Origin of the sequence: Burkholderia sp. BCC1977 (assembly GCF_905339595.1) — a bacterium.
In the GTDB taxonomy this organism is placed as follows: domain Bacteria; phylum Pseudomonadota; class Gammaproteobacteria; order Burkholderiales; family Burkholderiaceae; genus Burkholderia.
This window is the reverse complement of sequence record NZ_CAJPGQ010000056.1, coordinates 1-45,306: the sequence shown is the minus strand read 5'-3', so window position 1 is coordinate 45,306 and position 45,306 is coordinate 1. Positions and strand designations below refer to the sequence as shown.

The window sequence follows — 45,306 nt, the reverse complement described above, 5'->3', positions numbered from 1 at the left end:
GGTGTTGCGGTGTCGCGGTGTCGCGGTGTCGCGGTCGCGGTCGGTGTCGCGTGTCGCGTGTCGCGTGTCGCGTGTCGCCGGTCACCGGTCACCGGTCACCGGTCACCGGTCGCGATTGCCCGCGTCTGCGAATTTCTGTGCGCCGCCCGCGCGCTTTTCTCCCGTCATTTCGCCTTGCTAGACTCGCCTGCATCGGTCGCGGCATCCCGCCGCGCATCCGTCGCGCCGCCCGACCGCGGCGCGTGACGCGGCAGGCCGCGGCGCCCGCCGTTTCGTCCCCTTCCGGAGAACGCTTCATGTCGAACATCGTCATCGTCTATCACAGCGGCTACGGTCACACGCAGAAACTGGCCGACGCCGTCCATGCAGGCGCGCAGGACGCCGGCGCCACCGCACGCCTGATCGCCGTCGGCGAGCTCGACGACGCGGGCTGGGCCGCGCTCGACGCGGCGGACGCGATCGTCTTCGGCGCGCCGACCTACATGGGCGGCCCGTCCGCGCAGTTCAAGCAGTTCGCCGATGCCACGTCGAAACCGTGGTTCACGCAGAAATGGAAGGACAAGGTCGCCGCGGGCTTCACGAACTCCGCGACGATGAACGGCGACAAGTTCTCGACGATTCAGTATTTCGTCACGCTGGCCATGCAACATGGGATGGTGTGGGTCGGCACGGGCATGATGCCGGCCAACTCGAAGGCGGCCACCCGCAACGACATCAACTACGTCGGCGGCTTCACGGGCCTGCTCGCGCAGTCGCCGGCGGACGCGACGCCCGACGAGGGCCCGCTGCCCGGCGACCTCGAGACCGCGAAGGCGTTCGGCCGGCGCGTCGCCGAAGCGACCGCCCGCTGGCTGGCCGGCGGCCGCTGAACGCGGCGGCACGCGCGCCCGCTCGCGCCGCCGGTGCCGCGGCAACGCGACGCGGACGCGTGAAAGGGACACAAGACGGCCCGCGGGCCGTCTTTTTTTCGCCCCGTGCGGTACAGGCCCGCCGGATGACGTCTTAAAATGGCGGTTTCAGGGCGCCGCGGCTCCCGTTTCATTCAGTGAGAGCGAAATGAGCACCAAAGTTTTTGTCGACGGCCAGGAAGGTACGACCGGCCTCAAGATCTTCGAATACCTGTCGGCGCGCAACGACATCGAGATCCTGCGCATCGATGAAGCGAAGCGCAAGGACGTCGACGAGCGCCGCCGCCTGATCAATGCGTCGGACGTCACGTTCCTGTGCCTGCCGGACGTCGCGTCGCGCGAATCGGCCTCGTTGGTCGAGAACCCGAACACCACGCTGATCGACGCGAGCACCGCGTTCCGCACGAGCGCCGACTGGGCGTACGGCTTGCCGGAACTGACCCGCGCGCAGCGCGAGAAGATTCGCACGTCGAAGCGCATCGCCGTGCCGGGCTGCCACGCATCGGCCTTCGTGCTCGCGATGCGTCCGCTCGTCGATGCAGGCATCGTCGCGCCGACCTTCGCCGCGCACAGCTACTCGATCACCGGCTACAGCGGCGGCGGCAAGTCGATGATCGCCGAATACGAAAACGCGGCGCCGGGCGGCAAGCTCGCGAGCCCGCGTCCGTACGCGCTCGCGCTGGCACACAAGCACCTGCCGGAAATGGCCGCGCACACGGGCCTCGCGCACGCGCCGATCTTCACGCCGATCGTCGGGCCGTTCCTGAAGGGCCTGGCCGTGACGACCTACTTCTCGCCCGAACAGCTCGCGAAGCGCGCGACGCCGCAGGACGTGCAGCGCGTGTTCGCCGAGTACTACGCGGACGAACCGTTCGTGCGCGTCGCGCCGTTCAACGCGGATGCGAATCTCGACAGCGGCTTCTTCGACGTGCAGGCGAACAACGACACGAACCGCGTCGACCTGTTCGTGTTCGGCAACGAAGAGCGCTTCGTCACGGTCGCGCGCCTCGACAACCTGGGCAAGGGCGCATCGGGCGCCGCGATCCAGTGCATGAACCTCAACATCGGCGCCGCCGAGGATGCCGGCCTCACGCGCTGATTCCGCTTGCATGCGATGCAAAGCCGGCCGCTGGCCGGCTTTTTATTTGCCCGTATCAGGCAATAAATAAAACCCGGTTCGCGCATTTACAATTATTTACAAGCTTTCCATTGCGCGATTACCGGTGAATTAATTTCGCCCCCACTTTATCCAGTCAATCCCGAATAGGGATAAACCGGATACCGCCGCTTTAAACGCTGCCGTTATACGCGGGAAGGCCTCGAGAGCCGTCCGAGCGTGGCAGCCGCCCCACTTCGGCAGCACTCTACCGTCCTCCGCGCGTTTTAATTCTTACTGAAAGCCTCATCCGGCAAGGATTCATCACGGGCCATTTGTTTCAATCGCCTTTTTTAGACGAGTTCATCAATTGACAGCAAAAATCCAGACAGCGACATTAGCTCGCACAATTAAACGATTGGAGACAGCGGCATGTCGCACGCCTTATCGAAGGGGGTGGCAACGGCCTTTGCCATCGCCCCTTTCCTGATTGCCTGTGGTGGAGGGGACGGCGGCTCGCCCGCGCCGATCGCAGCACCCCAATGTTCCGGATCGAGCTGCGGCACGCAAGGGCCGCCGACATCGCAGCCCGTCAACGGCACGCTGTGCCCGGCCGACGCCGACATCGTGAAGAGCACGTACCTCGGCGGCGCCGGTAGCGGCGAGATCGTCAGCGTCAACATCGACGCGGTCGCGATGACGTACACGCTCAAGTGGCTCGAATCGCCGATTCCGCTCGCGACCGGCACGGTCACGCCGAGCCGCGCCGGCACCACGATCGCCGGCAAGGTCATTCACCCGCCGACCGGCACGCTGCCGACCGCGGAGCAGACGCGCTGCGCGTTCGTCCTCACGCCGGGTTCGGACACGGCACCGAACGGCTCGACCTATTCGACGGCCGCCGACTTCAACCAGGCGAACCCGCCGATGCTGCTGGTCGGCATGGGCGTCGCGGGCGGCGGCATCCCCGGTGCGACGGTGCAGTACGACGGACTGACGATCACCGTCGCCGGCGTCCCGATCTACAAGAACGTCGGCCAGGTGCCGAACCGCCACTTCGACTTCTACCCGTTCCTCGGTTTCGCGAACACGACGACCGACCTCACGAAGCTGCCGGGCACCTACAACGCGCTGCTCTACCACCTCGTGCCGTCAGGCAACTACGCGACGAAGGGCACGAATTCGAGCGAGACGTTCGATGCGAACGGCGCCTGCACGTCGACGAGTGCGGGGGGCTGCCAGACGACCGGCGATCCGTGGACCGTCAACACCGCGAACGGCGGCTACCTCGACAGCACGAAGGCGCCGCAGATCCTGCCGCAGACGTCGCTGCCGATCGTCGGCACGACCGGCAAGTCGGCGACCGCGCACATGGTCATCGGCCAGCTCAACGGCGCGACCGTGCCGGTGGTGGTCCGCACGGGCTACGTGTATCTGGGCACGGACCTCGCGCTGCACACCGACGCCAAGGTCGACGACGAATCGGGCATCGCGGTGCTCGGCAAGGCAACGGCGATCCAGTCGGGCGCGATCGACGGCGGCTACGCGGGCGCGGATTCGAACTTCAAGTACACGGCCGCACTGATCCGCAGCAGCAACGCGTCGTTCATCAACCCGACCACGCAGGCCGAGGAAGACGCCTTCACGCTCGACTACGGCCAGGGAACGCCGGGGCTGCTGAACGCGACGACGACGCCGGCGAGCGGTGCGACCTACCCGTCCGCATCGGGCGTGGTGATCGCGACGGGCGGCCTGTACGCGGCGCTGATCCAGGGCACGGTGAACGGCGGCGTCACGTCGACGTCGGCGAACTCGAGCACGTCGTCGACACCGTACTTCGGCGTGGGCGCGCAGATCAGCAAGTAACGATCGGGGACGCGGCGGCCGGTGCGCCGCCGCGGAATGCAGGGAAGGCACGCAACGACGGCGCCCGGCACGGCGCAGCAGCACGAGCACAAGCAACAGAAGCGGTCGACAGGGAGCCGGCCGCCTGACAAGACAAATCTGGAGGAGCAACATGAAGCGCAACCTCGTTCTGGCGGCGGCCCTTGCCGCCCCCCTTCTTTCCGCATGCGGCGGCGGCAGCGACAATCCGCCCCCGCTCGTCGAAGACCGGCTCTGCCCCGCATCGCTCGACTACAACACCGTGTTTACGGGCGGCGCGGGCAGCGGCGAACTCGCCAAGGTCCAGCTCGACACGACCAAGATGACCTGGCAGGTCACCTATGTCGAATCGGCGGTGCCGCAAAAGACCGGCACCGTCACGCCGACCCGCGCGGGCACCGTCGACAGCGGCACGCTCACGCAGGAAACGCTGCTGCCGACCAACAAGCTGAACCAGTGCGCGTTCCGGCTGAACGGCGCGAGCCTCGATGCGTCGCGTCCGGCGCGCATCTTCGTCGGCTTCGGCGTCGCGGGCGGCACGATTCCCGGCAAGGAGATCCAGTTCGACGGCGTGCTCGGCCAGGCCGCGGTGCCCGACACGAAATTCCCGTACTACCCGTTCATCGGTTTCTCGTCGATCGAAACCGACATCACGAAGGTCGCGGGCACGTACAGCCACGTCGGGTTCGGCGAAGTGCCGTCGCAGAAATTCGCGCCAGCGTCGATCGATGCGAAAGTGACGATCAACGCGGACGGCACCTGGACCAAGTGCGACACGACCGGCCAGTTCGCCGGCGGCGCATGCACGCAGCAGGGCACGAACTTCGTGCAGTCGGCCGACGGCAGCGGCGCGTTCCAGAGCAACAACTACCAGAGCCAGCTGAAGCCGACGTTGTCGGCGACGCCGCAGGGCAAGGGCTTCATGATCGTCGGCAAGCTGCGCAACCAGCTGGTGCCGATCCTCGTGCGCACCGGTGTCGCGAACCCGAACCCGACGCCCGACAGCAACGGCGTGCCGGGCCTGACCGCCGACGACGAATCGAGCATCTCGATCCTCGCGCCGCAGGCCGCGATCGCGGTCGGGTCGCAAAACGGCGAATACATCGGCGTCGACAGCCAGTTCGACTACCGGACCACCGCGCTGATCAACAACCAGGCCACGCTGCTCGATCCGTTCCAGCCGTCGCAGGCCTCGCTCGCGACCGCGCTCGACCTGGACTACACGCAGAAGGTGCCGGGCACGGTCACGACGATCCACACGGGTTCGGGCAGCACGTCTCCGACCGGCAAGTTCATCTTCACGGGTGGCGTGTTCGGTTTCCTCGACAACGCGGGTTCGACGCCGTATTTCACGATCGGCGCGTTCGTCCAGTAAGCGGGGGAAATCCGTGATGAAGAAGACCCTTCTCTGCGCGGCGGCCGGCGCCGCCGCCCTGGCGTCGCTCGCGGCGCACGCGCAGAGCGCCGGCAGCAACGTCGTCACGCTGGGCTGGTTCCACGTGATGCCGCAGCAAAGCAGCACGCCGATGACGACCAACGTCGCACCGACGCCGATCAACACGCCGCTGCGGCTGCCGGCGTCGTTCACGTCGCCGGGCACCGGGCTGCGCACCAGCGGCGCGGATACGGTCGGCCTGACGGTCAGCCACTTCCTGACCGACCACATCGCGGTCACGTCGGTGGCCGGCGTGCCGCCTGTATTCAAGGTGTCGGGCCAAGGCACGATCAAGCCGCCGGGCCCCGCCGGCGCGCTCGGCACGCAGAACATCGGCCTCGCGTCGGTGAACCCGATCGTGAAGAGCGTGCGGCAGTGGAGCCCGGCGGCGATCCTGCAGTACTACTTCGGGGCGGCCACCGCGAAGTTCCGGCCGTTCCTCGGCCTCGGCGTGTCGTACAACTGGTTCAGCGACCTGCAGCTCAACACGAACTTCATCAAGCAGACGCAGGACAACCTCGGCGCGGTTCTCGCGGCGGGGGCGGGCAAGCCGGGTACGACATCGGTGGAAGCGAAGGCGTCGTCGTCATGGCAGCCGGTGTTCAACGCGGGCCTGCAGTACAACATGACGGAGCATTTCGGGCTGGTCGCGTCGGTGACCTACATCCCGCTGAAGACGACGTCGACGGTGACGATCAAGGCGGCCGACGGCACGGTGCTCTCCGAGTCGAAATCGGACCTGAAGGCCGACCCGATCATCAGCTACGTCGGGATGACCTACAAGTTCTGACGCTGACGCCGGCGACGGAGGACGAACGGACAGCCCGCGCAAAAAACGCGGGCAAAAAAAAGCCCGCCTAAGAGGCGGGCTGAATCCATATCAGAGGAGACATGGAGGAGACAGGTGTAACTATAGCGAATCAGTTTCCGCATTGCAACATTTCCGTAGAGAAAATGAGGATTTTCCCTCGAATGCGCACTCTAGATCGCCAGTTCGAATCCGACCCCTTCCCGTTCTCCCGGTCGAGCGCCTCGCCCAGCGCATCGCGCAGCGGGGTGCCCGGCCGCGTCAGGCGACCCGGCAGCGTGCCGTGCACGATTCACACGTCGATCCGCGTCTCCAGCGCCGCCGTGTGGCCGCGCGCATGACACAGCCCCGGATGCGAGAACGCCCCGCCCTCTGACGAGGTGCGGGGCGTCCGGCAGGCCGCGGCGGCCGAAATCAGTGACGGACCAGCGCCATCATCGCGCCGAAGCCGACGAAGATGCCGCCCGTCAGCCGGTTGAAGACCTTCGCGACGCTCTGGCTCTTCAGCGTCGCACCGATGCGCGTGCCGAACGACGCGTAGACGAGATACCAGCTGACCTCGATCACCGCGAACGTGACGACGAGGATGCCGAACTGCGGCAGCGTCGGCTCGGCTGCGTTGATGAACTGCGGCAGCAGCGCGGCCGCGAACAGGATCGCCTTCGGGTTGCTGCCCGCGACCAGGAAGCCGTTGCGGAACAGCGCCCAGCGCGATGCCGACGCGCCTTGCGAAACCGCATCGACGTCCGCTGCCGGCGCGTCGTCGACGCGTGCGCGCCACGCCTTCACACCGAGATAGATCAGGTAGGCGGCACCCGCAAAGCGCAACGCATTGAACATCGCCGGCCACGCCTCGAGGACCGCCCCGAGTCCTGCCGCGGATACCGCGAGCATCAGCACCAGCGCGGTCAGGCAGCCGGCCATCGTCGACGCCGAGCGGCGCAGCCCGTGCCGTGCGCCGTGCGTCATCACGAGCAGCATGTTCGGACCCGGAATCGCCGACACGACGAACACCGTCGCCACGAAAAGCCACCACGTATGCAGGTTCATGACCGCCCCAGCCGAAAGAGAAACGAAACGTCGATTATGCCGCGCGCGCGGCGTTTCTGTCCCGCGCCGGCTCAGCGGCCCGCGCGGCGCAGCGCGACTTCGCCGAGCACCGCGAAGTCCTGCTCGCCGCCGCCGTGCGCGAGCGCATCGAGCAGGCTGTCGCGCACGACACTCGCCACCGGCAGCGGGACCGACGCCGCGTCGCCGGCCTGCAGCGCGAGCCGTACGTCCTTCAGCCCGAGGCGCGCCTTGAAACGCGCGGGTTCGTAGCTGCGCTCGGCGATCATCCCGCCGTAGCCTTCGTAGACCGGCCCCGGAAACACGCTGTTCGTGATCACGTCGAGGAAATCGCGCATCGCGACACCGTGCGCGCCGAGCAGCGCGGACGCTTCGCCGAGCGTCTCGATCGCCGACGCGAGCGTGAAATTCGCCGCGATCTTCGCGACGTTCGCATGCTGCGGCAGCGAGCCGAACCGCCAGGTCTTCTGGCCGATCGCGTCGAACAGCGGCTGCACGCGGTCGATCGCCTCGGCCGGACCGCCGGCCATGATCGTCAGGCGCGCCGCGGCCGCGACGTCCGGGCGCCCCATCACCGGCGCGGCGACGTACGCGAGGCCGCGCGACGCATGCGCGTGCGCAAGCGACTCGGCGAGCGCGACCGACACCGTCGCCATGTTCACGTGGATCAGCCCGCGCGGCGCCTGCGCGAGCAGCGCGTCGTCGAACACGTCGCGCGCGGCCGCGTCGTCGGCGAGCATCGAGAATACGGCATCGCCGCGAAACGCATCGGCCGGCGTCGCGACGATCTGCGCACCCAACGCGGCGAGCGGCTCGGCGCGCTCGCGCGACCGGTTCCAGACCCGCACGGCGTGCCCCGCCTTCAGCAGGTTCGTCGCAATTGCCTGCCCCATTTCGCCCAGCCCGATAAATCCGAGATCCATTGCCCGCTCCTTCGACCCGTGAAGCGGGGAGTTAAACACAGATGGCGCCGGCCTGCAGCCCCGGCAACCGGCCGTGCGCGGTGCGATACTGCCCGGATGGCGACCGCGACCTTCCGCTTCCACGGCGAACTGAACGCGTTTCTCGCTCGCGCCCGGCGCGAGCGCGCGTTCGCGCACGCGTTTGCCCGCGACGCGACGGTCAAGCACGCGGTCGAGGCGCTCGGCGTCCCGCATACGGAAATCGGCCGGCTCTGCGTGAACGGTGCACCGGCCGCCCTCGACCGGCCGCTCGGCGACGGCGACCGCGTCGATATCCATCCGGTGCGCGCGCAGCCGGCGGCCGCCTCGCCGCTGCCGCAACCGGACCGCTGGCGCTTCGTCGCCGACGCGCATCTCGGCGGCCTCGCGCAACTGCTGCGCCTCGCCGGTTTCGACACCTGCTACGACAACCACTACCGCGACGACGAACTCGTCGCGCTCGCCGCGCGCGAAGGCCGGATCGTGCTGACGCGCGACCGCGAGCTGCTGAAGCGCCGCGCGGTCGTGCGCGGCTGCTACCTGCACGCGCAGCAGCCGGACGCGCAGCTGCGCGAGCTGTTCGCGCGGCTCGACCTCGCGCCGCACATGCGGCCGTTCCGGCTGTGCCTGCGCTGCAACGCGCCGCTGCACGCACTCGATGCGGCGGACGCCGCGCCGCGCGTGCCGGCCGGCGTCCGCCAGCGGCACCGGCGCTTTGCCGCGTGCGACGTGTGCGCGCGCGTGTTCTGGGAAGGATCGCACTGGCGGCGCATGCGCGCGGTGGTCGACGCGATGCGCACGCCGCCGCCCGGTGCGCCGGACACGGCGGACGCCTGAAAAAACAAAACCCCGCAGGCCGGAGCGTGCGGGGTTTCGCGACGGATGGCCGGCAGCGCCGGCCCCGGCGACGCGTGCTTAGTTTGCTGCGCCTGCGTCGTTCGTGCCGGCGGCCGAAGCGGCTGCGGCCTTCGCCTTGCCCTTGGCCGAACCGTGTTGCTTCAGCTGGTGCTTCGGCTTGCTGTGGTCCTTCTTCATCGGTGCGGAAGCCGGAGCCATCGCGCCTGCCGGCGCCGACGCCGCCTCCTGAGCGAATGCCGAAACCGATGCGAGTGCGAATGCTGCGGTCATGATCGAAGCGAGCGTCTTCTTCATTGTTCTTCCTTTAGCGGAGAAAAATTCAAACGTACCGGTTGGAGATGCGAGGCATCCGCATCGGAACATCAGTCGCGCCGGGTTGCCGGTCGCCGCCGGGCGGGTCGGCTCTCGCCTTTCCGCCTCGACAAATACTGACGCACTGGCTCCATAACGCATCGCCCGCGCGGCGAGTTGACATGCCGCCTGCATCCCTCGGGTTTCCCCGGGGGCACGAGTTTCGGGCCCGCGCGACGGGCTGCCGCGACGCGCGTCAATCGTCCGACAAACCGGCTCTCGCGCCCGCCGCGGCGACGCTATACTGGCCTCCTTCCGTCCCAACCGGATCGCGGCCGGTCACGAGACCGCCGCCGTCGCGAGGCGCCCAAATTGCCCGATCACAATCTGGACAAACTGAAAATCGACCGGCGTCCGAGCGCACCCGCGCCACGCCGGCGCCGGTGGGTCCGCTATGCGGTCGCCGCCGCGCTCGTCATCATTGCGATCGTCGCCGCGCTGGCGCTCACCGGCCGGCCGACGGTCGACACGACCTCCGTCACGTCCGCCTACCCGTACCAGAACGACACCCAGCTCAACGCGACCGGCTACGTCGTGCCGCAGCGCAAGGCCGCGGTCGCGTCGAAGGGCCAGGGGCGCGTCGAATGGCTCGGTGTGCTCGAAGGCACGCGCGTGAAGAAGGACGAGATCATCGCGCGGCTCGAAAGCCGCGACGTCGAAGCGTCGCTGGCGCAAGCGCTCGCGCAGGTGAAGGTCTCCCGCGCCAACCTCGGCGTCGCACAGGCGGAACTGAAGGACGCCGAGATCGCGCTGCGCCGCACCACGGTGCTCGCGCCGAAGGGCGCGGTGCCGGCCGCGCAGCTCGACATCGACACGGCCCGCGTGAACAAGGCGCGCGCGTCGGTCAACAGCGACCAGGCCGCGATCGCATCCGCCGAAGCGAACGCGCAGGCCGCGCAGGTCGCGGTCGACCAGACGGTGATCCGCGCGCCGTTCGACGGCATCGTGCTCGCGAAGCACGCGAACGTCGGCGACAACATCACGCCGTTCTCGTCCGCGTCGGACAGCAAGGGCGCGGTCGTGACGATCGCCGACATGGACACGCTCGAGGTCGAGGCCGACGTCGCCGAATCGAACATCGCGAAAATCCGCGCGGAGCAGCCGTGCGAGATCCAGCTCGACGCGCTGCCCGACATGCGCTTCGCGGGCCGCGTGTCGCGCATCGTGCCGACCGTCGACCGCTCGAAGGCGACCGTGCTCGTGAAGGTCCGTTTCGTCGACCGCGACGAGCGCGTGCTGCCGGACATGAGCGCGAAGATCGCGTTCCTGTCGAAGCCCGCGTCGCCGCAGGACCGGCAGCCGGTGACGGCCGTGCAGGCGAGCGCGGTGGTCGAGCGCGACGGCCGGCCGGTCGTGTTCGTCGTGAAGGACGACACGGTGCGTGCGACGGCGGTGACCCAAGGCACGCGGATCGGCGAACTCGTCACGATCCGCGGCGTGAAGCCCGGCGACACGGTCGTGCTCGCGCCGGGCGCGAAGCTGAAGGACGGCGCGAAAGTGGCCGTCGCGAAGAAGTAGCGTGGCGCGCGTGAACGACGCCTCGCCGCCCCTCGTCGAGATCAGCCACGTCGCGAAGTCGTACCGGCGCGGCAACCAGGTCGTGCCGGTGCTGACCGACATCACGCTCGACATCGGTGAAGGCGACTTCGTCGCGCTGATGGGGCCGTCGGGTTCGGGCAAGAGCACGCTGCTCAATCTCGTCGCCGGCATCGACCGGCCCGACAGCGGCGAGATGCGCGTGGGCGGCCTCGACATCTCGCGGCTCGAGGAAGCGCAACTGGCGGAATGGCGCGCGGCGAACGTGGGCTTCATCTTCCAGTTCTACAACCTGATGCCGGTGCTCACCGCGTTCGAGAACGTCGAGCTGCCGCTGATGCTCACGCACCTGTCGCGCCGCGAACGGCGCGAGCGCGTCGAGCTGGTGCTCGACATGGTGAATCTCGGCGACCGGACCAGCCATTACCCGTCCGAGCTGTCGGGCGGCCAGCAGCAGCGCGTCGCGATCGCGCGCGCGTTGATCACCGATCCGGTGCTGATCGTCGCCGACGAGCCGACCGGCGACCTCGACCGCGCGTCGGCCAGCGACGTGCTCGCGATGCTGCAGCGGATGAACGCCGAGCTCGGCAAGACGATCATCATGGTGACCCACGATGCGCATGCGGCCGCCGCCGCGCAGTCGCTCGTGCATCTGGAAAAAGGGGAGCTGATCGATGGGCACGCCGTCTGACGGACGGGAGCGCGCAAGATGATGGTGCTGAAGCTGATCGCGCGCAATGCGCTGCGACACCGGCTGCGCACGCTGCTGACCGTGCTCGGGCTGACCATCGCGGTGCTGGCGTTCGGGCTGCTGCACACCGTCGTCGACGCGTGGTACGCGGGCGCGGCCGCCGCATCCAGCGGCCGGCTCGTCACGCGCAACGCGATCTCGCTCGTGTTCCCGCTGCCGGTCAGCTACGAGAACCGGATCCGCGGCGTCGACGGCGTGACGGCCGTGGTGCGCTCGAACTGGTTCGGCGGCGTGTACCGCGACCCGAAGAACTTCTTCGCGAGCTTCGCGGTGTCGGAAAACTACCTCGACCTGTATCCGGAATTCATCCTCCCGGCCCAGCAGCGCGCCGACTACGACCGCGACCGCCGCGGCTGCCTCGTCGGGCGCCAGCTCGCGACGCAGTTCGGCTTCAGGATCGGCGACGTGATTCCGCTGAAGGGCACGATCTATCCGGGCACGTGGGACTTCGTGGTGCGCGGCATTCTCGACGGCCGCGACGATTCGACGATCACGCGCCAGCTCGTGTTCCACTGGGACTACCTGAACGAGACGGTGCGCAAGCGCACGCCGAAGCAGGCCGACCAGGTCGGCGTGTTCGTGCTCGGCGTCGCGAACCCGGACGACGGCGCCGCGATCGCGCGCAACGTCGACGCGGTGTTCAAGAACTCGCTCGCCGAAACGCTGACCGAGACCGAGCAGGCGTTCCAGCTCGGCTTCGTCGCGATGTCGAACCAGATCATCGCGGCGATCCGACTCGTGTCGTACGTGGTGATCCTGATCATCATGGCCGTGATGGCGAACGCGATGGCGATGAGCGCACGCGAGCGCACCGCCGAGTACGCGACACTGAAGGCGCTCGGCTTCGGCCCCGGCTTTCTCGCGCTGCTCGTGTTCGGCGAATCGGTCGTGATCGCGGTGGTGGGCGGCGGGCTCGGGATGCTCGCGACGCCGCCGGCCGCGAGCATCTTCAAGCAGGCCGCGGGCGGCATCTTCCCGGTGTTCAAGGTGTCGGCCGAGACGATGGCGCTGCAGGCCGCGTGCTCGATCGCGGTCGGCTTCGCGGCCGCGCTCGTGCCGGCGTGGCAGGCGGCCCGCGTGCGCGTGGTCGAAGGCCTGCGGGCGATCGGATAGGCGCATGGCGATTCCGCTCACCTACATCGCGCGCAACCTGTGGACCCGGCGGCTCACCACCGCGCTCACCGCGGGCGGGATGGCGCTGGTGATCTTCGTGTTCGCGACCGTGCAGATGCTCGACGCGGGACTCACGCAGACGCTCGTGTCGACCGGCGAACCGGACAACGCCGTGGTGATCCGCAAGGGTGCGGAAACCGAGATCCAGAGCGCGATCGACCACCAGCAGGCCAACGCGCTCGAGATGCATCCGGCCGTCGCGCTCGGCCCCGACGGGCGGCCGCGGGTGTCGAAGGAAGCCGTCGTGCTGATCTCGCTGGTGAAGACGTCGACCGGCAAGCCGTCGAACGTCGTGATCCGCGGCGTGTCGCCGGCCGGCCTCGCGCTGCGTCCGCGCGTGAAGCTGGCGGCCGGCCGCACGTTCGCGCCGGGCTCGTCGGAGATCATCGTCGGCAGCGCGATCGCGAAAGGCTTCAGCGGCACGCAGCTCGGCGACAGCCTGCATTTCGCGCAGCGCGACTGGACCGTCGTCGGCCTCTTCGACGCGGGCGGCAGCGGCTTCGATTCGGAGATCTGGGGCGACGTCGACCAGCTGATGCAGTCGTTCCGGCGCACCAGCTATTCGTCGATGGTGCTGCGCATCCCGAGCGCCGACGGCTTCGCGCGCTTCAAGGCCGACATCGACGTCGACCCGCGCCTGACCGACGAGGCGAAACGCGAGCAGACGTTTTACGGCGACCAGTCGAAGGCGCTGTCGACCTTCATCAACATTCTCGGCATCACGCTGTCGACGATCTTCTCGATCGCCGCGATGATCGGCGCGATGATCACGATGTACGCCTCGGTCGCGAACCGCACCGCCGAGATCGGCACGCTGCGCGCGCTCGGCTTCAAGCGCATGAACGTGCTCGCCGCGTTCCTGCTGGAGGCGCTGCTCCTCGGCTTCGTCGGCGGCGTCGCGGGGCTCGCGTGCGCGTCGCTGATGGAATTCGCCTCGTTCTCGACGACCAACTTCCAGACCTTCTCCGACCTGTCGTTCCGCTTCGTGCTGACGCCCGCGATCGTCGTGAAGACGCTGCTGTTCTCATTGGTGATGGGGCTCGTCGGCGGGTTCCTGCCGGCGATGCGTGCGGCGCGGCTGAACATCGTCGACGCGCTGCGCGCGCGGTGACGCGCGCGGCCGCTCACGCGCGATGTTCGCGCGGCACCCACGCGCCGTGAAACCCGGCCGGCACGCGACGCGGCAGGTGGACCGTCGCGACCGGCGCCGCATCGATCGCGCGCGCATCGAGGATCACGACGTCGCTCGTGTCGGTCGCCGCGCGGTAGACCACCACCAGCAGCCAGCCGTCGTCCTCGTCGGTGCCGCCCGGGCGCGGCACGAACACCGGCTCGCCGTTCTGGTCGCCGGCCGGCACCACGTAACGCGTGGTCGTGCCGCGCACGTGGTCGAAGCGCATCACGCCGCGCATTTCCGCATGGCTCGGTTGCTCGACCGCATACAGGTAACGGTAGCCGCGCCCCGTCCGGCTTTCGTTGATGCGCGGCAGCTCGATGCCGCCGTCGGCGAGCGGCCCTTCGTCGATCAGCCCGTTCGCGGTATCGATCACGTAACGCCACAGCTCGCCGACCGGGTTGTCGGCAAAGCGGCCGGTGCGTGCGTCGAGCCGCAGGAACCACGGATAGCGCACCGCATCGAGCACGATGCATGACGCATCGCAGTCGTACGCGTTCACGACGTGCTGGATGAAGCACGGCTCGATCCCGAACCAGCGCACGCCGCCGCCGTGGCGCGGGATCACGCCGATCCGCGCGTCGCGGTCGTCGTGCCAGCGCAGCGGCATCCGGTGCCCCTGCTTCAGCATCGCGAAGTCGTAGCCGACGTTCAGGTCGAGCAGCAGGCTGCGGGTCTCGGTGATCGCGAGGTCGTGCATCATCGACGGCGCGGGCACGTCGACGGTGAGGTCGACGCGCTGCACGCCCTGCGCGTCCGCGACACCGTAGCGCAACCACGGCGCGCGCCAGTCCGCGCGAAACAGGATCAGCTCGCCCGTCACCGGATCGACCTTCGGATGCGCGGTCATCGCGCCGCCGAACGCGGCATGCCGCGCGGGCGCACCGAGCGTGTCGAGCGCGGCCGTGATCGCGAGCGGCGCGCCGCCTTCGGCCAGCGCGAGCAATTCGCCCGCGTGCTGCAGCACGTTCACGTTCGGATTCGTGTCGGGCAGGCGCAGTGCCTGCTCCGGCGCATGCACGTCGGCCCAGCGGCGCGTGCGCGCCCAGCGGTTCCGGTAGCCGCTCGCCCGGCCGCGTTCGAACGCGATCGCGTGCAGCATCGCCGCTTCCGGCCACCACGACAGCACGTCGTTGCCTTCGAAACGGCCGCCCGGCGGATTCGGGCCGTTGCGCAGCAGCGTGCCGGCGAGTTCGGGCGGGATCGTGCCGGTCACGCGCAGGTCGACGAGGTCGACTTCGTCGGCGACCGGCGCGATCGCACCGCGGTTCAGATCGAACGTCGTCATCGCGTCGGGTGCTCCGTCAGCAGTCTTCGGTCGACGGCGGCAGATCGCCGCGCGCCAGTGCAAGCGCATGGTCGCGCACGTCGTCCGGCCAGCCGGCGACCAGTTCGGCCATCCGTTCGAGGTCGTTCGCATACAGCGCACGTGCGGCCTCCTCGAAACCGGGCAGGTCGCCCGCGATCGCGGACATGAAGTGGTAGGCGCGTGCCTGCGCGTCGCGGCGCCGGTCGGCCGCCGCGTGCGTGCGCCGCGCGTCCTCGACGAGCTTGCGCAGCGCGACGGACGCGCCGCCCGGCTGCGCGGCGAGCCAGTCCCAGTGACGCGGCAGCAACGTGACCTCGCGCGAGACGACGCCGAGCTTCGGCCGGCCACGGCCGCGTTGTTCGCCCGCCCCCGCCGGCTCGCCGGCGGGCGCGGATGCATCGGCCGGCGCCGCCGCGTAACGCGCACGGATATCGTCCGCGGTGCCGCGCAGGTCGAGGTCGATCGAACGGCCGGTCGCGTCGTCGAAGATCACGATCGTGCCGGACAGTGCGTCGCCGGCCGCCTGCCGGACCGCAACCGCCACCGTCGCGAGCGGGCCCGACGCGACGCGCCGGTGGCCGTCGAACGCCGTGCAGGAAGGGAGAAGCGTGGAGAAAGTCATCGTGGTCGCCTGCGGGCAGGAATCGGAATGACGTTATTTTTATCCGGGTATAAATTGGTTGTCAATATCACCCGGGTAAAAAACGACGTACCGATGCCGCCGATCGATTCAATTCCTGAATCAATCAAGTCAGTAATTGGCATGAAAGCGCTAATTTCGCCATGACAGAATGATCCGGACGCCGTGCCACGGGCATCGGGCATCGGCGTCCGGCCTCCGGCCGGCAACACCACCACGAAAAAACGCGCGCACCCGACGCGCAGCCGCACGACGGCACCTTCCGCCCTTCGGAGGAGACAGTCATGAATCCGCTTCACGCATTGCCGGCGTCCGCGTCGGCAACGGCCCAGCGCACCCGCGTGCGCTGGCTCGTGCTGACCGTGCTGTTCGCGGTCACGACGATCAACTACGCGGATCGCGCGGCGATCGCGATCGCGGGCCCGGCGCTCGCCCGGGCGATGCACCTGAGCCACGTGCAGATGGGCTTCATCTTCTCGGCGTTCGGCTGGTCGTACGTGGTCGCGCAACTGCCGGGCGGCTGGCTGCTCGACCGCTTCGGGTCACGCATCGTCTATGCGTTCAGCATCTTCTTCTGGTCGCTGTTCACGCTGCTGCAGGGCGGCATCGGCTTCTTCAGCGGCGCGGCCGCGTTCGCGCTGCTGTTCGGATTGCGCTTCCTGGTCGGCGCGGCCGAGGCGCCGTCGTTCCCGGCCAACAGCCGGATCGTGTCCACCTGGTTCCCGGCCGCGGAGCGCGGCACCGCATCGGCGATCTTCAATGCCGCGCAGTACGCGGCGACCGTCGTGTTCGCGCCGCTGATGGGCTGGCTCGTGCACGCGTTCGGCTGGCAGTCGGTGTTCGCGGTGATGGGGGTGCTCGGCTTCGCGTTCGTGCTGGTGTGGAACCGCACGATGTACGACCCGAAGGTGCACCCGCGCGTCAACCGCGCGGAGCTCGACTACCTCACCGAAGGCGGTGCGCTCGTCAACATCGACCAGGCGACCGGCGCGCGCGACGGCGGCCCGTCGATGCGTCACGTGAAGGCGCTGCTGAGGAACCGGATGCTCGTCGGCGTGTACGTCGCGCAGTACTGCATCAACGCGCTCACCTACTTCTTCATCACGTGGTTTCCCGTCTATCTCGTGCAGGCGCGCGGGATGTCGATCCTCAACGCGGGGCTCGTCGCGTCGATCCCGGCCGTGTGCGGCTTCCTCGGCGGGATTCTCGGCGGCATCGTGTCCGACGCGCTGCTCAAGCAGGGCCGGTCGCTGTCGGTCGCGCGCAAGGTGCCGATCGTGATCGGCATGCTGCTGTCGATGTCGATGATCGTCTGCAACTACACCGATTCGCACGTGCTGGTCGTGCTGTTCATGGCGCTGTCGTTCTTCGGCAAGGGGCTCGGCGCGCTCGGCTGGGCCGTCAACGCCGACACCGCGCCGCGCCAGATCGCCGGCCTGAGCGGCGCGCTGCTCAACACGTGCGGCAATCTTTCCAGCATCACGACGCCGATCGCGATCGGCTATATCGTCGACACCAGCGGCTCGTTCAACGGCGCGCTCGTCTACGTCGTCGCGCACGCGCTCGTCGCCGTGATCTGCTACCTGTTCGTCGTCGGCGAGATTCGCCGCGTCGAGCTGAATTGAACGGCGCGGGCCGCGCCGGCGCGTCCGGCGGCCCGCGTACCACCGGAACCAGGAGCGAACCGATGTCCGAATCCCGCCGTGCCGGCACGCCGCGCGTCACGCGCATGCAGGTGATCCCCGTCGCCGGCCGCGACAGCATGCTGCTGAACCTGTGCGGCGCGCACGCGCCGTATTTCACGCGCAACCTCGTGATCCTCGACGACAGCAGCGGCAACACCGGCGTCGGCGAAGTGCCCGGCGGCGAAGGTATCCGCCACGCGCTCGAACGGATGACCGATCTCGTGGTCGGCCAGTCGATCGGGCGTTACCAGGCCACGCTCAACGCGGTGCGCGCGGCGCTGTCCGGCACCGGCGCGGGTGCAGGACGCACGATCCGGCACGAGGTGACGTCGGCCGGCGAGGCGGCCGTGCTGCGCCAGCCGCACGAGATCAACCTGCGGCTCGACAACGTGATCACCGCGATCGAGGCCGCGCTGCTGGACCTGCTCGGCCAGCATCTCGACGTGCCGGTCGCGGCGCTGCTCGGCGAAGGCCAGCAGCGCGACGCGGTGCCGATGCTCGCGTACCTGTTCTACATCGGCGAGCGGCGCCGCACCGACCTGCCGTATCGCGACGAAACGCACGCAACCGATCCGTGGTTCCGGCTGCGCAACGAAGCCGCGCTCACGCCGGCCGCGATCGCGCAGCAGGCCGAGGCCGCGGTCGAGCGCTACGGCTTCGTCGATTTCAAGCTGAAGGGCGGCGTGATGGCCGGCGCGGACGAAATGGAAGCGATCGCGGCGATCAAGGCGCGCTTTCCCGACGCGCGCGCGACGCTCGACCCGAACGGCGCGTGGTCGCTCGACGAAGCGGTCGCGCTGTGCCGCGGGCAGGGTCATCTGCTCGCGTATGCGGAGGACCCGTGCGGGCCGGAGGCCGGCTACTCGGGCCGCGAAGTGATGGCCGAGTTTCGGCGGGCGACCGGCATCCCTACCGCGACCAACATGATCGCGACCGACTGGCGGCAGATGGATCATGCGGTGCGGCTGCAGGCAGTCGACATCCCGCTCGCCGATCCGCACTTCTGGACGATGCAGGGCTCGGTGCGGCTCGCGCAGCTGTGCCGCGACTGGGGGCTCACGTGGGGTTCGCACTCGAACAACCACTTCGACGTGTCGCTGGCGATGTTCACGCATGCGGCCGCCGCGGCACCCGGCACGATCACCGCGATCGACACGCACTGGATCTGGCAGGAAGGCGACGCGCGGCTCACGCGCGAGCCGCTCGAGATCGTCGGCGGCCAGGTGGCCGTGCCGGAGCGGCCGGGGCTCGGGATCGAGCTCGACATGGCGCAGGTCGAGGCCGCGCATGCGCTGTACAGGGAAGTCGGCGGCACGGCGCGTGACGATGCGATGGCGATGCGGTATCTGGTGCCGGGGTGGACGTACGATCCGAAGCGGCCGAGTTTCGGGCGGGGGTGACGGCGGCGGAGCCGGACACGCGAGAAAACAAAAGGGCCCGGTCTTGCGACCGAGCCCTTCGGAATCTATTGGTGGAGCGGAGGAGGATCGAACTCCCGACCTTCGCATTGCGAACGCGACGCTCTCCCAGCTGAGCTACCGCCCCAACAGACAACCATCATACACATGCATTTCCGCGCTTGGCAATAGGGGTTCAGTCACCCCCGACGCGTCACTTCGACGGCGCGCCGGCCAGCACCCATTCGACCACGGCGCGCACATCCGTGTCGCTCATGCGCGGGTGCGCCGGCATCGGAATCGCGCCCCAGACGCCGGAGCCGCCGTCCTTCACCTTCTTCGACAGCTTCGCGACGGCCTGCGGATCCGACTTGTAGCGGGCGGCGATGTCCTTGAACGACGGGCCGACGAGTTTGCGGTCCACTGCGTGGCAACCCATGCAGGCGTTGCCGCGCGCGACCTTCAGGCCGTCGCCGACGTCCGCCTGCGCCGTGCCGAGCGCGCTGACCGCGAGCGCAACCGTCGCGGCGCCCTGCACCATCCATTGCTTCAACTTCATCTGCGTCGACTTCATTGCGGCGTGGCCTTCGGGTTGCCCGGGTGCACGCTCGACGAATTCGAGATCGGCGCGGGCGGTTGCAACGGCGTGGACTGGACCGACGCATCGGGCACCGCCCCGACCGTCGCGGCATCCGCGGGCGCGGCGGCGGCCTGCGCGCCGGACGCACCGCTCGGCGACGCGGCCTGCAATGCCTGCGCGTCCTGCGGCTGGATGTACTGGAACACCTTCACGACCTTCTCGACGCCCGGCACCTGGCTCGCCGCATCCGCGCCGCGATTGCCTTCGTCGACCGTCACGAGACCCAGCAGGTAGATGTTGCCACGCTCGCTGACGACCTTGTAGTAGTTCGCCGACAGCCCCTTCGTCGCGATCAGCTCGGACTTCACGCGCCCTTCGAGGTACGAGTCGTTCGCGCGCGACGACAGCGACGCCGCCGGCTCCACCGACAGCTCGTTGACGATCGCGTTCACGTTGTTGATGCCGCGCACGATTTCCTCGGCGCGCTGCTTCGACGCGTCGTTCGGCACTTCGCCCGTCAGCAGCACGCGGCGGTTGAACACGGTCACGTTCACGTGCGACTGGTCCGGCAGCCCGTTGTTGATCTGCGTGAGCGACTTGACCTGGATCTCGCGATCCTCGGTCTGCGCGCCGAGCGTCCGGCGATCGGTCGCGATCAGCGCACCACCGCCGGCCGCCGCGCCCAGCACGCCGAGCACGCAGCCCTGCAGCGACATCGCGAGACCCGCCGTCAGCGCGGCGAGCAACGTGGTTCTGACGAGCGTCTGTTTGACGCGGCTTTGATTCATCGACGGCTCTCCTTCGTTCAATCCTCACCCAGCAGCATCGCGTCGATGCCGTCGCACAGGCAGTGGATGGTCAGCAGATGGACTTCGTGGACGCGCGCCGCACGCGAGGCGGGCACGCTGATCGGAATATCGGTATCGGACAGCGCGGCCGCGACGGCATGGCCGTCGCCGCCCGTCAGCGCGACGACGGTCATCTCGCGCTCGTGCGCCTCGTCGATCGCGGCCAGCACGCGCGAAGACGCGCCGCTCGCGTCGAGCACCAGCAGGATGTCGCCGGTCTGCCCGAGCACGCGAACCTGCTGCGCGAACAGCTGATCGGCAACGGCTGCCCCCGTGAGGCCGCCCTGCGACGCATCGGTGGCCAACGCGATCGCGGGCAGGCCCGGACGCTCGCGCTCGAAACCGCCGACGAGCGACACGGCGAGGTAGTGCGCGGCAGCGGCCGACGGGCCGTCGCCGCACGCGACGATCTTGTTGCCGTTCGCCAGCGCGGCGAACATCGCGTCGACCGCGGCTGCGATCGGCAGCGACAGCGCGTCGGCCGCTTCGGCGTGAAGCGCGGCGCTGTCGCGGAAATGTTGCTGAATACGTTCGACTGACATCGATTCCTGGTGAACTGGGCGCGTCGGCACACCGCGCGCAACGTCATGGGTGCGGCGAGTTTACCGCACTCCGGCACCCTCTCCGGGGGTATGACGAGAACTCTTTACATCTGGTCACAGCTCGCGGCTACGCATCGTCGGCACGAAATGCATCGCGCAGCCACTCGAGCCGGCCGGCCTCGAACGCGACGACGTCGAAACGGCACGCGGCACCCGCGCCGTGCCGCACCCAGAAATGGAGCGCGGCCGCGACCAGACGCCGCCGCTTGCGCCAGCCGACGCTCGCGGCCGCGCCGCCATGCCGGGTGCTGCGCCGCGCGCGCACCTCGACGAACACGAGCGTGCCGTCGGGCGTGCGCATCACGAGGTCGAGTTCGCCGCCGCGCATCGTCACGTTCGCCGCGACGAACGCGAGACCGCGGCGTTCCAGGAACTGCCGCGCGCGCTGCTCGAAGTTCGCGCCGACCGATCTGGATCGCGCCGTGCCGGAAAAGTTGCCGCCGCCGGGCGGCAAACCGCGCTCGCTGCCCGGCGCGGCCGGCGCCGCGTGGCACAATGCCGTCCTTGTTCCGCTTGCGCCGCGATTGCGCGCATTGCCTGCCATGACTGCCCTCCTCGAACTTGCGCAAACGCAGCACTACCCGGACGCCGCGCTCTATGTGGTCGCGACGCCGATCGGCAACACCGCCGACATCACGCTGCGCGCGCTGCACGTGCTCGGCCTCGCCGACCGCATCGCGGCCGAAGACACCCGCAACACGGGCCAGCTGCTGGCCCGTTACGGCATGTCGAAACCGCTCGTCGCCGTGCACGAGCACAACGAACGTGAAGCCGCGCTGCGCGTGATCGAGCTGCTGCGCGCCGGCGAACGCGTCGCGTACGTGTCGGATGCCGGCACGCCCGGCATTTCGGACCCCGGCGCGCGGCTCGTCGACGCCGTGCGCGCGGCCGGCTTCCCGGTGATTCCGCTGCCGGGCGCGAGCGCGGCCGTAACCGCGCTGAGCGTGGCGGGCGACTGGGCCGGTACGTTCACGTTCGCGGGCTTCCTGCCGCCGAAGCCGAAGCAGCGCGCGAGCGCGCTGCAGGCGCTCGTGCGGCACCCGTACGCGCTGGTGTTCTACGAAGCGCCGCACCGGATCGCGGACACCGTCGCCGCCCTCGCCGACGCGTTCGGCCCCGCGCGCCGGCTGCTGATCGCGCGCGAGCTCACCAAGCTACACGAGCAGCTGTTCCAGGGCACCCTGGCCGAAGGACAGAGCTGGCTCGGCGGCGATGCGAACCGGCAGCGTGGCGAGTTCGTGCTGGTCGTCGAAGGTGCGCCGGCCGACGTCGGCGAAGCCGACGACACAGCGCACGACGCGCTGCTCAAGCTGCTGCTGGAAGAAGTGCCGGTGAAGAGCGCGGCGAAGCTCGCGGCCGCGCTGACGGGCGCGTCGCGCAACGCGCTGTATGCGCGCGCGCTGGTGCTGAAGGAAGGCTGACGCGCGAGCACGGGCGGCACCTGCCGCCCGGCACGCGGAAACGAAAAAGGGCTGCCCGATGGCAGCCCTTTTGCATGAGCGGACGAACCGCCGCGTTACTTCGCCGAGACCGACGCGAGCATTTCGTCGCGCGCCTCGCGCGCTTCCTGCGGCGACAGCCCTTCGATCTTCACGCGGCCCGTGCCGGCGTGCACGAGGCCGATCATCCTGGCAGCGGCATACGACAGGTCGAGCACGCGGCCGCGCTTGTACGGCCCGCGATCGTTGACCTTCACGACGACCCACTTGCCGGTCGACGCGTTCGTCACCTTGATGTACGACGACAGCGGCAGCGTACGGTGCGCGGCGGTCAGCGCGTTCATGTTGAAGCGCTCGCCGTTCGCGGTGCGGCGGCCGTGGAAATCCCGGCCATACCACGATGCCCGGCCCGTCTGGCGGAAGTCGGACACATCCTTGCCGTCGATCGGCTCGGCGTCCGCCAGCGACGACTTCTTCGCGTCCTTGCTGTCGGCAGCCGGCATCGATGCCAGCGCGGAATCGAAATTCAGTTGCTGCTTGTCGTCATCCGCTTTCGCGGCCGCCGTCTTGTTGACCGCGTTCTTCTGGCTGGCGCTGCCGGTGGTCTGGCTGGGTGGCACCGCACAGCCCGTCAGCGCAAAAAATAAAGCAATGGTCCCGAATCGAGTCGGAAAACGAAAATTCATCGACGTGTCGCCTTCTGGTTCGGGCCGCACCGATACAACGCTGCTCAACAACGCAGATACGCGGCCCGGACGGCAAATGCGTGCACGCCCCGCTCGGCTACGCGAGCAGGCGGCTAGCATGGGCGCGGCTTTCGTCTCTGCCGCAACCGTCCTGATTAGTTTTCACGTCTGGCGCAACCTGTCCCCGGCAGCCTGACCAGACCCCACATGCCGCCATCGAACATGGCTTTCACGTTCGCGCGCGTCGCGTACAGCCAACGCACAGGAACGGCGGCACAGGCCTCATCCGGCGGCGCGGCAGCAGGGCCGCAGACGGGCGCGCAGCACCCGGCCGGACAAGACGTGAGCACCGAATGCTCGGTGCTGGATACACCGCCGGACTCCCCGGCGGTCGATGCTTGACGGTGAATCCGACACCTCTATTTAACGGGGTCGAAACACCAGCGAATTGCGTGAAATTCACGCGCAATGGGGCGCATTATACATAAACCAAAAGCCTGTCTCGAAAAGCACCCCCGACGGACCATTGATTCTCACTATGGCGGTAACAATCGGGATGCTCGGGGAGTGCCCGCACGCGCGCGTCCGACAGCGCGCCGCAGGGCCGGCAGGCAGCGCGCGCGACCGGTACAATCGCTCCTTTTAGCCGCCGGTGCCTCCATGAAAGTCACGCTCATTCCGGTCACGCCGTTCCAGCAGAACTGCTCGCTGCTGGTCTGCGAACAGACCGGCCGCGCCGCCGTCGTCGATCCGGGCGGCGATCTCGAACGAATCGAACAGGAGATCGCGCGGCAGAACGTGCAGGTCGAGAAGGTGCTGCTCACGCACGGCCACGTCGATCACTGCGCGGGCGCGAAGGCGCTCGCGACGCACTACGGCGTGCCGATCGTGGGGCCGCAGGAAGACGAGCGCTTCTGGATCGAGCAACTGCCGATGCAAAGCCAGCGCTTCGGCTTCCCGGCCGCCGAGACGTTCGAGCCGGACCACTGGCTGAACGACGGCGACACCGTGCGGTTCGGCGACGAGACGCTCGAGGTCTATCACTGCCCGGGCCACACGCCCGGCCACGTCGTGTTCTTCAGCCGCGCGCATCGCGTCGCGATCGTCGGCGACGTGCTGTTCGCCGGCTCGATCGGCCGCACCGACTTCCCGCGCGGCAACCACGCGGACCTCGTGCGTTCGATCAAGGAGAAGCTGTGGCCGCTCGGCGACGACGTCACGTTCGTGCCGGGCCACGGCCCGGTGTCGACCTTCGGCGACGAGCGCCGCACGAATCCGTTCGTGTCCGACAAGGTATTCGGATGAACCAGACCGCCATCCCTGAAATCTACGTCAGCACCGACGTCGAGGCCGACGGCCCGATTCCCGGCCCGCACTCGATGCTGAGCTTCGCGTCGGCCGCCTATACCGAGGACAAGCAGCTGATCGCGACGTTCTCCGCGAACCTCGAGACGCTGCCCGGCGCGCAGGCCCATCCGGTGCAGGAAGCGTGGTGGAAGACGGAGCCGGAAGCGTGGGCCGCGTGCCGGCGCGACCTGCAGGCGCCGGAGGCCGCGCTCGTCGCGTACGTCGAATGGGTCGAGGCGCTGCCCGGCAAGCCGGTGTTCGTCGCGATGCCGGCCGGCTTCGATTTCACGTTCATGTTCTGGTACATGATGCGCTTCGCCGGACGCTGCCCGTTCTCGTGGTCGGCGCTCGACATCAAGACGCTCGCGTTCGCGATGACGGGCCTGCCGTACCGCAAGGCGATCAAGCCGCGCTTTCCGAAGCACTGGTTCGACGATCATCCGCACACGCACGTCGCGCTCGACGACGCGATCGAGCAAGGCGCGCTGTTCTGCAACATGCTCGCCGACCTGCGTCGCCAGCAGGCCGCGCTCGCGGGCCTCGCGGTGGCCGACACCGATCGGTCGGAGCAGGCGGGGGCGGGACAAAACCCCACGGATCCGCGCGCAAATTAGCGAATCTCGCTCAACGGCACGCCGCCAGATTGCCTTTCCTTTCCCGGCCCTCTAACATTCAGCGTGTTGTAGCTGCCGCATGGAGGCGCAGGTGACGCTCGATTCCTTTTCGCAAAAAATCCTTCGCCTGTTGCAGCTCGACGCGCGCCGTTCAGTGCAGGAAATCTCCGACCAGGTCGGCCTGTCGAGCACGCCGTGCTGGCGCCGCATCAAGGACATGGAACAGTCCGGCGTGATCCAGCGCTACACCGCGCTGCTCGATCGCGAGAAGCTCGGCCTGCACGTGTGCGCGCTCGCGCACGTGCACCTGACTCGCCACAACGAAGGCGGCGTCGAGCAGTTCGAGCGCGAGATCGCGACCTGCCCGGAAGTCACCGAGTGCTACAGCACGACGGGCGAAGCCGATTACATCCTCAAGATCGTCGCCCCCGACATCAAGGCCTACGACGTCTTCCTGCACGAACGGATCTTCAAGATCCCGGCCGTGTCGCAGGTGCGCACGAGCGTCGTGCTGCGCGAAATCAAGTTCGACACGCAACTGCCGCTGTAACGCGCGGCCCGCGGTCGCCGGCGCCCGCTCACGCCTGCGCGGGCAGCCCGCGCGTGAAGCCGATCCGGCGCGCGCCGAACTCGCGCTTCAGCGCGTCGACATCGAGCCGGCCGGCCAGCGCCGCGTCGCTATCGCCCGCGCCGGCGTCGAGCGTCACGTCGATCTCGAGCCCCGTACTCAGGTAGTGCAGGTTGATCGCGGCCGGATGCAGCCCGCGCTGCGCGAGCGCGGCTTCGAGCCGCGCCGCGATCTCGGCGCGCGGCGGCAGCGCGAGCGCCGGACGGCGCGCCGCGTCGTTCTCGGGGTCGACGTGGATCAGCGCGTCGAGCACGCGCGGGTCGCGCAGCACACGCGCACGTGCGGTTTCCGCGATGTAATGCCCTTCGGATACGGAGATCATCGGATCGACGAGGATATGGGCGTCGACGAGCGCCGCATCGCCCATCTTGCGCGTGCGCAGGTCGTGCACGTCGCGCACGCCCGGCGTCGCCGCGAGCAGCGCGCGGATCTCGGCCGTGTCGGTGGTGTCGAGCGCGCGATCCGACAGGTCCTGCAGCGCGTCATAGCCGAACGTCCAGCCCATGCGCGCGACCATGAAGCCGACGATCGCGGCGGCGATCGGGTCGAGCAGCCGCACGCCGGCGAGACTGCCGACGATGCCGATCGCGACGACGAACGACGAGGCGGCGTCCGAGCGCGCGTGCCATGCGTTCGCGACGAGCATCGCCGAACGCACGCGCCGCGCCTCGCGCAGCATGTAGCGGAACAACGCCTCTTTCGACACGAGCACGGTCAGCGCAACGATCAGCGCGGAAAAATGGACGGCCGGGATGTTTTCGAGATTGACGAGACGGTTGCCGGCGCGCCAGAGCATGCCGATACCGACCGCGATCAGGATCGCGCCGAGAAACAACGACGCGACGGTCTCATAGCGGCTGTGTCCGTAATTGTGATCGGCATCCGGCGATGCACCACTATGGCGATTCGCAACCAGGACGACAAAATCCGAGATCAAATCGGAAATCGAATGGATGCCATCGGCAATCAATGCCTGCGAATGCGCAACCACGCCCACGGCGATCTGAAACGTCGCAAGCACCACATTCAGCACAATACTGACGAGGGTGCTCTTGCGCGCGACCGCGTGCTTATCCGCGCTTTGCGCGTCGTCGGAAAACGTGGACATGAAATACGAGATATCGGTTGAGATACGGAATTCTATCAAACGAAGCCCGCGGGACACGCCGATAACCCAAAATTTTCTATTTAAATCAACCGCTTATGCGAACGGGTTGCATTTTCATTCACGCGCCGATTCTGACATTTTCATGACAACACACATACATTCCGATGCCGGAATACAAAGAGCCGCGCTCCTGGACGGATGCGCGGCTCTTTTTGAGACAACGATTTAAACAGTTGTTTAAATCGCAAACTGTTCGCGGTTCTTGCCGGCGATCCAGCGCGGCGGCTTGCCGCGGCCCGACCACGTCGCGCCCGTTTCCGGATCGCGGTACTTGGCTGCCACGCCTGCGCGCGGACGGCCGACCTTGCCTGCCTTCGCGCGGCTGAGGCCGAGATCGGCGAGCGAAAAGCCGTAGTCGGCAATTTTCTGCTTCACGTCATTCAGCACTTCGGCGTATTCGCGCGACTTCGCTTCTTCGATTTGCTTCTCCAGCTTCTCCCGCTGGGCCAGCAGGTCCTTGTAAGAAGACATAGTTTCCCTTTCTATATGACCAATGGCACCGGTCTGCAGCCGGCTCACCATTCATGAAATATTTGTGCCTCGGATTTTGAAGGCAGAGATTAGCACAAAAAAGATTTGATAGAAGCAGGATTCATGAAAATCCCGAGACCAATTGTAATTCACGCATGTCATTTTGACCGGCCACGGCCTTTTCTCAAATTTCTACACGCTTGCATAGAGATTAGGACATTACCGATCCGGTAATAGGTCTATCAGCATACGCAATTACCCTGCATACAGAAAATCGAAGCTTTCATCAGGCGACAGGTTTGCGAAAATCGTACGGCGCGAGCCGCTAAACAGACAAAGCGATATCCGCGGCGTCACGTCACATCCCGCGCACAGGCCATCAACCGTTCGCGCAGCGCGCCGGCGTCGCCCGGCGTCGGCTCGAACGGCGTGCGCACGCGGCGGCCGTCGCAGCGCCAGTCGGCACCGTGGCGGTCGACGCCGAGCAGATCGAGCCCGTCGCGGCGCGCGTCGCTCGAGTCGTACGCGTCCCACAACGCCCGTTCGTCGTCGAACCCGAGCGGCGGCAGCGCATCGAGGCCGGTGCAGTCCACCCAGCCCATCCGGCCGAACCCGCCGATATAGCGCAGCCGCTCGATGTCGAGCGCCCAGAACGTGAAATCGCCGAGCGCGAGATAGCGTGCGGCGTCGGGTTCGTAGCGCGTGTAGCGCGCGGCGACATGCGGATCGTCGCCGAGCGGCACGAAGCGGCCGAGCAGCGTCGCGCGCTCGGCGTTCAGCACGTCGCCGTCCGGCGCGTCGACGACGAGAAAGCCCGCGCGCGGATCGGCGGCGAGGTTGCGCGTGTGTTCGGCGAGACCGCTCACGAGAATCACGGGCCGATGATTCGCATCGGGTGCGAACGGCACGACCGTCGGATAGGGAAAACCTTGCGGGTCGCGCGCGTGGGTCGCGAGCGTGCCGAGCGCGCAGCGGTGCAGCAGGTGCAGGGCAAGGGCGGGATCGATGTTCACGGTGACTCCTGCGGTCGGAAAGCCTGGGCGGCAAGGGTGGCGAAAACGCGCCGCACCGGAACGCGTCGGGCGCGCCGCCTGCGCATCGATGTTACCCGCGGCGGCGGCCCGCCGAGCATCGGCCGAATGGCTGACGCGCCCGGCGCAAGCGGCGAGCGCGCCGATCACGATCGGCCGGACGGCCGGCGCGCCGGCAAGACCGAAAGCGGTTCGATAGAATCGGACGAATCCGACGGGCGCGACGCGCCCGCGCCTTGTCCATTCAAGAGCATTCCGTGTCCGAAACCTCCTCCCGATCCTCGACCGACTTCGCCGCACCGCCCGACGCGCATCGCGTGCTGGCTTTGCCGGTCCGCCAGCGCGCCCGCACGGCCACGATGGCACTGTTCTTCGTCGCCGGCATGATGTACGCGTCGTGGGGCGTGCACGTGCCGACCGTGCGCGACAAGTTCGCGTTGAGCCCGGGGCTGCTGTCGATCGCGCTGTTCGCGGTCGCGGGCGGCTCGATCGCCGCGATGCTGACGATCGCGCGCTGGATCGCGCGCGTCGGCTCGCGCACCGCGTGCCTCGCGGGCGGGCTCATGATGGCCGCCTGCGCGGCGCTGATCCTCGTCGTGCCCGACTACTGGATGCTGCTCGTCGTGCTCGCGCTGTTCGGCTTCTCGATGGCGACGCTCGACGTCGCGATGAACGCCGAGGCGAGCGCGGTCGAGATCGCGCTCGGCAGGCCAATCATGTCGGCGCTGCACGGGATGTTCAGCATCGGCGGGATGTCGGGCGCGGCGGCCGGCGGCGCGCTGCTGTCGGCCGGCATGGCGCCGGCCGTGCATCTCGGGCTCGCGGCGGCCGTCAGCGCGGCGGTACTGCTCGCCGCGAGCCCGTCCGTGTTGCCGCATGTCCCGCATCACGAACACGCGCACGGCGGCGGCAACCGCTGGCGCTCGCCCGCGCTGTGGATGCTCGGCGGCATTGCGCTGATCGCGCTGATCGCCGAAGGCGCGATGTACGACTGGGCGACGGTCTACATGCGCGACGTCGTCGCGGCGAGCCCCGCGCTCGCGAGCGCCGCGTATGCGGCGTTCTCCGGCGGGATGGCGCTCGCGCGATTCGCCGGCGACGCGGTGCGCGCGCGATTCGGCGCGCCGCAGCTCGTGTTCGCGAGTGCGTCGCTCGCGTGCGCCGGGATGATCGGCGCACTGCTGTTGCCGAACCCGATCGCCGTGCTGACGGGTTTCACGCTGATGGGCCTCGGCCTCGCGAACATGATGCCCGTGCTGTTCGCCGCCGCCGCGCGCGTGAAAGGCATCCACGCGGCCGAAGGGCTCGCGCACGTGGCCGGGCTCGCGTATTTCGGACTGCTGTTCGGTCCGGTCGTGATCGGCGCGGTCGCGCAGGCCGCGAACCTGACCGTCGGCCTGTCGGTCGTCGCGCTGTGCGCGGCGCTCGTCGCGGCCGTCGCGCCGAAGGTCCTCGCACACCTGAAGATCTGACCGCGCGGCGGGCCCGCCACCCGCCGCGCGGTCGCCAAAAAGAAAGCGCGCCTGCGTTGCCGCAGGCGCGCTTTCACCCCTTCTGTCGACCGCTGTTCAGCTTACATCTTCACTTCGTCGAGCAGCGTCTTCTTGCCGCTCTTGTAGTTGTACAGCGAGATCACGCCGTGCTGCAGGTCGCCCTTCGAGTCGAAGGTCGTCGTGCCGATCACACCCGTGTAGTTCGTCGTCGGCATCGCCGCGAGGATCTTCGCCGCGTCCGTCGAGTTCGCGCGCTTCATCGCGTCGACGATGATGTACACCGCGTCATACGTGAACGGAGCGTAGATCTGGATCGGCTGGCCGAAGCGCTTCTCGAACTTCGCCTTGAACGCACTGCCGCCCGGCATCTTCTCGAGCGATGCACCGGCTTCCGAGCACACGATGTTGTCGGTCGCGTCGCCGGCCAGGTCGGCCAGCTTCTCCGTGCACACGCCGTCGCCCGCGAAGATCTTCGCGCGCACGCCGAGCTGCTTCGCCTGTTTCGCGAACGGGCCGCCGGTGGCGTCCATGCCGCCGTACATGATCGCGTCCGGGTTCTCGCCCTTGATCTTGGTCAGAATCGCGCGGAAGTCGACTGCCTTGTCGTTGGTCGCGTCGTGCGACATCACCTTCAGGCCGAGCGCCTTCGCCTTCTTCTCGAACTCGTTCGCGAGACCCTGGCCGTAGGCGGTCGAATCGTCGACCACCGCCACGCTCTTGATGCCCTTCGAGTGCGCGTAGTTCGCGAGTGCCGGGCCCTGCTGCGCATCGGTCGCCACCACGCGATACGTGGTCTTGAAGCCTTGCTGCGTGTAAGCCGGGTTGGTCGCCGACGGCGAGATCTGCACGACGCCCGCATCGCTGTAGATCTTCGATGCCGGGATCGACGTGCCCGAGTTCAGGTGGCCGACGACGGCGACGACCTTGTCGTCGACGAGCTTCTGCGCAACCTGCGTGGCCTGGCGCGGGTCGGCCGCGTCATCCTGCGCATCGAGTTGCAGCGTGATTTTCTGGCCGCCGATCGTGAGACCCTTGGCGTTGATCTCCTCGACTGCGAGACGTGCACCGTTTTCGTTGTCCTTGCCCAGGTGTGCAATACCGCCCGTCAAGGGCGCGACGTGGCCGATCTTGACGACTTGATCGGCGGCCGCGTTGCTTGCAGCTGCAACGCACAGCATCGCCGCGGCGGTGATCGGCAACAGCTTTTGCATCTTGATATTCATGTAAGTCTCCAGTTTCGGTCCCAATAAACGCCATCGCCCGGTGCCCCGCTGCCATCCCTGTGTTTGCATTCACTGGACGATTCGCCGGTTGCATCGTTCATGCACTTGGCCTCAAGCACGTGGGAAGCAGCCGCTTTTAGCAGCCGCCCACCCGTACTTGCGCGCAAGTGTAGGTGATCAAATTAATTTGTGGGACTTTTTTGGGGTAGTGGTAACACTACCGATATGGGTGCTTTGGAATAACTGCTCGAATATCTCTGCGAGCCCCGCCGGATAAGGGTTTCCGCTAATTCATGACGGGCGGATGAAAGCTGGGTTTAAAGCATTCCCGCGTCATTTCGATTCCGTATTTTGTGCGCGGGATCATTGAATGAAACGCGCGTGACAACACGCGCGCTTCGGGCTCGTTGCGGGCTCGTTGCGGGCGCGTTCCGGGCTCGGAGGCGAACCGCTCAGGCGGCCGCTGGACCGCTCATACGGGCGTTGCGCGCCATTCGGCGTCGAGCGCGTCGACGAGTTGCGACGTCGTCAGCGCGGCGTCGCGCCGCCGCGCGAGCGGCGCGCCCTGCCCGGCCCACAGCGACAGATAGTCGCCGTCATTCGCGCGCGCGGCGGCCTGCCGCAGCGGCTGGGTCAGCGCGTTCTGCACCGGATACGGCGCGACATCGGCCACGCGTTCGCCGAGCCGCATCATCAGCGTATTGCGCAATCCGCGCGCATGGCGGCCCGTGATCGCGCGCGTGACCTGCGTCGACGTATCGGCGCTCGCGAGCAGCCGCGCTTTCCAGTCCGCCGCGATCGCGCTTTCCGCACACGTCAGAAACGCGGTGCCGAGCTGCGCGCCCTGCGCGCCGAGCGCGAGCGCGGCGGCGATCCCGCGGCCGTCCATGATGCCGCCCGAGGCGAGCACGGGCAGGCCGGTCGCATCGACGAGCTGCGGCACCAGCGCGAACGTGCCGATCAGCGCATCGTCGGCCGAACCGATGAAGGTACCGCGATGGCCACCGGCTTCGGCGCCCTGCGCGGACAGCGCGTCCGCGCCGGCGGCCTGCCACGCCAGCCCTTCGGCAACGTGCGTCGCGGTACCGATCACGTAGGTGCCGACGGCCTTCAGGCGCGCGACGTCGGCCGCGTCGAGCACGCCGAACGTGAAGCTCGCGACCGGCACGCGCAGCGCGACGAGCGCGTCGAACTGCGCGCGGAAGTCGGGCGCGTAGCGTGCGGGCACGGTGCCGGGCGGCAGCCCGAGCGTCGCGTTCAGCGGATCGATCGCGGCGAGCGCGCGTGCGACGGTCGCCGCGTCGGGCGCGGCCTCGGGCAACACGAACAGGTTCACGGCGAACGGACGCGCGGTCGCCGCGCGAATCGCGGCGACTTCGGTCGCGAGACGGTCCGGTTCGAACGCGCCGGCGCCGAGGCTGCCGAGCGCGCCGGCATTGGATGCGGCCGCGACCATCGCGGCCGTGGTCGCACCGACCATCGGCGCCTGCACGAGCGGCAGGCGCAGGCCGAAGCGTTCGGAAAACGGGGTGGAAAATGCACGGGCGGACATGGCGAATCCTTCGATGACGATGCGCGAAAGCGCTTTGTAAAAGCCGACACATCGACTCTATCGAAGCGGCGTACTGCCGAAAAATGAATAATCGAGATCAAAACGATCGCTGCGCGAGAAGCGGATTCGGGACCCGGTTCGACCCGCCGCACACCCGGCAGGCGCGCCGCTTGCGCGCGCTGCAGCGCCACAGGATTGGTGGCACACTAGGCCGCCCCTTTTTCCATCCGCGGCGCGCAGGTCGCGCGCCCGTTCGCCAGGAGTTCAAACGTGACTGCCCAATGGATCGACATCCCGACCGGTAACGACAGCTTCGGCGGCTATCTCGCGCTGCCCAAGCGCGGCAAGGGCCCCGCCGTGATCATCATCCAGGAGATCTTCGGCGTGAACTCGCACATCCGCGCGGTCGCCGACCAGTACGCGGCCGACGGCTTCGTCGCGCTCGCGCCGGACGTGTTCTGGCGCACGCAGCCGCGCGTCGAGCTGACCTACGAAGGCGCCGACCGCGACAAGGGCATCGAGCTGATGAAGAAAACGGACGTCGGCCTCGCGGTCGCGGACCTCGGCGCGGCCGCCGACGCGTTGCGCGCGCGCCCCGAAGTCGCCGGCAAGGTCGCCGCGATCGGCTACTGCTTCGGCGGCCAGCTCGCGTACCGCGCGGCCGCGGCCGGCAAGGTCGACGCGGCGGTCGCCTATTACGGCGGCGGCATCCAGAATGCGCTCGACCTCGCCGGCAAGGTCACGCAGCCGATCCTGTTCCACTACGCGGAGAACGACCACGGGATCCCGCTCGACGCCGTCGAGCAGGTGAAGGCCGCGTTCGCGGGCCGCCACGACGCGTCGTTCCACCTGTACCCGGGCGCCGAGCACGGCTTCAACTGCACCGACCGCGCGTCGTACAACCAGCGCGCGTCGGCGCTCGCGCACGGCCGCACGCTGACGTTCCTCGCCGAGCACCTGTAACGGCAGCCGACAGCGGGCCCGGCGTGCCGGGCCCGCGTTATCCTCCTTTCATCGCCACGAGTCACAACGGGGGTGACTGCGATGCACTCGGACTATCTCGCGCATGACGCGATCGGCCTCGCCACGCTCGTGCGCGAACGCAAGGCGAGCCCGCGCGAACTGCTCGACGCCGCGATCGGCCAGGCCGAAGCGGTGAACGGCGCGATCAACGCGATCGTGCTGCAGGACTACGACGCCGCGCGCAAGCGGACGGAGCCGGCACTCGACACCGGCACCGACGCGCCGTTCGCGGGCGTCCCGTATCTCGTCAAGGATCTCGGCGCGGCGGTCGCCGGGCTGCCGCTGTCGATGGGCAGCCGGCACTACCGCTATTTCGCCCCCGCCGACGATTCGCCGGTGATCGCGCGCAGCCGCGCGGCGGGGCTCAACGTGTTCGGCAAGACCAACACGTCGGAAATCGGCCAGATGCCGTACACCGAACCCGAACTGTTCGGCGCGTGCCGCAATCCGTGGAACATCGATCACACGCCCGGCGGCTCGAGCGGCGGCGCGGCCGCGGCCGTCGCGGCCGGCATCGTGCCGCTCGCGCATGCGTCGGACGGCGGCGGCTCGATCCGGATCCCGGCGTCGTGCTGCGGGCTGTTCGGCCTGAAGCCGAGCCGCAATCCGCTGCTGGTCGACCTGCCGTCGAACGGCGAGCTGGTCGTCCAGCATGCGGTGTCGCGCAGCGTGCGCGACAGTGCGCTGCTGCTCGACGTGACCACCGGCCAGACGCTGCCGCCCGGCGCGCCCGGCACCTTTCTGGGCGAGCTCGACGCGCCGCCCGGCCCGCTGCGGATCGGCCTCGTCGTCGACCCGATGCTCGCGCCGGCGCTCGCCGACGACACGCGCGCGGCGCTCGACGATGCGGCCGCGCTCGTCGAATCGCTCGGCCATCACGTCGAACCGGCGACGCTGAACATCGACTACGCACGCGCGGCCGAAACCTTTCTCACGCTGTGGGCGACGATCGCCGAGGAGATGGTGCTCGGCGCACGCGCGGTGACCGGGCGCACGCCGAAGCGCGCGGAGTTCGAGCCGGCGACCTGGGCGATGGCCGTCGTCGGCAGGCGCGTCGCCCGCGCGCGCCTGCCGGACGTGCTCGAATGGCAGCGCCAGATCACCGTGCAGGTCGCGGGCCTCGTGTCGCGCTACGACGCGGTCCTGTGCGCGACGCTCGCGGGGCCGCCGGTCAAGATCGGCGAACTGCAGCCGACGCCGCTCGAAGCCGCGCAGATGAAGCTGCTCGGCGCGCTGCCGGTCAAGCCGCTGCTGCGCGAAATGCTCGCGAAGGCGTCGGAGAAGGCCTTCGCGTGGGCCGGCTGCACCGAGCTGTTCAACCTGACGGGCCAGCCGGCGATGTCGGTGCCGCTCTACTGGAACACGCGCGGGCTGCCGATCGGCGTGCAGTTCGTCGCGCGCCACGCCGACGATGCGTTGCTGCTGAAACTCGCGCGCCAGCTCGAACAGGCGCGGCCGTGGTTCGACCGGCGCCCGCCGCTGATGCAGGCGCAGCGCTGACGCCGGCGCGATCGGCCGGCCGCAGGAAAAAAGCCCCGCCGGTTGTGCCGGCGGGGCTTTGATGCATGCAACCGCGTGATGACGCTTACATGGAGAGCCGTTCGCAGATCGTCCGCGTGGCGGCCGCCGCGTTCAGCGTATAGAAGTGCAGGCCCGGCACGCCCGCGTCGATCAGGCGCTGGCACAGGCTCGTGACGACGTCGGCGCCGAACGCACGGATCGCGTCGCGATCGTCGCCGAAGCTCTCGAGCCGGCGCGCGACCCAGCGCGGCACTTCCGCGCCGCACATTTCCGAGAAGCGCATCAGCTGCGAGAAGTTCGTGATCGGCATGATGCCCGGCACGATCGGCACGTCCACACCCAGCTTGCGCGCATCGTCGACGAAGCGGAAATACGCGTCGGCGTTGAAGAAGTACTGCGTGATCGCGGAATTCGCGCCGGCTTTCACCTTGCGCGCGAAGTTCTCGAGATCGGCCTTCGGCGAGCGCGATTGCGGGTGGTATTCCGGATAGCCGGCGACTTCGATGTGGAACCAGTCGCCATGCTCGGCGCGGATGAAGCTGACGAGCTCGGACGCATAGCGCAGCTCGCCGACCTCGCCCATCCCCGACGGCAGGTCGCCGCGCAGCGCGACGATATGCCGGATGCCGTGCGAGCGGTACTGGTCGAGGATCGCGCGCAGGCTGTCGCGCGACGAGCCGATGCACGACAGGTGCGGCGCGGCCTCGAGGCCGTCCTTCTGCATGTCGAGCACGGTATCGAGCGTGCCCTGCTGCGTCGAGCCGCCGGCGCCGAACGTCACGGAGACGAATTTCGGCTTCAGCGGCAGCAGCTGCGCACGCGTCGCGCGCAGCTTCTCGACGCCGTCCGCCGTCTTCGGCGGGAAGAATTCAAACGAGAGTTCGATCGGTTTCATGATTCGCAAGAATGGGCCCGGCCGTCAGCCGATGTCGCGCTGCCCGAAGATCAGCGCGGACAGCAGCCACGACACGATGCTGTACAGGATCGAACCGAAGAACGCCGACCAGAAACCCGACACCTCGAAACCCTTCAGCAGCGACGACGCGAACCAGAAGCACAGCGCGTTCACGACGAGGATGAACACCCCGAGCGTGACGATCGTGACCGGCAGCGTCAGCAGGATCAGCACCGGACGGATCACCGTGTTGATCAGGCCGAGCACGACCGCGATGATCAGCGCGGTGCCGAAGCTCTTGATGTGGATCGACGGCACGAGGTACGTGATGATCAGCAGCGCGAGGGCGTTGATGACCCAGGTGAGGATGACGCTCATGGAGGGCTCCGGTTCGGTTGTCGATCTGGTCGGTCAATGCTCGGTTACCGCCGCCGGCCGCCGCGCGTGCCCGCGGGCATCACGCGACGGCCGGCCCGGCAGCGTGCCGCCGTACCGCGCACGCCCGATGCGGGGCGCACGCGGCACGGCGGCGGCGGCGCATCAGTAGCGGTAGTGGTTCGGCTTGAACGGGCCGTCCTTCTGCACGCCGATGTACGAAGCCTGCTCGTCCGACAGCACGGACAGGTTCGCGCCGATGCGCGCGAGGTGCAGGCGCGCCACCTTTTCATCGAGATGCTTCGGCAGCACGTACACCTTGTTCTCGTACTCGCCGCCGCGCACGAACAGCTCGATCTGCGCGAGCGTCTGGTTCGCGAACGAGTTCGACATCACGAACGACGGGTGGCCGGTCGCGCAGCCGAGGTTCACGAGGCGGCCTTCGGCCAGCAGGATCACGCGCTTGCCGTCCGGGAAGATGATGTGGTCGACCTGCGGCTTGATGTTTTCCCACTGGTACTGGCGGGTCGACGCGACGTCGATTTCCGAGTCGAAGTGGCCGATGTTGCAGACGATCGCGTTGTGGCGCATCGCCTTCATGTGATCGTGGCCGATCACGTGGTAGTTGCCGGTCGCCGTCACGAAGATGTCGGCCTTGTCGGCCGCGTATTCCATCGTCACGACGCGGTAGCCTTCCATCGCCGCCTGCAGCGCGCAGATCGGATCGATTTCCGTGACCCACACGGTCGCGCCCAGGCCGCGCAGCGATTGCGCGCAGCCCTTGCCCACGTCGCCGTAGCCCGCGACGACCGCGACCTTGCCCGCGATCATCACGTCGGTCGCGCGCTTGATGCCGTCGACGAGCGACTCGCGGCAGCCGTACAGGTTGTCGAACTTCGACTTCGTGACCGAGTCGTTCACGTTGAACGCCGGGAACGGCAGGCGGCCGTCCTTTTCCATCTGGTACAGGCGGTGCACGCCGGTCGTGGTTTCTTCGGTCACGCCCTTGATGTGCGCGAGGCGCGTCGAGTACCAGGTCGGGTCGGCGTCGAGGTGCTTCGCGATCGACTTGTACAGCGCGACTTCTTCCTCGTTGGTCGGCTTCGCGATCACCGAACGGTCCTGCTCGGCCTTCGAGCCGAGGATCAGCAGCAGCGTTGCGTCGCCGCCGTCGTCCAGGATCATGTTCGCGAATTCGCCGTTCGGCCATTCGAAGATGCGGTGCGAGAACTCCCAGTATTCGTCGAGCGACTCGCCCTTGAACGCGAACACCGGCGTGCCGGCTTCGACGATCGCGGCGGCGGCGTGGTCCTGCGTCGAGAAGATGTTGCACGACGCCCAGCGGACATCGGCGCCGAGCGCCTTCAGCGTCTCGATCAGCACGCCGGTCTGGATCGTCATGTGCAGCGAACCGGCAATGCGCGCGCCCTTCAGCGGCTGCTGCGCCTTGTATTCGTCGCGGATCTGCACGAGGCCCGGCATTTCGGTCTCGGCGATGTTCAGTTCCTTGCGGCCCCAGCCGGCAAGCGCCATGTCGGCGACGATGTAATCCTTGGAAGCCTTGGAATCGATAATGGCGTTCATCACGCCCTCCTTTCTAAAAAAGTTCTAGAAATTGGTGACGTGAGCGCCGTTCAGGAAGCGGGGCCGGTGCGGCTACACGCGAAACTCGCGCCGCACGGCTGCTTGGTGAAGCTTTCCGAGCCTGGCGGACGCAGGATGGTCCGTCGCAACGCTCCTCGGAAAACGGGAGGGATTGTAGCAAATCGGCGCGGGAAATGCGCGCCGCGCGGCAGCGGCGGCGCGCGTGGGCGCAATGAAAGGGTCAGTTTTCCGCGCCGACCCACGCCTGTTCGCGCAACCGCGCGCGCAGGCGCGCGACGGCCTGGCTGTGCAGCTGGCACACGCGCGACTCGCTGACCTCGAGCACCGCGCCGATCTCGCGCAGGTTCAGCCCGCGCTCGTAGTACAGCGACATCAGCAGCTTCTCGCGCTCGGGCAACCGGTCGATCGCGTCGACGAGCGCCTCGCGCAGGTGGTCGTCGAGCAGCGCCGACAGCGGATCGGCGTGATCGACGCGATAGCGGTCGAGGAACGGCTCGTCGTCGGCCGCGCGATCGAAATCCTCGTAGTAGATGAGCTGGCTGCCGTGCAGGTCCTGCAGCATCCCCTGGTATTCGTCGAGCGGCATCTTCAGGTGCTGCGCGATCTCGGTCTCGCTCGCCGAGCGGCCGAGCTGCTGCTCGACCTGGTGCACCGCGTACTCGACCTCGCGCGACGTCTTGCGCAGGCTGCGCGGCAGCCAGTCGTTGCTGCGCAGCTCGTCGAGCATCGCGCCGCGGATGCGTTGGGTCGCGTAGGTCTCGAACTGCGCGCCCTGGTCTTCCTTGTAGCGGCCGGCCGCGTCCATCAGGCCGATCATGCCGGCCTGGATCAGGTCGTCGAGATCGACGCTCGCCGGCATCTTCGCGACGAGCTGCAGCCCCAGCCGCCGCACGAGCGGCGCGTATTGCGCGAGCACGTCGGCCTGGGTCATCTTTCCTTGAGCGTTGTACATCATGGCTCTCTCCTTCCGGTGGCGCTCACGCGGCGTGCGCCGCACCCGCCTCGTACGACGGCTTGCCGCCCGCATGCACGGCGCGGCCGGCACCCAGGCTCGGGCGCATCGGCCAGTACAGCAGGTCGGCGGCAATCTGCCGGTAATCGCGCGCGGCGGCCGACGACGGGAACGCGTCGACCGCGCTATGCATCAGGTCGCGCGCATGCTCGACGAGCGGATCCGCGCTCACGCAGCCGGCATCGGCGATCGACACCGTCAGGTAGCGGCTCGCGACGCCCGCGAGGTTGTCGAAGGCGGTCCTCGCGTCGGCGTGGCTGCCGACGTGATTGGTCAGCACGCGGAACTGCGCGATGGCGTGCGCGAAATGCAGGCGCTTCATGCACGCGTACGCTTCGGTGATCGCCTGCGCGGCGACCCGCGTGACGATCAGCACGTCGTGCGCCTCGCGCGCGAGCGCGGAGAACGCGCCGTCGGCACCGAGCTGCGCGTCGACCAGCACGATGTCGGCCTGGCCGTCGATGAAGTCGCTCAGTTGCGTATCGCTGTAGCCGTCGCGCGCGAGCCGCGCGGCCGCGCACAGGCCGAACCCGGCGGCGACGCGCGTGCGTTCGCCGTCGCGCAGCCAGGCGCCCGCGAGCGTCGCCGCGGCCGAGTGCACGTCGGCGCGCTCGTCGACGACGAGCACGTCCTTGCCGAGCGCGGCCAGCGCGGCCGCGACGTTCACCACGGTCGCCGTGCAGCCGACGCCCGCCGGCCCGCCCGTCACCGCGACGATGCGCGACGCGCGCCCGGCCAGCAGGCGCCGCAGCCCTTCGGCCTGGTCGATGATCCGTTTATCCAAATCGCACCTCGTGCAGCTCGGCGGTGGAACGGGCGGTCAGTGCGGAAAGCAGCGTCGGCATGTCCTCGTCCTGCGGCACGAAGGGCGAGCCGTCGCGCGGCACACAGAACGCGCTTTTCAGCAGGAATTTGGTCGACGCGACGTACAGGTTCTCCGGCACCTTCTGGCCGGTCGACACGTAGTGGACCGGCAGCTTGTAGCGGATCACCGTGTCGAGCACGCCGCCGAGGTGGGTCGCCTCGTCGAGCTTGGTCAGGATGCAGCCGGCGAGATCGGGGCACTCGGCCGCGCTGCGGTAAGCCTGCACGACCTCGTTGAGCGTGTCGCCGTGGCTCGTCGCGTTGAGCAGCAGCAGGCGCTGCACCGGCGCGTTCGCGCCGTGCAGCATCGCGATCTGGTCGGACAGCGCGCGGTCGCGCTGGCTCATGCCGATCGTGTCGATCAACACGATGTGCTTGTTGCGCAGCTCGGACAGCGCAAGCTCGAGATCGCCCGCATCCTTCACCGCGTGCACGGGCACGCCGAGGATCTTGCCGAAGATACGCAGCTGCTCGTGGCCGCCGATCCGGTAGCTGTCGGTGGTCAGCAGCGCGACCTTGCTCGCGCCGAAGCGCATCACGCAGCGCGCGGCGAGCTTCGCGGTGGTGGTCGTCTTGCCGACGCCGGTCGGCCCCATCAGCGCGAACACGCCGCCGCGCTCCATCAGCGCCTCTTCGTTCTCGAGCACCGGCAGGTTCGCCGCGAGCACCGACTGCGCCCATTCGGCGGCCTGCTCGAAGGTCTGCGCGCCGTCGCCGGACGGCAGGTTGTCGACCAGCATGCGCACCAGCTGCGCGGAGAAGCCGGCCGAGAACAGGTGCTTGGTCAGCGCGCCGTGCACCGGGCTGCGGCGCTGGCGGTCGTGCCACATCAGGCTGTCGAACTGCTCCTCCATCATCCCGCGCATCGCGCCGAGCTCGTGCATCACGGTGTCGTTGACGATGCTTTCGACGCGCGCCTTCACCGCGTCGGCCACCGCGGCAGCCGCGTCGGCGGACAGGCGCGTGCGTTCGGCTGGCTTCGCGGCGTTCGTTTCACTCTGGCGGGCCGTCGCGGCGGCGGCGGACGGCATCCGGCGTTCGGCGTCGCGCACGATGTCGCGCGCCCACCCGGCCGGCGTCGCGGCTGCGGCGTCCTGCTGCGTGCGGGGGGGCGCTTGCGGCGCGGCCGGGGCGGCCGGGGCGGCCGGCGTGCGGGCGATCAGCGCTTCGCGCTGCTGGGTCAGGCGCTTCGCGTGCTCGACGAGCCACGGCGCGGGTTCGGACGATGCCGCCGGCGTGCCGGCAGCGGGCATCGGCGCAATCGGCGCATTCGGCGCCGGCGATGCCGCCTCCATCGCGTGCGCGTCGGCATCGAAGGCAGCCGGCTCCGCGGCCGGCACCGTCGCTTCGGCACTCGCGCCGAACACCGACGAGAACACGTCCGGAAGCCCACCCTCGCCTGCCGCATACGGATTGACGGCCGGGCGCGCGAGCGCGGCACCCGGGCGCGACACGATGCCCGGCACGGCCGCGGCCGGCACGGATTCCGGCGTGCGCGGCGCGAGGCTGCGCGCCCGGGCCGCGGCCGGCGGCGTGACCGCGGCGAGGTCCGAGTCGGCGAGCGCGACGATTTCGACACTGCCGTCATCGAGCGTGCGGTTCGACAGCACGACGGCGTCGGCGCCCAGTGCCTCGCGCACGAGGCGAAGCGCGTCGCGGCTGGTCGCGCCGGTGAATTTGCGAATGTTCAAGCGGAACCCCCGATGACGTTAACGACTTTGATCGTGCGCGTGTCCGGCACTTCGGCATACGACAGCACTTTCAGTTGCGGCAGGCTGCGGCGCAGGAAACGCGCGAGCATCGCGCGCAGCGCGTGCTGCACCAGCAGCACGGGCGGCAGCCCGAGATTCTGTTGACGCAGCATCGCTTGCTGCGTGCCGGTCAGAAGGTTGTGCGCGAGGCCGGGCTCGAGGCCCGGGTTCGCGCCGGTGGCGAGCGCCTGCGACAGCACGCGCTCGAGATTCGAATCGAGGCCCATCACCTGCATCTCGCCCGCGCCCGGATACCACTGCTGCGTGATCGCGCGGCCGAGCGACAGCCGCACCGCGGCGGTGATCTCGTACGCGTCGCCGCGGCCCGCGTGTTCGGACACGGCCTCGAGGATCGTGCGCATGTCGCGGATCGGCACGCCTTCCTCGAGCAGGTTCTGCAGCACTTTCTGCAGCGTCGTCAGCGAGATCGTCTTCGGCACGAGGTCCTCGACGAGCGACGGCGCATCCTTGCCGGTGCGTTCGACGAGCGCCTGCACTTCCTGGCGGCCGAGCAGTTCGGCCGCGTGCTGGACGATCAGATGGTTCAGGTGCGTCGCGACGACCGTGCTCGCATCGACCACCGTGTAGCCGTACACCTGCGCCTGCTCGCGCATCGCGACGTCGATCCACACGGCCGGCAGCCCGAACGCCGGGTCCTGCGTCACGGCGCCCGGCAGCGCGGCCGTCACCTGGCCCGGGTTGATCGCGAGCCACTGGCCCGGAAACACTTCGCCCGCGCCGATCTCGACGCCCTTCAGCGCGATCCGGTACGCATTCGGCCGCAGCTCGAGGTTGTCGCGGATGTGGATCACCGGCGGCAGGAAGCCGATCTCCTGCGCGAATTTCTTGCGGATGCTCTTGATGCGCTTGAGCAGTTCGCCGTCGCTGTTCTTGTCGACGAGCGGAATCAGCCGGTAGCCGACTTCGAGGCCGAGCGGATCGATCAGTTGCACGTCGTCCCAGGTCGCCTCGTGGCTGTCGCCCGGCAGCGCGGCGGGCGGTGCGATCTCGGTCACGTCGCCGGCCGCCACGCGGGCCGCCGCGCGGCGGGTCTGCGTGCGGGCCAGCCAGATCGCGCCGCCGCCGAGCGCGAGGAACGCGAAGTGCGGCATGCCCGGGATCAGCCCCATCAGCACGATGATCGCGCCGGTGATGGTCAGCACGCGCGGGTTGGTGAACAGCTGGCCGGTGATCTGCGTGCCGATGTCCTCGTCGGTCGCGACGCGCGACACGATCACGCCGGCCGCCGTCGAGATCACCAGCGACGGGATCTGCGCGACGAGGCCGTCGCCGATCGTCAGCAGCGTGTAGTTGGTGCCGGCCGCGGCGAAGCTCATGTCGTGCTGCACCATCCCGACGATCAGCCCGCCGATCACGTTGATCGCCATGATGATCAGGCCCGCGATCGCGTCGCCGCGCACGAACTTCGACGCGCCGTCCATCGACCCGTAGAACTCGGCTTCCTGCGACACCGCGAGGCGGCGCTTGCGGGCCTGCTCTTCGTTGATGAGGCCGGCGTTCAGGTCGGCGTCGATCGCCATCTGCTTGCCGGGCATCGCGTCGAGGGTGAAGCGCGCGGACACTTCGGCGATCCGCCCCGCGCCCTTCGTGATCACCATGAAGTTGATGATCATCAGGATCACGAACACGATGATGCCGACCGCGAAGTTGCCGCCGACGAGGAAGTGGCCGAACGCCTCGATCACCTGGCCGGCCGCGTCGGGGCCGGTGTGCCCCTCGAGCAGCACGACGCGCGTCGACGCGACGTTCAGCGACAGGCGCAACAGCGTCGAGAACAGCAGCACGCTCGGGAATGCCGCGAAATCGAGCGGCTTCATCGTGTACATGCTGACGAGCAGCACCATCACCGACAGCGCGATGTTGAACGTGAACAGCAGATCCAGCAGCAGCGGCGGCAGCGGCAGGATCATCATCCCCAGGATCATGCAGATGAGGATCGGGCCCGCGAGCGCGCGCAGGTTGGTGCCCGCGAACGGATTCGGGCGCTTGGCGAACAGGCCGGTGGTCGGGGTGCTCATGCTGCGTTTCCTTGCTTGCCGAGCGTGTCTTCGGCTTCCTCACGCGCGTCGTCGGCCGATACCGACGCCCCCTTGTCGAGTTCGGCCGGGACGTCGAGATCGACCGGCGCGGCCGGGAAGGCGCCGCCTTCCGAGCGGAAGCGCCGCAACTGGTAGACCCACGCGAGCACCTCGGCGACGGCCGAGTACAGCGAGCCGGGAATCTCGCGTTCGAGTTCGACGTTGTGATACAGCGCACGCGCGAGCGGCGGCGCTTCGAGCAGCGGCACGTTGTGCTCGGCCGCGAGTTCGCGGATGCGCGCGGCGACGAGGTTCACGCCCTTCGCGACGACCTTCGGCGCGCGCATCTCGCCGTCCGTGTACTGCAGCGCGACGGCGAAGTGCGTCGGGTTCGTGACGACCACGTCGGCCTTCGGCACGGCGGCCATCATCCGGCGCCGCGCGATCGCGCGCTGCTGCTGGCGGATGCGGCCCTTCACGTGCGGATCGCCTTCGTTCTCGCGATGCTCGCGCTTCACTTCTTCCTTCGTCATGCGCAACTTCTTGTTGTACTGCCAGATTTGGTAAGGCACATCGAGCGCGGCGACCACCAGCATCCCGGCGACCGTCGTGCCGCAGCACACGGCGACCAGATGCATCGCCTCGGCGAGCGCCGAGCCGAGCGGCTGGGTCGCGAGACCGAGCAGCTCGTCCTTGCTGCGCCAGATCGCGATCCCGCCGATCCCGCCGACGACGAGCGTCTTCGCGAGCGACATCCCGAGCTGGATCGGCCCCTGGATCGAGAACATCCGGCCGAGGCCGGAGATCGGGTTCAGGCGGTCGAACTTCAGCTCGAAGGTCTTCTGCGAGATCAGCCAGCCGCCGAGCGCCATCGGCGCGAGCAGCGCGGCGATGCCGGTGAGCGCGAGGATCGGCAGCAGCGCGGCGAGACCCTCGAGGCTCGCGCTGCCAGCCGCCGACAGCATCCGGTGCGGGTCGAACGCGGTGGCGCGATCGAACGCGAACGCACCGCGCAGCATCGTCTGGAGGTGGGCGCCCGACGGACCCGCGAGCAGCCATGCACCGTAGAACCCGGCCGCGAGCAGCGCGAACGAAGCCAGTTCGCGCGAACGCGCGACCTGCCCCTCCTCGCGCGCCTTCTCGCGGCGCCTCGGAGTGGCGGCTTCGGTTCTGTCGAGATCGCTCTCGTCTGCCACGGGGCCTCCAGTCGGGTACGGCGAAATGCCGCTTTCCAGTGACACCGATTATTCATGCGCACGTCAAACGCCGATCGGTCGAGCAAAGCCGGGAAAGGGGGGTATTTCGGGGAATCGGGCGAGCGGGTGCGGCGGGCAGGCGGCGGGTGGGTGCGGCGCGCGCGGAGACGGTGGAAACCGCGTTCGCGAGCGGGCGTGGTGAAGCGGATGAGAGGGGCGAGCGGAGGAAGCGGAGGAAGCGGAGGAAGCGGGTGAAGCGGGTGAAGCGGGTGAAGCGGGTCGGAAGCGCTCACGTCTGTACTCCGGGATCAGCCGTAGATCGCGTATTC

General features: G+C 68.4%; 43 protein-coding genes, 1 tRNA gene, 1 pseudogene and 1 riboswitch. Of the genes and pseudogenes, 19 read left to right on the top strand and 26 right to left on the bottom strand.

The window, feature by feature from the left end:
- The first annotated feature begins 296 nt into the window (after positions 1 to 296).
- The 5 genes from U5771_RS31320 (at position 297) to U5771_RS31300 (ending at position 6,113) form a co-directional block, all read left to right on the top strand.
- The gene (locus tag U5771_RS31320; protein ID WP_322027511.1) at positions 297 to 869 is read left to right on the top strand and encodes a flavodoxin family protein; all 573 of its coding nucleotides are present in this window, start codon (positions 297 to 299) and stop codon (positions 867 to 869) included.
- Positions 870 to 1,056: 187 nt separating this feature from the next.
- Positions 1,057 to 2,007: an N-acetyl-gamma-glutamyl-phosphate reductase gene (gene argC / locus U5771_RS31315; protein ID WP_322027510.1), complete on the top strand. Its 951-nt coding sequence runs from the start codon at positions 1,057 to 1,059 to the stop codon at positions 2,005 to 2,007.
- 429 nt (positions 2,008 to 2,436) lie between these two features.
- The gene (locus U5771_RS31310) at positions 2,437 to 3,870 is read left to right on the top strand and encodes a DUF2957 domain-containing protein (protein WP_322027509.1); all 1,434 of its coding nucleotides are present in this window, start codon (positions 2,437 to 2,439) and stop codon (positions 3,868 to 3,870) included.
- Positions 3,871 to 4,021: 151 nt separating this feature from the next.
- On the top strand, positions 4,022 to 5,263 hold the full coding sequence (locus U5771_RS31305; protein WP_322027508.1) for a DUF2957 domain-containing protein: 1,242 nt from the start codon (positions 4,022 to 4,024) through the stop codon (positions 5,261 to 5,263).
- Between the two features lie 16 nt (positions 5,264 to 5,279).
- A complete protein-coding gene (locus U5771_RS31300; RefSeq protein WP_322027507.1) occupies positions 5,280 to 6,113 on the top strand; it encodes an OmpW/AlkL family protein in 834 nt (277 codons plus the stop codon).
- A 211-nt stretch (positions 6,114 to 6,324) separates the two neighbouring features.
- Here U5771_RS31300 and U5771_RS31295 read toward each other — a convergent pair.
- The 3 genes and pseudogenes from U5771_RS31295 to U5771_RS31285 form a co-directional block, all read right to left on the bottom strand.
- Positions 6,325 to 6,456, bottom strand: a pseudogene (locus U5771_RS31295) (LysR family transcriptional regulator); the annotation flags it as partial.
- Positions 6,457 to 6,545: 89 nt separating this feature from the next.
- Positions 6,546 to 7,181 carry a LysE family translocator gene (locus tag U5771_RS31290; protein ID WP_322027506.1) on the bottom strand — a complete coding sequence of 212 codons (636 nt, stop codon included), beginning with the start codon at positions 7,179 to 7,181 and terminating at the stop codon, positions 6,546 to 6,548.
- 71 nt (positions 7,182 to 7,252) lie between these two features.
- A complete protein-coding gene (locus U5771_RS31285) occupies positions 7,253 to 8,161 on the bottom strand; it encodes an NAD(P)-dependent oxidoreductase (RefSeq protein ID WP_322027505.1) in 909 nt (302 codons plus the stop codon).
- Between the two features lie 57 nt (positions 8,162 to 8,218).
- Between U5771_RS31285 and U5771_RS31280 the strand changes: the two genes are divergently transcribed.
- Positions 8,219 to 8,977: a Mut7-C RNAse domain-containing protein gene (locus U5771_RS31280; RefSeq protein ID WP_322027504.1), complete on the top strand. Its 759-nt coding sequence runs from the start codon at positions 8,219 to 8,221 to the stop codon at positions 8,975 to 8,977.
- A 78-nt stretch (positions 8,978 to 9,055) separates the two neighbouring features.
- Here U5771_RS31280 and U5771_RS35655 read toward each other — a convergent pair whose 3' ends face one another.
- Positions 9,056 to 9,484: a hypothetical protein gene (locus U5771_RS35655; RefSeq protein WP_415859453.1), complete on the bottom strand. Its 429-nt coding sequence runs from the start codon at positions 9,482 to 9,484 to the stop codon at positions 9,056 to 9,058.
- Between the two features lie 177 nt (positions 9,485 to 9,661).
- On the opposite strand from U5771_RS35655, the gene U5771_RS31270 reads away from it, so the two are divergent.
- The 4 genes from U5771_RS31270 to U5771_RS31255 are packed head-to-tail and all read left to right on the top strand — an operon-like array spanning position 9,662 to position 13,920.
- Positions 9,662 to 10,867 carry an efflux RND transporter periplasmic adaptor subunit gene (locus tag U5771_RS31270; protein ID WP_322027503.1) on the top strand — a complete coding sequence of 402 codons (1,206 nt, stop codon included), beginning with the start codon at positions 9,662 to 9,664 and terminating at the stop codon, positions 10,865 to 10,867.
- A gap of 10 nt (positions 10,868 to 10,877) precedes the next feature.
- A complete protein-coding gene (locus U5771_RS31265) occupies positions 10,878 to 11,576 on the top strand; it encodes an ABC transporter ATP-binding protein (protein ID WP_322027514.1) in 699 nt (232 codons plus the stop codon).
- 18 nt (positions 11,577 to 11,594) lie between these two features.
- Positions 11,595 to 12,749, top strand: a complete 1,155-nt coding sequence (locus tag U5771_RS31260) for an ABC transporter permease (RefSeq protein WP_322027502.1) — start codon at positions 11,595 to 11,597, stop codon at positions 12,747 to 12,749.
- A 4-nt stretch (positions 12,750 to 12,753) separates the two neighbouring features.
- The gene (locus U5771_RS31255; RefSeq protein ID WP_322027501.1) at positions 12,754 to 13,920 is read left to right on the top strand and encodes an ABC transporter permease; all 1,167 of its coding nucleotides are present in this window, start codon (positions 12,754 to 12,756) and stop codon (positions 13,918 to 13,920) included.
- Positions 13,921 to 13,933: 13 nt separating this feature from the next.
- On the opposite strand, the gene U5771_RS31250 is transcribed toward U5771_RS31255, so the two are convergent.
- The 3 genes from U5771_RS31250 to U5771_RS31240 are packed head-to-tail and all read right to left on the bottom strand — an operon-like array spanning position 13,934 to position 16,183.
- Complete coding sequence (locus tag U5771_RS31250) at positions 13,934 to 15,271, bottom strand: carotenoid oxygenase family protein (protein WP_322027500.1); 1,338 nt, start codon at positions 15,269 to 15,271, stop codon at positions 13,934 to 13,936.
- Positions 15,272 to 15,287: 16 nt separating this feature from the next.
- Positions 15,288 to 15,914 carry a DUF2239 family protein gene (locus tag U5771_RS31245; RefSeq protein WP_322027499.1) on the bottom strand — a complete coding sequence of 209 codons (627 nt, stop codon included), beginning with the start codon at positions 15,912 to 15,914 and terminating at the stop codon, positions 15,288 to 15,290.
- Entirely contained in the window at positions 15,911 to 16,183 is a 273-nt protein-coding gene (locus U5771_RS31240) for a hypothetical protein (RefSeq protein WP_322027498.1), read from the bottom strand. The genes U5771_RS31245 and U5771_RS31240 overlap by 4 nt, the downstream gene beginning before the upstream one ends.
- A gap of 33 nt (positions 16,184 to 16,216) precedes the next feature.
- Here U5771_RS31240 and U5771_RS31235 point away from each other — a divergent pair, with 33 nt between their 5' ends.
- Positions 16,217 to 17,557 carry an MFS transporter gene (locus U5771_RS31235; RefSeq protein ID WP_322027497.1) on the top strand — a complete coding sequence of 447 codons (1,341 nt, stop codon included), beginning with the start codon at positions 16,217 to 16,219 and terminating at the stop codon, positions 17,555 to 17,557.
- 62 nt (positions 17,558 to 17,619) lie between these two features.
- Complete coding sequence (locus U5771_RS31230; RefSeq protein WP_322027496.1) at positions 17,620 to 19,017, top strand: enolase C-terminal domain-like protein; 1,398 nt, start codon at positions 17,620 to 17,622, stop codon at positions 19,015 to 19,017.
- A 69-nt stretch (positions 19,018 to 19,086) separates the two neighbouring features.
- Here U5771_RS31230 and U5771_RS31225 read toward each other — a convergent pair.
- The 5 genes from U5771_RS31225 to U5771_RS31205 all read right to left on the bottom strand — a co-directional run bounded on the left by U5771_RS31225 (position 19,087) and on the right by U5771_RS31205 (position 21,540).
- Positions 19,087 to 19,162: transfer RNA gene (locus U5771_RS31225), tRNA-Ala, on the bottom strand.
- Between the two features lie 66 nt (positions 19,163 to 19,228).
- Positions 19,229 to 19,588 carry a c-type cytochrome gene (locus U5771_RS31220; protein WP_322027495.1) on the bottom strand — a complete coding sequence of 120 codons (360 nt, stop codon included), beginning with the start codon at positions 19,586 to 19,588 and terminating at the stop codon, positions 19,229 to 19,231.
- Positions 19,585 to 20,382, bottom strand: coding sequence for a BON domain-containing protein (locus tag U5771_RS31215; RefSeq protein ID WP_322027494.1), 798 nt, complete (start codon positions 20,380 to 20,382; stop codon positions 19,585 to 19,587). The genes U5771_RS31220 and U5771_RS31215 overlap by 4 nt, the downstream gene beginning before the upstream one ends.
- 17 nt (positions 20,383 to 20,399) lie before the next feature.
- Complete coding sequence (locus tag U5771_RS31210) at positions 20,400 to 20,984, bottom strand: SIS domain-containing protein (protein WP_322027493.1); 585 nt, start codon at positions 20,982 to 20,984, stop codon at positions 20,400 to 20,402.
- A 127-nt stretch (positions 20,985 to 21,111) separates the two neighbouring features.
- Entirely contained in the window at positions 21,112 to 21,540 is a 429-nt protein-coding gene (locus tag U5771_RS31205) for a YraN family protein (protein WP_322027513.1), read from the bottom strand.
- A 46-nt stretch (positions 21,541 to 21,586) separates the two neighbouring features.
- Between U5771_RS31205 and rsmI the strand changes: the two genes are divergently transcribed.
- The gene (rsmI, locus tag U5771_RS31200; protein ID WP_322027492.1) at positions 21,587 to 22,465 is read left to right on the top strand and encodes a 16S rRNA (cytidine(1402)-2'-O)-methyltransferase; all 879 of its coding nucleotides are present in this window, start codon (positions 21,587 to 21,589) and stop codon (positions 22,463 to 22,465) included.
- Between the two features lie 95 nt (positions 22,466 to 22,560).
- Here rsmI and U5771_RS31195 read toward each other — a convergent pair whose 3' ends face one another.
- The gene (locus tag U5771_RS31195) at positions 22,561 to 23,169 is read right to left on the bottom strand and encodes a septal ring lytic transglycosylase RlpA family protein (RefSeq protein WP_322027491.1); all 609 of its coding nucleotides are present in this window, start codon (positions 23,167 to 23,169) and stop codon (positions 22,561 to 22,563) included.
- 660 nt (positions 23,170 to 23,829) lie between these two features.
- Here U5771_RS31195 and U5771_RS31190 point away from each other — a divergent pair.
- From U5771_RS31190 to U5771_RS31180, 3 genes are all read left to right on the top strand, one after another.
- Positions 23,830 to 24,474, top strand: a complete 645-nt coding sequence (locus U5771_RS31190; RefSeq protein WP_322027490.1) for an MBL fold metallo-hydrolase — start codon at positions 23,830 to 23,832, stop codon at positions 24,472 to 24,474.
- The gene (locus U5771_RS31185; protein ID WP_322027489.1) at positions 24,471 to 25,130 is read left to right on the top strand and encodes an exonuclease; all 660 of its coding nucleotides are present in this window, start codon (positions 24,471 to 24,473) and stop codon (positions 25,128 to 25,130) included. Before U5771_RS31190 ends, U5771_RS31185 begins: the two co-directional genes overlap by 4 nt.
- A gap of 79 nt (positions 25,131 to 25,209) precedes the next feature.
- Complete coding sequence (locus U5771_RS31180; protein WP_006477376.1) at positions 25,210 to 25,680, top strand: Lrp/AsnC family transcriptional regulator; 471 nt, start codon at positions 25,210 to 25,212, stop codon at positions 25,678 to 25,680.
- Between the two features lie 28 nt (positions 25,681 to 25,708).
- Here the strand turns inward: U5771_RS31180 and U5771_RS31175 are convergent, their stop codons facing one another.
- The 3 genes from U5771_RS31175 to U5771_RS31165 form a co-directional block, all read right to left on the bottom strand.
- A complete protein-coding gene (locus U5771_RS31175) occupies positions 25,709 to 26,866 on the bottom strand; it encodes a cation diffusion facilitator family transporter (protein ID WP_322027488.1) in 1,158 nt (385 codons plus the stop codon).
- 237 nt (positions 26,867 to 27,103) lie between these two features.
- Entirely contained in the window at positions 27,104 to 27,397 is a 294-nt protein-coding gene (locus U5771_RS31170; RefSeq protein WP_039324408.1) for an H-NS family nucleoid-associated regulatory protein, read from the bottom strand.
- A 353-nt stretch (positions 27,398 to 27,750) separates the two neighbouring features.
- On the bottom strand, positions 27,751 to 28,410 hold the full coding sequence (locus U5771_RS31165) for a HugZ family protein (RefSeq protein WP_322027487.1): 660 nt from the start codon (positions 28,408 to 28,410) through the stop codon (positions 27,751 to 27,753).
- A gap of 275 nt (positions 28,411 to 28,685) precedes the next feature.
- On the opposite strand from U5771_RS31165, the gene U5771_RS31160 reads away from it, so the two are divergent.
- Entirely contained in the window at positions 28,686 to 29,900 is a 1,215-nt protein-coding gene (locus tag U5771_RS31160; RefSeq protein ID WP_322027486.1) for an MFS transporter, read from the top strand.
- Positions 29,901 to 30,001: 101 nt separating this feature from the next.
- Here the strand turns inward: U5771_RS31160 and U5771_RS31155 are convergent, their stop codons facing one another.
- A complete protein-coding gene (locus U5771_RS31155; RefSeq protein ID WP_322027485.1) occupies positions 30,002 to 31,144 on the bottom strand; it encodes a branched-chain amino acid ABC transporter substrate-binding protein in 1,143 nt (380 codons plus the stop codon).
- A gap of 472 nt (positions 31,145 to 31,616) precedes the next feature.
- The gene (locus U5771_RS31150; protein WP_322027484.1) at positions 31,617 to 32,696 is read right to left on the bottom strand and encodes an NAD(P)H-dependent flavin oxidoreductase; all 1,080 of its coding nucleotides are present in this window, start codon (positions 32,694 to 32,696) and stop codon (positions 31,617 to 31,619) included.
- A gap of 270 nt (positions 32,697 to 32,966) precedes the next feature.
- On the opposite strand from U5771_RS31150, the gene U5771_RS31145 reads away from it, so the two are divergent.
- Together U5771_RS31145 and U5771_RS31140 are read left to right on the top strand one after the other, a co-directional pair.
- Complete coding sequence (locus U5771_RS31145; RefSeq protein ID WP_322027483.1) at positions 32,967 to 33,659, top strand: dienelactone hydrolase family protein; 693 nt, start codon at positions 32,967 to 32,969, stop codon at positions 33,657 to 33,659.
- Positions 33,660 to 33,740: 81 nt separating this feature from the next.
- Positions 33,741 to 35,219: an amidase gene (locus U5771_RS31140; protein WP_322027512.1), complete on the top strand. Its 1,479-nt coding sequence runs from the start codon at positions 33,741 to 33,743 to the stop codon at positions 35,217 to 35,219.
- A gap of 85 nt (positions 35,220 to 35,304) precedes the next feature.
- Here U5771_RS31140 and metF read toward each other — a convergent pair whose 3' ends face one another.
- From metF to flhB, 8 genes are all read right to left on the bottom strand, one after another.
- Positions 35,305 to 36,135: a methylenetetrahydrofolate reductase [NAD(P)H] gene (gene metF / locus U5771_RS31135; protein WP_322027482.1), complete on the bottom strand. Its 831-nt coding sequence runs from the start codon at positions 36,133 to 36,135 to the stop codon at positions 35,305 to 35,307.
- A 24-nt stretch (positions 36,136 to 36,159) separates the two neighbouring features.
- Complete coding sequence (locus U5771_RS31130) at positions 36,160 to 36,513, bottom strand: phage holin family protein (protein WP_006477367.1); 354 nt, start codon at positions 36,511 to 36,513, stop codon at positions 36,160 to 36,162.
- 162 nt (positions 36,514 to 36,675) lie between these two features.
- Positions 36,676 to 38,094 carry an adenosylhomocysteinase gene (gene ahcY, locus U5771_RS31125; protein ID WP_322027481.1) on the bottom strand — a complete coding sequence of 473 codons (1,419 nt, stop codon included), beginning with the start codon at positions 38,092 to 38,094 and terminating at the stop codon, positions 36,676 to 36,678.
- A gap of 34 nt (positions 38,095 to 38,128) precedes the next feature.
- A riboswitch (S-adenosyl-L-homocysteine riboswitch) is annotated at positions 38,129 to 38,257 on the bottom strand.
- A gap of 78 nt (positions 38,258 to 38,335) precedes the next feature.
- Positions 38,336 to 39,070, bottom strand: a complete 735-nt coding sequence (locus U5771_RS31120; RefSeq protein ID WP_322027480.1) for an RNA polymerase sigma factor FliA — start codon at positions 39,068 to 39,070, stop codon at positions 38,336 to 38,338.
- 22 nt (positions 39,071 to 39,092) lie between these two features.
- Complete coding sequence (locus U5771_RS31115; protein WP_322027479.1) at positions 39,093 to 39,911, bottom strand: MinD/ParA family protein; 819 nt, start codon at positions 39,909 to 39,911, stop codon at positions 39,093 to 39,095.
- Positions 39,904 to 41,682, bottom strand: a complete 1,779-nt coding sequence (gene flhF, locus U5771_RS31110) for a flagellar biosynthesis protein FlhF (protein WP_322027478.1) — start codon at positions 41,680 to 41,682, stop codon at positions 39,904 to 39,906. Before flhF ends, U5771_RS31115 begins: the two co-directional genes overlap by 8 nt.
- Entirely contained in the window at positions 41,679 to 43,781 is a 2,103-nt protein-coding gene (gene flhA / locus U5771_RS31105) for a flagellar biosynthesis protein FlhA (RefSeq protein WP_322027477.1), read from the bottom strand. Before flhA ends, flhF begins: the two co-directional genes overlap by 4 nt.
- The gene (flhB, locus tag U5771_RS31100) at positions 43,778 to 44,977 is read right to left on the bottom strand and encodes a flagellar biosynthesis protein FlhB (protein WP_322027476.1); all 1,200 of its coding nucleotides are present in this window, start codon (positions 44,975 to 44,977) and stop codon (positions 43,778 to 43,780) included. Before flhB ends, flhA begins: the two co-directional genes overlap by 4 nt.
- Positions 44,978 to 45,306: the final 329 nt, after the last annotated feature.

Bases quoted from the DNA above. Each gene is read 5' to 3' on its own strand.
- U5771_RS31250 (WP_322027500.1), bottom strand. From the start codon at position 15,271: ATGACGACGTTCGATCTGAACCGCGGTGCGATCGCGCCGGTCGCCGAC.
- ahcY (WP_322027481.1), bottom strand. From the start codon at position 38,094: ATGAACGCCATTATCGATTCCAAGGCTTCCAAGGATTACATCGTCGCC.
- U5771_RS31305 (WP_322027508.1), top strand. From the start codon at position 4,022: ATGAAGCGCAACCTCGTTCTGGCGGCGGCCCTTGCCGCCCCCCTTCTT.
- U5771_RS35655 (WP_415859453.1), bottom strand. From the start codon at position 9,484: ATGCAGGCGGCATGTCAACTCGCCGCGCGGGCGATGCGTTATGGAGCC.
- U5771_RS31185 (WP_322027489.1), top strand. From the start codon at position 24,471: ATGAACCAGACCGCCATCCCTGAAATCTACGTCAGCACCGACGTCGAG.
- argC (WP_322027510.1), top strand. From the start codon at position 1,057: ATGAGCACCAAAGTTTTTGTCGACGGCCAGGAAGGTACGACCGGCCTC.
- U5771_RS31290 (WP_322027506.1), bottom strand. From the start codon at position 7,181: ATGAACCTGCATACGTGGTGGCTTTTCGTGGCGACGGTGTTCGTCGTG.
- U5771_RS31175 (WP_322027488.1), bottom strand. From the start codon at position 26,866: ATGTCCACGTTTTCCGACGACGCGCAAAGCGCGGATAAGCACGCGGTC.
- U5771_RS31150 (WP_322027484.1), bottom strand. From the start codon at position 32,696: ATGTCCGCCCGTGCATTTTCCACCCCGTTTTCCGAACGCTTCGGCCTG.
- rsmI (WP_322027492.1), top strand. From the start codon at position 21,587: ATGACTGCCCTCCTCGAACTTGCGCAAACGCAGCACTACCCGGACGCC.
- U5771_RS31120 (WP_322027480.1), bottom strand. From the start codon at position 39,070: ATGATGTACAACGCTCAAGGAAAGATGACCCAGGCCGACGTGCTCGCG.
- U5771_RS31215 (WP_322027494.1), bottom strand. From the start codon at position 20,382: ATGAATCAAAGCCGCGTCAAACAGACGCTCGTCAGAACCACGTTGCTC.
- U5771_RS31140 (WP_322027512.1), top strand. From the start codon at position 33,741: ATGCACTCGGACTATCTCGCGCATGACGCGATCGGCCTCGCCACGCTC.
- U5771_RS31310 (WP_322027509.1), top strand. From the start codon at position 2,437: ATGTCGCACGCCTTATCGAAGGGGGTGGCAACGGCCTTTGCCATCGCC.
- U5771_RS31300 (WP_322027507.1), top strand. From the start codon at position 5,280: ATGAAGAAGACCCTTCTCTGCGCGGCGGCCGGCGCCGCCGCCCTGGCG.
- U5771_RS31180 (WP_006477376.1), top strand. From the start codon at position 25,210: ATGGAGGCGCAGGTGACGCTCGATTCCTTTTCGCAAAAAATCCTTCGC.
- U5771_RS31260 (WP_322027502.1), top strand. From the start codon at position 11,595: ATGATGGTGCTGAAGCTGATCGCGCGCAATGCGCTGCGACACCGGCTG.
- U5771_RS31190 (WP_322027490.1), top strand. From the start codon at position 23,830: ATGAAAGTCACGCTCATTCCGGTCACGCCGTTCCAGCAGAACTGCTCG.
- U5771_RS31170 (WP_039324408.1), bottom strand. From the start codon at position 27,397: ATGTCTTCTTACAAGGACCTGCTGGCCCAGCGGGAGAAGCTGGAGAAG.
- flhA (WP_322027477.1), bottom strand. From the start codon at position 43,781: ATGAGCACCCCGACCACCGGCCTGTTCGCCAAGCGCCCGAATCCGTTC.
- U5771_RS31195 (WP_322027491.1), bottom strand. From the start codon at position 23,169: ATGAATTTTCGTTTTCCGACTCGATTCGGGACCATTGCTTTATTTTTT.
- U5771_RS31155 (WP_322027485.1), bottom strand. From the start codon at position 31,144: ATGAATATCAAGATGCAAAAGCTGTTGCCGATCACCGCCGCGGCGATG.
- metF (WP_322027482.1), bottom strand. From the start codon at position 36,135: ATGAAACCGATCGAACTCTCGTTTGAATTCTTCCCGCCGAAGACGGCG.
- U5771_RS31130 (WP_006477367.1), bottom strand. From the start codon at position 36,513: ATGAGCGTCATCCTCACCTGGGTCATCAACGCCCTCGCGCTGCTGATC.
- U5771_RS31230 (WP_322027496.1), top strand. From the start codon at position 17,620: ATGTCCGAATCCCGCCGTGCCGGCACGCCGCGCGTCACGCGCATGCAG.
- U5771_RS31245 (WP_322027499.1), bottom strand. From the start codon at position 15,914: ATGACTTTCTCCACGCTTCTCCCTTCCTGCACGGCGTTCGACGGCCAC.
- U5771_RS31280 (WP_322027504.1), top strand. From the start codon at position 8,219: ATGGCGACCGCGACCTTCCGCTTCCACGGCGAACTGAACGCGTTTCTC.
- U5771_RS31235 (WP_322027497.1), top strand. From the start codon at position 16,217: ATGAATCCGCTTCACGCATTGCCGGCGTCCGCGTCGGCAACGGCCCAG.
- U5771_RS31320 (WP_322027511.1), top strand. From the start codon at position 297: ATGTCGAACATCGTCATCGTCTATCACAGCGGCTACGGTCACACGCAG.
- U5771_RS31210 (WP_322027493.1), bottom strand. From the start codon at position 20,984: ATGTCAGTCGAACGTATTCAGCAACATTTCCGCGACAGCGCCGCGCTT.
- U5771_RS31220 (WP_322027495.1), bottom strand. From the start codon at position 19,588: ATGAAGTCGACGCAGATGAAGTTGAAGCAATGGATGGTGCAGGGCGCC.
- U5771_RS31255 (WP_322027501.1), top strand. From the start codon at position 12,754: ATGGCGATTCCGCTCACCTACATCGCGCGCAACCTGTGGACCCGGCGG.